This is a genomic window from Alistipes montrealensis, assembly GCF_018362775.1.
GTDB lineage: Bacteria > Bacteroidota > Bacteroidia > Bacteroidales > Rikenellaceae > Alistipes > Alistipes montrealensis.
Genome location: NZ_JAGYXY010000002.1, coordinates 1 through 57,671 on the forward strand (window position 1 = coordinate 1; position 57,671 = coordinate 57,671).

Genomic DNA, 57,671 nt, shown 5'->3' on the forward strand with positions numbered 1-57,671 from the left:
GGCCTGCCGCTAGCGTTCATCCTGAGCCAGGATCAAACTCTCCATTGTATAAAAAATAATGTATTGTTAGAGTCCTGACTATTCGTTTATCCTTTAAAAGGAAATTGACAGATAAATACTACAATTTTACTCTCAAAATATTATCAGTAATTCAAAGAACCAATTTTAAAAAAGCTTCGCATTTTCATTGCGAAAGGGATTGCAAAGATAGGTGTTATTTTTGAATCCGCCAAATCTTTTTCAAGATTTTTTTTCGCAGTCTCTTGCGAGACATTTGCGAAAGGGACTGCAAAGATAAGTAATCTTTTTCGAACCTCCAAAAACTTTTTCAAGAACTTTGCATCTTATTGAAATTCAGACTACAAAACTGCCTCAAGCTCCTTTATTGTAAACCCTCGACTTATTTGTAAGAACCGGTATTTCTCAAACGCGGATGCAAAGGTAGCGACATTTTTCGAACCTGCAAATATTTGCCCGTTTTTTTTTGAAAAATCTTTAATTTTATTCAAAAACAGTCCTTCCACCTATATATATTAATACCCACAAAAAACGACGGCTCCACCGGGAACCGCCGCAAGGCATATCGGAATGAAACCCGGTCAGAGCCATCCGCCGTTGGCAGCCAGCCCGGCACGGGAGACGATCGCAAATTCACGCGTAAAATCCGTATCTCCGGCCCGGGCCCGAATCGTCAGCATCGAAGTTCCCGGCTCGGGACAATTAAAAGCAATCTTCATCCCGTCGAAAGCCGCTGTCGAAGAATTCAATCCCAGACTGGACGCCGAGTCATATTCCGCGGAGATCAGCGTCAACCGGCTTCGGTCCCCTCCGAAATAGCGAGCAAAATCCACGGTCACAGCCTCCCCGGTCTTCACATAGATCGCAGGAGTCCCCTTGATGGCGAGCAGCAGTTTCAGCGCGTCGACACAACCGCCGCCCATCTTGTTCTTATAAACGGACAAGTCGGGAATCGTCATCGGGACATTATTCGCATTGAAATAGTCTTTCGAGCCCGTAAAATAGTCGTCGATTCCATAAATGGAACTCAGCAGCAACGCCTTGAATTCGGCCGGGGTATACTGTTTACCGTTCTGCGCCGCATAGGAAAGCCCCAGGGCGGCAATGCCGGAAACATGAGGGCAGGCCATCGAGGTTCCCTGCATAAAGCCGTAACCGCTTCTGGGTCCTCCCTGAAAGTTAATTGCGTCATCACAAAGAATCGTACTTAAAATCATACCATACCCATCTTGGGGTCCAGATGTATAGATATCGCCTCCCGGAGCCGTAATATCCACCCACAAACCGTAATCGGAGTAATAGGCCGGCCGGAAACTCCAGTCCATCGCCCCTACGGCGATTACCGCATCGTAGGCCGCCGGGTATCTCCGGGCGTCGCCGTAAATGTCGCCGTCGTTGCCGGCTGCGAAAATCACAAGGCCGCCCCGCAGCGGGGAATTCGGATTTTTGGTTCCCGCACCACGGATAAACGTATCGATGGCATCGCGTATAATACCGTAATTACTCTCCCACTCCTGCTCGAACTGCTCCGGCGTTATCTTCTCGCCGTTTACATTGGTGAGGCTGTACCCCCAACTGTTCTGGGCGATAATCGCACCGTTGGTCCAGGCGTATTCGAAAGCCTTGACAATCGGATTGCCTTTGTTGGCGCCGGAACTGTTGCCCATGATCTGGCACGACATGATCCGCACGCCGCCGCTGTTGTTCCTGCCGCCGGCAATGCCGGCAATGCCGCGGCTGTTGTTGTTCACCGCGGCGATAATGCCCGCGACATGGGTTCCGTGATCAGCGTATTCCGGAGACTGAGCGTCACCGCCGACCGTCCTCCAGTCGAGTTCCGAACTATTGTCCCAGAAATTATAACCGTGCTCCTGCGAATTTTTCGGATTCGACCAGATATTCGCCTTCAGGTCGGGATGGGTCGTCTGCACGGGCTCGTCGATCACCGCCACAACGATATCCTCGCTGCCCGTGCAGAGCTGCCAGGCATCCAGCAGATTGATGTCCGCCCCGGCCTTCGGTTTGACAACGACATCCGGAAAGATGCTCCCTCCCGGATTATCGTAGTTCCACTGATACGGCAGCATCGGGTCGTTCATCGACTTCCCGGCCCGGGTTTCGCTGATCCGGGGCAACAGGTCGTCCGAAACCGGTATGGCAGGCCCCTCGCTCATCGGCCGGATATACTTCGGATTGATCCCGTACTCCACGACCGCAACACCGGGCAGCGCCGCAAGACGCTCCCCGACCTCGGCCAGCCCGACTTCGTCCCCGAAGGAGACGTTATACCAGCGGTTGATGCCCGTCTGTTCGTAAACATCCTCCCACTCGGGATTATAGGTGATAATGCGTTCGAACCGTCCGGCCCCGATTTCATGCAGGATCGCATCGATATCGCCGACGCCCGAGCGGGTCACGGCGCCGTCCCGCGTAGCGGGCAACGACGCCTGCGCCGTCGCAACCGCCTGCGCCATCTCGGGCGACAGTTTTACGGAAAGACTTCCCTGCAACGCCATGCCCGAAGTCGGGGAACCCAGAATCCGGGCCTTCTGTCCGCCATCGCCGCCGGAGGGAGCCGCAGGTTCTTTCGTACAGGCAAACGCCGTCAACAGGCCGCAGAGGAGTAACAATCGCTTCATAAATCATCAGACATTAGATTTTCCAAAGTTATAATTTTTCCGTCAAAGTACGCCGGTCCGAAGGGAAAATCGCTCCATACCCCTGAAAAAGAAGATTTTTTACTATTTTTGCAACGAAATACCACTCCGATTATGAATTTCAAGAAAATATCGCTGCTGATCGTGCTGCTGCTCATCGCAGACCAGGTGCTCAAAATCTGGATCAAGACCCACATGCACCTCGACGAGTCGATCATCGTCTTTCCCGACTGGTTCCAATTGCGGTTCATCGAGAACAACGGCGCGGCCTTCGGCATGCACATCGCCTCGCGCGGAGGATTCGACTGGGGCAAACTGCTGCTGGGCATCTTCCGGATCGTCATGGTCGGATTCATCGGCTGGCTGATGTACCATCTCTGCACCAAACGCAAGGATACGCCCAAAGGTGTGATCGTGGGCCTCGCGCTGATCTTCGCCGGCGCCATGGGCAACATCCTCGACAGCGCATTCTACGGACTGATCTTCTCCGAATCGACCCCCTATACGGTGGCGCATTTCGGGGGACACTATGCCGGATTCATGATGGGCAAGGTCGTCGACATGTTCTATTTCCCGCTGTTTCAATGGAACGGCGTCCCCCGCCTGCTGCGGTTCCTGGTCGACAGCAACAACTATTTCTTCGGCGCGATTTTCAACCTGGCCGACGCTTATATTTCGGTTGCCGTAGTCTATCTGCTTCTGTTTCAGTACAAATTCTTCAGCAAGTAGTTTTTTTTCGAAAAAAGAGTTGGCGATTCAGAAAAAAGTATTACTTTTGCACACCACAATTCCAGAAATGCCCAGGTGGCGGAATAGGTAGACGCGCACGTTTCAGGTGCGTGTGCCGCAAGGCGTGCAGGTTCGATTCCTGTCCTGGGCACTGGTTAAGCCTCGTAATCATACGATTACGAGGCTTATATTTTTATTCTCCGCACCTCGTTAAATCCCGCTTTCATCGCATATGCCCTAAACGAGGATGCAAATATGGTCATGCAACCCAAGACGGGCGAGGTGTACACCTCGCCCGTCTTGGGTTCCCGGCAACGCCGATTCAATCTCAGGGTTTGGTTACACGCCACTCGCGGGGAGCCTTGAAACCCTCTTTGCCCTGACCGTAGGGCAGTTCCGGATGAGCCGGACGGATCGTGTCGTAGCGGATGATATAATTGCGCAGGCGTTCTGCCTCGGCCGCATGGTCCGCAATCTTATTCTGCCGTTCATAGGCGTCTTCGGGATAATAGACCAGGAAGTCCTCCCTGAGATTCATCGGCCTGCTGCCCTCTTTGAGGATCAGCTTGTAGTCGCCGCTGACCGCCGCGCCGCAGCCGAGGTACAGATCGCGGGAGAACGAAGGAACCTTGCCCGTAAGCACCGGAAGCAGGTTCACGCCGTCGTACGGACGCGGAGGGTTCCCCGCGCCGACCAGCGCGGCGATCGTAGGCGTCATGTCGACGAACGCCGCAAGCTGCTCCGAACGGACGCCTTCCACAAAATGCCCCTTCCAATAAAGAACGGCCGGAACACGGACGCCGCCGTCCCACTCGCGTCCCTTATGGCCGCGCAGCGGGGCACAACTCGACCCGCCGGGCAGGTTCGGGATTCCGCCGTTATCGCTCATGAAGAGTACCAGCGTGTTTTCCAACGCTCCGCTCTTCTCCAATTTTTCGAGGATACGGCCGACTCCTTTGTCCATCCGGGTCACCATGGCACGATAAGTATACGCCTCCTTTTCGCGGGGCTTCAGCGCGGCGAACTTCTCCGGCGAAATATGTTCGGCAATCTCGTCTTCGGGAGCCTGGAAAGGCGTATGGGGCGCATTGAAGGCCACGTAGAGAAAGAACGGCCCTTCGGGGGCGTACTCCCCGATACAGCGCACCGCCTCATCGGCGATCAGATCGGTCGAATAGCCCTTGTCGTAACTCGACTCCCAGTCGTCGTGCCAGTCCAGTTCGCCTTCGCGTTCGTGGGTGAAATAGTCGAGGGCCCCGTTCAGGAAGCCGTAGAAACGGTTGAATCCGCGGTTGAGCGGATGGTAAGCGAGCCGGCCATGGCCGAGATGCCACTTGCCGACGATCGCACGGTGTTCGTAACCGTTGGCGGCCAGCATGTCGGCCAGCGTCTGCTCTTCGGGATCGAGCCCGTAGTCGCGCCAGGGCGGAATTACGGTCCGCCGGATGCCGAAACGACTGGGATAACGCCCCGTCATAAGCCCCGCACGGGTCGGCGAACTGACCGGAGCGGTATAAAAACGGTTCATTTCGATGCCCTTGGCGGCCAGCGCATCGATATTGGGCGTAGGGATGACGCTTCCGTGATAACTCACGTCGCCCCAGCCCAGGTCGTCGGCTACGATGAACAGGATGTTGGGGCGTTCGCCGTTTCCGGCGGCCGCAGCCGGAAGTGCGGCGGCAAGACAGGCGCCTGTTCCGAGCAGGCTTCGGCAAAGCAGGTTTCGATTCATTGTCGGTTTTGGATTTAGTTACCGCTAAGGTATTCATTCCCGCGGGGAAACGAGGCCGTTTTTCGGCCAAAAAGTGTCGATATTTCGGCAAACGGCCTCCCGTCCCCTCGAAACCCGCCCCGGCCGGGATACCTGAACTCCGGCAATCCCTCCGGCAAGGTCCCGGTTTATGCCCTTCGGATGTATTTTGAACATTCCGTCGCCTTTTTTTGGCCAATTTTTTAAGTTCCGGGACCTATATAATAACTATCTTGCAATCGGAAATCAACCGAAAAACCCGCTTATGAAAAAACCGATCCTCCTTGTCCCCGGCGCCGCGGCATGCGCTGTCCCCGCAACAGCGCAGCAACGTAAAACCGCGGTCCGGAGGCTCCGGCAACTGAAACGACATGCAACCCTACAAAACACCAAACCATGAATAACCGCACCATCCTCACCGGACTGCTGGGCGTCGGAACCGTCGCCTCGGCCACAGCCCAGGCTCCCGCAAAAGCCAAAGCGCAAGCGCCGCACGCCCGTCCCAACATCGTGATCATCTACACCGACGACATGGGTATCGGCGATCTCTCGTGCACCAACACGGGCTGGGTCGAAACGCCCGCCATCGACCGCCTGGCATCGCAGGGCCTCGTGCTGAACAGCTACTACTCCTCCGCCCCGGTCAGCTCGCCCTCGCGCGTAGGACTCACGACGGGCATGTTCCCCATGGAGTGGGGCATCAACACCTACCTCCAGACCCGCAAGGGCAACGCCGCGTGCGAGCAGGCCGACTTTCTCGCCGCCGACGCTCCTTCGATGGCCCGCATCCTCCACGACGCAGGCTACGCTACCGGACACTTCGGCAAATGGCACATGGGCGGCGGCCGCGACGTGAAAAACGCCCCGCAAATCACCGCATTCGGCTTCGACGAATACTGTTCGACGTGGGAAAGCCCCGATCCGGCTCCCGAACTGACCGCCACGAACTGGATATGGAGCGACAAGGACGACGTGAAACGCTGGAACCGCACGGGCTACTTCGTCGACAAGACGCTCGACTTCATGGTGCGCCACAAAGACAAGCCCTGCTTCGTCAACCTCTGGCCCGACGACATGCACACGCCGTGGGTTCCCGACGAAGAGTCTCAGCACAAACAGAAGGACTGGAACTCGCAGCCCAACTTCACGGAGGTGCTCGCCGAGTACGACCGCCAGATCGGGCGGTTCCTCGCGCAGCTCGACCAACTGGGACTGAGCGACAACACCATCGTCATTTTCACCTCGGACAACGGTCCGGCGCCGAGTTTCCGCCAGTTGCGCACGAACGGCATGCGCGGCGTCAAGAACAGCCTCTACGAAGGCGGCATCCGCATGCCCTTCATCATCCGCTGGCCGGGCGTTATCCAGGCCGGGAAGGTCGACGACAAAAGCGTCGTCTGCGCCGTCGACCTGCTGCCGTCGCTCTGCAAGATCGCCAAGGCCCGGCTGCCGAAAGGTTACCGTTCGAGCGGCGAGGACATGAGCAAAACCCTGCTGGGCGCGCCCTCCACCCGCAAAGGCGACCTGATGTGGGATTTCGGACGTAACGAAGCCTTCATGTTCCCCCGCGACAAATACCACCGCAGCCCCTCGCTGGCGATCCGGCGCGGCGACTGGAAACTGCTCGTCAACCCCGACGGTTCGAACGCAGAGCTCTACAACATCGCCGAGGACATCGACGAAACGAAAAACCTCGCAGAGACGAACCCCGCGCTTGTCCGCGACCTTTCGAAGACCGTGCTGGCCTGGTGGGAGCGCCGTCCCCGCATCGGCGGCGGACAGCAATAACCCTCCGCGCGACCGACCCGAAACCGCACAGTATGAAAACCAAAACGATCCCTACCGGAAAAATCGGACTCGGAGCCTCGCTGGCCCTGCTCTCCGGCGGCGCCGCACAAGCCGCGAAACCCGCGGCCAAACAAAGCCCGAAGCGCCCCAACATCGTGCTCGTCATCGCCGACGACTGCCGCCATTACGACCTGGGGTGCTACGGAAGCCCCGACGCCATCACGCCCAACATCGACCGGCTGGCCTCGCAGGGCGTTCGTTTCGAGCGGTTCTTCCAGGCGACGGCCATGAGCTCCCCGACACGCCACTGCCTGCTCACGGGGCTTTATCCCGTCCGCTCGGGCGCCTACCCCAACCATACGCGGCTCGACGACGGCGTCCGGACGCTGCCCGCATACCTCAAGCAGGCCGGCTACCGCGTCGCCCTGCAGGGCAAACGGCATATCGCGCCGATCGAGGCCTTCCCGTTCGAGTATCTCTCGGAAGAGTCGCTGCGCAGCGTACATCCCGAAAAGATCGAACCGTTCCTGGCCGACGTTGCCCGAACGGGCGAACCGTTCTTCCTCTACGTCGCCTCGACCGAGCCCCACGACCCGTGGACGCTCGGCGACCAGAGCCTCTGGAACCCCGACGAACTGACCCTGCCCTCCAACCTCGTCGATACCCCCTCGACGCGCAAGCAGTTCCGCAACTACCTCGCAGAGATCAACGTGCTGGACAACCAGGTCGGGGCGGTCGATTCGCTGCTCCACAAATACGGGCTCGACGAAAACACCGTCTTCATCTTTACCAGCGAACAGGGCTATTCGTTCCCGTTCGCCAAGTGGACCTGCTACGACGAAGGTCTGCAAACGGGCTTCGTCATCCGCTGGCCGGGGGTCGTCAAGCCCGGCACGACGACCGACGCCATGTGCGAATACGTCGACGTGACCCCGACAATAGTCGACATCGCGGGCGGAAAAGTCCCCGAAGGGCTCGACGGCCGCAGTTTCCTGCCCGTCGTCAAAGGGAAAGCCAAGGATTTCAAACAGGAGGTCTACGCCATCCAGACCAGCCGCGGCATCCACGCCGGACCGGAATATTACGGCATCCGCTCGGTGCGCAACGACCGCTTCGCCTACATCCTGAACCTCACGCCCGAAGCGGCGTTCAAATGTATGTCCACACACCCCAAACGGAACTGGTGGGTTTCATGGAAGGAGAAGGCCTCGACCGACGAATTCGCCCGCCGGCAAGTCGAGCGCTACCAGCATCGCCCCGGCGAAGAGCTTTACGACATCGTAAGCGACCCGTTCCAGACCCGCAACCTGGCCGACGACCCGCAATATGCCGGGGAGAAAGCCGCGCTGCGCGCCAAGCTGCTCCGGTGGATGGAGCGCCAGGGCGACCGGGGGCAGCAGACGGAGATGGAGGCCAAGGAACACATGTTCCACAAGGAAGTAGCGACCGCACCCGGGCCCAAAAAGAAAAATCCCGGAAAAACAAGGCCGCAAAACTCCCGGAATGATTAACTTTGCATGCAAGAACCCAAAAACACATCCATGAAAAGAAATTTCATCGCATTATGCACCCTGCTGCTGGCCGCCTGCGGAAGCCAGGAGCCTAAAATTACGCTCTTCAGCAACGAGGCCTTCCAGACGGAGGTGGACGGCAAACCCGTCGGACTCTACACGCTCCATGCCGGCGACGTGACCATGCAGGTCACCAACTACGGCGCCCGCGTCGTCTCGCTCTGGACCCCCGACCGCGAGGGTAACTACCAGGACATCGTACTCGGCTACGAGACGATCGGCCGCTACATCGACAACACCGGCGAACGTTTCCTCGGCGCGGTCGTAGGTCCCTATGCCAACCGCATCGCCAAGGGCTCCTTCACGCTCGACGGCGTGGAGTACACCCTCCCGATCAACAACAACGGCCAGACGCTCCACGGCGGACTCAGCGGACTGGACCGCGTGGTCTGGGACGTGGTTTCCGCCTCCGACACCCAACTGGTGATGAGCTACCTGCACGCCGACGGACAGGAAGGTTTCCCGGGCAACCTGCAAATCGAGATGACCTACTCGCTCACGCCCGAAAACGAATTCCGCATCGACTACAAGGCCACGACCGACAAGCCGACCGTGGTGAACCTGTCGCACCACCCCTTCTTCAACCTCAAGGGCGAGGGTAACGGTACGATCCTCGACAACGTGCTGACCATCAACGCCAGCCAGACCACACCGGTCGACTCGGTGCTGATTCCCACCGGGGAGATCGCCGACGTGACAGGTACGCCGTTCGACTTCCGCACCCCGCACACCATCGGCGAGCGCATCGGCGCCGACAACGAACAGTTGCGCAACGGCGCGGGTTACGATCACAACTGGATCATCGACCGCAAAACAGCGGACGGCATCGAGCCCATCGCCACGGTCTGGGAACCCGCTTCGGGCCGCACGATCGAGGTGCTGAGCAACCAGCCGGCCCTGCAATTCTACAGCGGCAACTTCTTCGACGGCGCAGTGAACGGCAAATACGGCAAGCCGCTGCGTTACCGCGAATCGCTGGCGCTCGAAACGCAGAAATACCCCGACAGCCCCAACCACGACAACTTCCCCTCGACCGTACTGCGTCCGGGCGAAGAGTATACGCAGGTCTGCATCTACAAATTCGGGGTGAAATAACCCGCCGCTCCGGCAACACGAAAAACGCCTTCGCAGGTAAATCCCTGCAAAGGCGTTTTTCATTTACTTCGGGTAAGGGTCCGAAGCTACCGGCAGCTGAACACGACGCTTTTGGAGGCTCCGTGTTCGTCGATCACCGTCAGGCGATGCCGCCCGGGTGCAGGCCTTACCGACAGTTTGTGCTCCAGCGTGGTGGCGCCGAGGTATTCATCGTCGATGTGCCAGAACAACACGGCATTGCGGTCGCGGTGGACGGCCGTGAAGACAAGGCTCTGCGCCTCCCCTTCGAGCGATTTCGGGGCCACCAGCACACGTCCCGGCTGAGGATAGACGATCTCGATCGGATCGCCTCCCGCTTCCGCCCCCGACAAACCGGGGTGCAGCGGCGGCAGCGGCTGGTAATCCGTATGCTGTTTTTTGTAGTACCACTCCTGCGCAGGAGGCAGGATAAACATCGGTTTGCGAACGATCCGGGCCGCATCGCAGCAGTCGGTCGTCACCCGGTATTTCAGGTCGGGACTCAGGTTCACGATCCGGTGGTAGGGGCAGACCTCGCCCGCGGCAGCCGACTGCGGAATCATCACCGTATCGCGGTCAGGACACACCTGCGAAGCCAGGAAGCCGCTCTGCCGACAGACTACGGCCGGTTCGAGGTCGCCGTAAGGCTCCGAAAACCAGCTTCCCCCGGGCAGCAGGCCGAACACTTCGAACAACACGGGCGCAGCATAGCCGACACCCGTCATCAGCGGACGCCCCTCCCCCGAACAGTTGCCGACCCAGACGCCCACGGCGTAATCGGGCGTCGCCCCGACGGCCCACGCATCGCGGTTGCCGTAACTCGTCCCGGTCTTCCAGCCGATCTTTTTCGACGATGTGAAATACTGCCACTCGCCCTCCTCCTCGGGACGCGTGACATGGCTGATCGCTTCGAACATCAGCCACAGCGCACCCCGCGAAAGGGGAATGTCATCGGCGCTGACGACCGCCGCATTGGCCGGATCGTAGTGCGGGGCATGGATCGTATCCTGGTCGTTGAGTTTGGCCGCCATCAGCATGTAGGCCGCCGTAAGGTCCCACAGCGTGATTTCCGCGCCGCCCAGGATCAGCGAAAGTCCGTAATGGCCGGCGCTCCGGTTGATCGTTCGGAATCCCAGGCCGCGGACCAGCGACAGGAAATTCTCCCGCCCGTATTTGTCGAGCATCCTCACCGACGGAACATTCAGCGAACGCTCGACGACCCGGTTGGCCGGAACCGCGCCGTCGAACGTACGGTTGTAGTTCTGGGGCGTGAAATCCTTGTAATAGGTCGGCACATCGGGAAAAAGCATCGTCGGAAGCGCTGTTCCGTTGTCCAGCATCGCAGCGTAAAGAATCGGTTTGAGCACACTGCCGCTGCTGCGCGGCGCGGGGATGACATCGACGCTGGTTCCGGTACTCCGGTCCGCAGGGTCGTAAACGTTGCCGACATAGGCGAGCACCTCGCCGCTGTGCACGTCCATCACCACGACGGCCAGGTTGTTGATCTTGTTGCCGCGGTACTGGTTGTTGCAGCGGCGGGCCAGTGCATTTATCCGGCTCTGGAGATCGGCGTCGAGCGTCGAGCGCAACGCCCCTTTCTTCATCTTGCCCAGCAGGTACATCGCCTGCATCGGCATCGGCTCGGGAGCCTCGGGCAACGGCTCCTGTCTGGCCAGGGCGCACGTCAGGGAGTCGATGTACCCGCTGCGCCAGATGCGGTCGAGCAGTCCGTCGCGCTTCTCCCGCAGCCGTTCGCGGTTCCGTTTCATGTGGATGAGCGACGGGGCGTTGGGCAGCACGGCGAGCAGGGCGCTCTCGCCCCACGAAAGCTGCCGCGCGCTGCGGCCGAAATAGTACCACGAAGCGCTCTCCAGCCCTACGACATTGCCGCCGAAAGGCGCATGGGCGGCATACAACGCAAGAATTTCATCTTTGTCGCAGCGCAGTTCGAGCCGCAGCGCCAACACCATTTCAATCAGCTTCTCGCGCAGCGTCCGGGGCTTTCCGTCGCGACTGAGGCGAATGGTCTGCATCGTGAGCGTACTCGCCCCGCTCGTTATCCGCCCGGCCGAGAGATTCTGCCCCACGGCGCGCCCCAGCGCCAGCAGGTCGACTCCGAAATGGTCGTAAAAACGCTTGTCCTCGTAGGTCGTGATGGCCGTCCGGAACTTGTCGGGCACGCTGTCCGTCGGAAAAAAGCGCCATTGCCCGTCGGGAGCGACCTTCGCCGACAACAGGCGTCCGTCGCGGCTCCACACCGTCGCGGAAAAAGGCTCGTCGAAAAGCGTCCGCGGCAGGGCGAACAGGAACCCCGCGGCCAAAATGACCGTGAGCCCCACCGAGAGGAAACATATTGTCTTTGCCGACGCTTTTTCTGACATTTTTTTACGTATCTTTGTAAGGGATAAGTAATATTTGCGTACCTATCTGAATAACAGCATTGAGTAGTGAGAAAGAAAGTTGTTGGTAACGATTTAGCGACAATGTAACTGCGCTGAACTGCTGCATTTTGCATCTCATCAAACAACTCAGATACAAAAATAGCTTAATTTCTTGATTGGGCTATTAGTTTGCCACGATTTTAATATAGTCTAATATACCTGTTCTATTATTTAACCTAAAGATCCCCTGCATTCTATCTAACTAAAGTTGTCCACCTACACCCTTATATTTTTCTATAAATGAAGCAATCTTTTTGAAAACGCTTTGCTTTTTCGTCAAATACAGTGGGTTCAGAGGACTCATCTTAGGTAAAATAGCGTTAAGTTCCGTTCCGTTCTCACTTGCATACTCACGCTTTAAAGAGATTGAGATGTAACGTTTTGCCTCTTGCTCATTTAGGCTCTCGTCAGCAATTAACTGTGCTGCCTCTACTCTCAATTTTTCTTGTGCATAGCTATAGAACGAATCCAGAATACTTGGTTTATCACAGATAGCGTCTAAATCTGTTTCGTTGATATAATCAACCACTAAGCTCTCTTTTGCTCGGTTTCCGATACTGGCACGAATAACACGACGAATTTCCTCTATCAATGCAACTTTGTCGCTGGTCTTTTTGTTATGTTCAAAAATTAGTTCGAGAATATAGTCGAGGTTTATCTCTTGAGATTTTAGCAAATCGACCTCAAAGACTACATCATCCCAATCAACCTTCGACTTCTCCTCTTCTTTGCCACTTCTCTCACGTCTTAACCAGTCACGAATATCATTATAGGTAGACCTGTAATCTTGAATTGTCCGATCGGGTAGTACCTGAATTTGTTGCATTGTGGCTATATCCTCATCTGTTACAAAGTTCGCCTCTTTGAATGCTTCAACGGCTTGAGGATCGTTTATGTCTATTGCTTGAAGAGCCTTTAGGTGCGTAAATTCATCGTAATTTTGCAGGATATTTTCTACACGCAGGTACTCACCGAATAGTTTTACAAACTCCTTTTTATCGCTCTCGGTAATTATTTCTTCCGGCGTTGGGAACTTCTCGTTTAGCTCCGCTACAACTTCTATGTAACCTCTACGTGCTTCGCCTGTTGCAATATCCGTAAACCCTTCCAAATACTCTTTGTAGCTCTTTTCGAGTACTACATTTCTTGTGCTACTATCCCCGAATGTTTGAATTGCCTGAATTGTAGCAGCCTCCAAATCTCTAAAAGTAACGATATTACCAAACGTTTTGGTAGCATCATAAATTCGGTTGGTACGAGAGAAAGCCTGCATAAGTCCATGATAACGCAGGTTTTTATCCACAAATAGCGTATTGAGTGTAGGAGCATCGAATCCCGTAAGGAACATGCCTACAACAATAACAAGATCAACCTCTTTACTTTTTACTCTTTTGGCAAGGTCACGGTAATAGTTCTGAAACTCTTTGCTATCAACACCATAACTTGTTTTAAACATTGCGTTATAATCGTCAATGGCCTTGGTTAGAAACTCTTTAGCACTCAGATCCATTGCCGTAGGCTCAAAGGTTTCGTCAACTATCTCGCCTATTGCGTTTTGCTCTTCGTTGGCAGCAAAAGAAAAGATAGTCGCAATCTTGAGCGGTTTTTCACTATCCTTTTGCAGAAGGTTCAGCTCCTCATAGTAACATTTTGCAGCATCAATCGAACTAACGGCAAACATCGCATTAAAACCTTTTCCTCCTCCTTGGTTACGATGGGTTTTGATTCTGAAATTCTGCAAGATATATTGCGATATCTCTTTTATGCGAGCAGGGTGAAGCATCGCTTTCTTATATTCGACAGAACTTAGCTTTTCTTCATTTTGCTCTGACTCAATCCCCTTGAATTTAGGTCGAACATCGTTGTAATCAACTTTGAACTTCAATACCTTTTCATCTCTGATTGCATCTGTGATAACATACGAGTGCAACTTACGACCAAATACGCTTTCGGTTGTCTCATCTCCCAAAGCATTTTCAGAAAATATAGGCGTTCCAGTAAAACCGAATTGATAGTATCGTTTAAACTTTTTCCGTAAGAGCTTTTGAGCCTCTCCGAACTGCGAGCGGTGACATTCATCAAAGATGAATACTACCTGTTTTTGATAGATTGATAATTCACCTTCGCCCTTCATCAAGTTGTTTAACTTCTGAATGGTGGTAACTATAATCTTGTTGTCGTCTCTTTCGAGGTTTCTTTTTAGCCCTGTTGTGCTCTCAGAGCCATTGACACTATCGGGAGAGAATCGTTGATACTCTTTCATCGTCTGAAAGTCAAGATCTTTGCGATCCACCACAAAGAACACTTTGTCGATAAAATCAAGCTGTGTTGCCAGTCGAGCCGCTTTGAAACTGGTGAGGGTCTTGCCCGATCCTGTCGTGTGCCATATATATCCGCCACCTTCGGGCTTAGACCATTGCTTTGCTTGAAATGAGCTTTTAATTTTCCACAGGATTCTCTCGGTTGCTGCAATTTGATAGGGTCGCATGATTAACAGCGTGTCGCTGGTATCAAAAACCGAGTAGGTGAGCAACACATTTAAGAGCGTGTTCTTTTGGAAAAATGTAGCTGTAAAATCCTTTAAATCTTTGATTAACGTGTTATCGGCTTTCGCCCAGTTCATCGTAAAGTCGAAGCTGTTTTTATTTCGCTTTGTAGTATTTGCAAAATATCGGCTATCTGTTCCGTTCGAGATAACGAAGATTTGCAGGTACTTGAATAGAGAATTTTCTCGGTTAAAACTCTCTTTCGTATAGCGGTGTACTTGATTAAACGCTTCACGGATAGCTACGCCACGCTTTTTTAGCTCCACTTGCACCAATGGCAACCCGTTGACCAATATAGTAACATCGTAACGATTGGCATGTGTTCCTGTCTGCTCAAATTGCGATATTACCTGTAATTTGTTACGAGTTACATCCTTTTTGTCTACTAAGTAGATGTTTTGGATATGCCCATCGTCAAAAACAAAGTCATGAATGTGGTTATCGTGTATTTTTCTTGTTTTCTCAACGAGGTTGTCACTTGGCTTATCCAAATACTCCTCCACATAACGCCCCCATTCAGCATCGCTAAATACCACATTATTAAGCTCCTGAAGTTGCGCCCTTGCATTGGCTAGCATAGCTTCGGCACTCTTTATTGAGGGGTTTTCATAGCCTTGGTTGATTAGGTCTTGTATAAGCTCTCGTTCGAGGGCAAACTCCGTTTGATAACCAACAGGAGACTCACTCACCATTGAGTACTTGGCATACTCATCAAGAACTATGAAGTTTTTGGATTCTGCTATGGTTCTATACTGTGCCATTTTGTTCTTCTTTATAATAGTTGTTATCAACAAGATGATCTAATAAAAATTTTACAACCTGCTTTTCTGGTTCCGTAGGATCTGGTACAACCTCATTTGACAATGTCGAGTGACTTGTGAATTGAATTATCCTATTATAGTAGACTTTTTTGTCATCAGGTAACAATTCAGACCATTGTGGATACCCTAAGAAATTTGCGGTTTTCTCATAGAGATTCCGTAATAGTATGAAGTGATATTTTTGAATGCTATTTGTTGTAATCGCTTCTTCAATTATATGTTTCAAATAGAGATGATAGGAGAAGCTTTTGTTAGAATCACCTTTCTTCTCTTTTAGCTCATAAGTGCCGTCACCTTGCTTGTCAAGCATATAACAGATTTTATTTCCTATTTCATTAATCAACACATTAATGAATAATGGATTATGCGTTGTTATAATAAAATTTAAGCCCGATTTACTTGACTTTATTAATTCCGCAATATTGACTGCCAACTCAATCATGTGATTATCATCTAATGAGCTGACAGGGTCATCTATAAAAACATACTCCAAGTCGTTAAACCTTTTCGTTTCTCGTTCCTCAGGGTCAGGTTGGTTCAAAACTTCAACAACTTGCTTCAATAAGCTGTAAAATATGCACCAAATTAAACAACTTTCTTCCCCTTTTGAGATCTTTATATTTTCAACATTTCCATCATTACCTCCGTCAATAGAGAAACTGATTTCATTATATTGTTCATTAAAACGAGGCGTTAGTTTATCGTTGGTATAATGTTGAAAGTGGGCTATTATATTCGCATCCTGTCCTTGTTCTGCAAGTACCCAGTCGGTAAAACTGTTTGGGTGTATTTTTAGTTTGCGTATTGCATATAAATCTGAGACAGCCTCCAAATCATTATCCCAATAAAATAAATCTTCGGTAAAGGCATTATAGTAAAGTATTTTTCCTATAGATTCATTTTGTTTCTGTTCGTCCTCTGCCGCATTAGCATCTGTTGGTGCTATTAAAGCTTTAAACTCACGAGACAGGCGTGTTTTTCCTGTGCCATTAAAGGCATAGATTAGCTGCACTTTTTTATTAGCATCTTTAAGGGCTTGTGCTATTTCTGTTAATGTCTGTCCCATATTATGCCTTTATGTTATCGGTTGGAAACGTTAGTAACATATTTCGGTAGTATTCATATTGTTTTTGTCTTAGTTCAATCTCCTTAGGCAAGCCTTCACTCATTGAGGTAGTGAAAGTATCAAACTTATCGAGAATGGAAACGATGCGTATTTTTTCCTCTGGAGATGGATTTGGAATTTTTATGCTGTTTAAGTTCTTCTGATTTAATTTTGGTTGAGCCGCACCAGAAATATATGGAGTTAAATCAATGCTATTCAAATAGTATTCTACAAATCTTCTATCTGAATAAGTAGGGAATTTCAATACATGAGCATGATTATTTACCCAATTTTTCCCACTTATGCTGAATGCTATCGGTGTATTTCTAGCAATTAAATTTGCTCCATCTTCTGAAACTAACAGAAAATCTCCATCGAAAATGTAATCTTTAACGTAGTCTACAATACCCGAAGCCCCATAATATGGAATTTCACCTGCCTCTCTGGAGCCGCTTGTTACAGGTTTTCGTATTGAGTCAAGGTTTTCAGCTAAAATTTCTAATGGCTTCCACTCAACTGCTTTTTCGTTAAAATTAAGCAACTGGTCACGATAGTAGTTATACTGCTTTTTACGAGCTGTAAGCTCGGCTGTAAGCTCGGCTGTAAGCTCCGTAAAAGTATCTAAGATACGAACTATTTCTTTTTGGATTGCAAGTGATTTTTCTGGATTATCTGGACATGGAATAGGGATTTGCTTATTGGCATAATTGCTAATCCATTGTCTTTTATGGTCACCATCGACTAATCCACTATGCAACGTATTTAGCCAATAATAAATATATCTTAATACAGCCTTAGACTCATCCTTAGATGTAAGTATTTTCATTGCTGACGACTTGACTTTAAAGTCAAAGTCAACCCACTTATTCGCAGTAGTAAAATCATCAAAAATTATCACAGGATTGTCCGATGCTTTGTAAATGCCATTTGTTTCATTCGTGTAACCAAGAATAAAAGTTTTACCAGCAGTCAAAACGGGTGTGGTGAAGTTATCGTTGTAATTGCTTGATTCTACCAAATATGTGGTTGGTTGCTCATAATCCACATATTCCCCCAAAGGCTTCCACTCAACCTCGACACCGTCTAATAATTTATCTAAATAGCTCATGCCTCTATCTCCTTTATAATCGCATCGATATCAGTACGGAGTGTATTTATCTTCGCCACTGTTACCGAAATCTCCGCATTCAACTTTGTAATATCTACAATTTCACGATTATCCTTTGCCTCCACATAGGAGCTTACTGATAGGTTGTAATCATTTTCGGCAATAAGTTTGTTGTCTACCGATTTAGCTATGTATTTAACATCCTCTTTGCAGTCGAAGATGTCCATAATCTTTTCAATATGCTTGTCTTCAAGCATATTGTTGTTAGTAACTTTCTTAAAGAAGTCTTCTCCGCTTGCATCTATAAACTGCGTCTTCGTATCTCGCTTGTTTTTGGCAAGCACCAAAATATTTACAGCGATTGAAGTGCCGTAGAATAGATTGGGAGCTAATGAAATAACTGTTTCCACAAAGTTGTTATCTATCAGATACTTTCTAATCTTTTGCTCTGCACCACCACGGTAGAAAATACCGGGGAAACAGACAATAGCCGCCCTACCTTTACCCGAAAGATAGCTCAGAGCGTGCAGTACAAATGCAAAGTCTGCCTTTGACTTAGGAGCGAGCACTCCAGCCGGAGCAAAACGGTCATCGTTAATCAGCGTAGGGTCGTCCGAGCCAATCCAATTTACAGAATATGGCGGATTGGAAACAATGGCATCAAAAGGTTTGTCATCGCCAAACTGTGGATCTCGAAGCGTATCACCAAGTGCAATATTAAACTTATCGTAGTTCACATTATGCAAAAACATATTCATACGAGCGAGGTTGTAGGTCGTGTGGTTGATCTCTTGACCAAAGAAACCCTCTTCAATAATATGATTATCGAAATGTTTTTTAGCTTGTAAAAGTAGCGAGCCTGAACCACAGGCTGGGTCATAAATCTTATTCACGCTTGTCTGTTTGTGCATAGCAAGCTGTGCGATGAGCTTGGAAACGTGTTGAGGCGTAAAGAACTCACCTCCCGACTTGCCTGCATTAGCGGCATAGTTAGAGATGAGAAATTCATAGGCATCACCAAACAGGTCTATCTGATTATCCTCGAAGTTTCCAAAATTCAACTCCTCCACGCCTTTCAACACAGCTGCCAAACGACTGTTTTTATCTGTTACACTATTACCAAGGCGTGTACTCGTGGTGTCGAAATCGGCAAACAATCCCTTAATATCATCTTCCGATGGGTAGCCGTTTGCGGAACTTTCAATCTCGTTAAATATATTTTTTAGCTCCGTGTTCAGATTCGGATTTGTATTTGCTGTCTTGGCTACATTCACAAAAAGCTGACTCGGATAGATAAAATACCCTTTGGTCTTTATAGCATCATCTTTAATCTCTGGCGTTATTACACTATCCGCTAAGTTAGCATAGTCAACACTATCGTCACCACCTTCAATATAATTCGTAAAATTTTCGCTTATAAAACGATAGAAAAGTGCTCCCAGCACAAACTGTTTAAAGTCCCAGCCATCGACGGCCCCACGTACTTCGTTGGCTATTTTCCATATCTTGGCTTGTAACTCAGCCCTTTGAATTATAGTTGTCATCTTTATTATATTGTTTCAGTATGATTATACGCACTAAATATCATTTGCTTTTATTGATTAAATCTCTTCTATCAACATTCAATAGCTCAGCTATTCTTGAAAGAGTTACCAGATCGGGTTGCGAAACGTTAGTACACCATTTAGAAACGGTAGACGGATCTTTGCCCAATTCTTTTGCTAACCATTTACCAGTCTTCTTCTTTTCAACAAGAACTATTTTAAGCCGATTTATATCTTTCATTCTATTCATTTTATTGAATCTACTACAAATATATTGATTTATCTGAATTAAGGCAAACAAATTATCTTTTTTAATTGTTATCTTTGAATTGCCCGACTACGGAGGGACGATATTCTCCTGTCAGGGCAAGGCTTTCGGGAGTAACCCGAAAGGTATCGAGTTACTCGATACACACCTTGCCATGTTCCGACAAACATAAAAACCGTCTGAAGAAGGATTACGGGAGAATCGATTTCGACTGCTTCATGAAGCCATGCTATGTACTCTGTCCTTAGGGAGCAAAGCAGAGGCTTATGAGGTATGTTCCGAAGCCTAAACGCCAACTACCGGCAAAAACGATATAAGCGATAGATTGCGGTAGGTCTGAATATCGACAGAGATACGGAACGGAAGATACGGCGATTCCAATCCTTGCGAACGTGTTGTCACAAAGCCCTGCCGATTTACGGAACGGCGGTTCGAATAGTTATTGCAGTAAAGAGGCGTTGTCGTACAGATTTACGGATTCAATGTCGTACTGTTGTATAGATTTGCGGACGTTCATATTAAGCCATCCGAGATATAAGAGCTTACCGATAGAAATATCCGGCAAATGGAAACGGCGGCGGGCAGGTTTTGAAGCCTGCCCGTCGTTCTTAACAGATGAATCCCTCTTTGTACTGAATGATAATCGGAGCCGCCGCCCGCTTCGGGGCGGTAACTCGTCGGATCAGCCATTTACGCAGCAACGCCGCATTGCGCGTATTAAGCCGGAATGCGAGGGGGGGGGCACCACCTCCATGTTATACACGTCCGCACCGTTGCCGTTTTCCAGCCGAATGTACTTGCACACCTCGTAATCGTGCAGCGTATCGCTTTTGATGATTGCCTTGATTCCTGTGTTTACCGCTCCGGCAGTCGTGCCAAACAGCTCGGCAAGCTCCATTGCCGTCATCCATACATCGCTCCCCGTCAGGGTTACACCGTTCTCGCCGATTGTGATTTTATCTCTTTTCATCGTACATTCGTTTTTAGATGGTTTGACAAATAAAATTCTCCATTTGCTCGATACGCTGCGACAGTTTTTCCATATCGCGGCTCACTTTCTCCGCCGTGATTTTCGCGTAGATTTGCGTCGTGCGGATGCTGCGGTGTCCGAGCATCTTCGAGAGCGTTTCAATCGGCACGTCGTTCGACAGGCACACCGTTGTCGCGTAGGTGTGGCGGCTCATGTGCCACGTGACGTTTTTCTCGATACCGCACTTTCTCGCAATTACCTTGATGCTGTTCTTGCAGTTAGCATAACATGGAACGGGTAGCAGCTTATCGCCCTCGGCCATGCCGTCGTACTTTTCGATGATATGCTTGGCAACCTCCAGCAGACGAATGTTTGATTCTATACCCGTCTTTTGGCGATTGGTGATAATCCACAGGTGGCCGTCGAACGAGGTTTGCAGGCTCGCTTTCGTCAGGTTCGCCATATCCGTCCAGCTCAACCCCGTAAAGGTGCAGAAAATGAACAGGTCGCGGATCGCCTCGTAACTTTTCTTTTTGAACGTGCCGTTAATCAGCAGCTTGATTTCCTCTTTGGTCAGAAAGCCCCGTTTCGTTTCCTCTTTGGTGATACTGTACGCAAAGAATGGATCGCGCTGCAACAGTCCGTTATTGACGGCCATGTAGATGATTTTACGGAACGGCATCATGTACGACCACACCGTATTGTTGCAATGGTTCTTCTCAGTTTTGAGGAACAGCTCGAAGTCGGTTATGAATGCCGGAGCAAGCTCCTTTAAGGCGATGTCGCTGACCTTGTACCGCTTCTCGATAAACTCCGAGAAGTGGTTATACACGGTGCAGTATTTCCAATAGCTGCGCAGACTTTTGAGCTTGCCCACCTGTTTCTCGTAATCCTCGTTATGCTGCCGGAATACCGCCAGCAGCGCTTCGTGGTTCATGCCCAATCCCAGATAGGCGTTACGCACTTTCTCGGCGGTTACATAATTGTCCCGGTCGGCGATTTTCTGATAAGCTTGGTTGATGTCCATGCGAATCTTATCCAGCATCCGGTTGGCCTCCTGTGCCACCACGCTGCGACCGGATACGCGGCCTAACTCCACGTTCCACGATTTTTCCTCCACGTCCAGCTTGCAACTGAACTGTGCGATTTTGCCGTTTACCGTGATGCGGCACATCACCGGAACAAGCCCGTTCTTCTTCGGGGCGTTGCGTTTCAGATAGAATAAAACTTTGAAAGTCGATCTCATAACTCTACAATTTTTTAGTGAACAAAATTATTTCTTGTAGAGTCGTTCTTCGATACGCAAAATGCAGCGAATCAGCGCAATCGCACCCGAAAACCGACTTTTTTCGAGGTGTGCAGCCCAAAATCCGAAATTCCTGCTACATTTGTAGTCGGAACCCTCCGAATCGAGCTTGTAATTCAGCATGTTGGAAGCCTCCCAAAATCTCCATCGCCGTTTTGAAAAGAGTAACGGGATAGTAACGTAACTCCGGTTTCAGTTGGCTTTTTGGCGGTTTCGCTTGGCTTCATCCTTGCAGTCCGTTTTCCTCTAAACCCCTTATTTACAACCTTCTTGCGCTCATCTGCTCATTCTCTCATTTTTTATTCTTATCTTTGGAGGAGATATGCACACCTCCGTCGTATCGTTGACAAAGTTATCTAAAAATCTTCACCATGAAAGCAATTCGCGCCGCATTATTTGCCGCCACCGTCCTGCTGCTCGCCTCGTGCGGCCACCGGCCGAGCGACATCATCGAATCGTCGACCAATGGTTTGTCGGGCGTCAAGATGCCGCTCCAGGTGACATTCCGCGAGGATGTCGAACTGACGAAAGACGATCTCGGGAACGCCGTTTCGTCCTCCCCTTCCGCCGATTTCGACGTTTCCCGCCTGGGAATGCGGATGCTGCGCATTGTCCCGAAATCGCCCCTGAAAAGCGATATCCGCTACAAGATATCCCTCGATGCATCGAAACTCACCGACGGAAAATTCAAGGGCTCCGCGGAATTCGAATTCTCGACGCCGAAACTGCGGTTTTCCTGCGACGACTATTGGTTGCAGCTCAGCGAAGACATGCTCTCCTACACGCTGGTGGGCGAACTCACCGCCTCCGACTATGCGGACAGCGACTACGTGGAACGGAATTTCAACATCAAGGGCGCCCAGGGGACCTCGACGACGTGGGAACACTCGCAGGACGGCCTCACGCACCGCTACACGGTCGAGAACATCGCGCCCCGCAGCGACGAAAGCTATACGCTGACGCTCGGATTCGATTACGCAGAGCAGAAGACCCTCGAGGTCGAGGTTCCCAAAAAGGACGACTATGTCGTTATGGACCACACCGTCATCGAGGAGCCGCTGGCCATCGTCGTCACCTTCTCCGAGCCCCTCAAACCCAACCAGGATTTCAAAAACCTGATCCGGTTCGAATCGAAATTCCGGACTTCGGTCGACAAGAACCGGCTCTATATCTACCCCGAAGCACGCCTCACGGGCAACTACGAGGTTGAAATCAGCCGGGAGGTGCAGAGCAAATCGGGGCGGCGGCTCGAAGAGCGTTTCGCCTTTGAGGCGACGCTGCCTTCGCAGACTCCCTCGATCCGTTTCACGGGCAAAGGCTCCATCCTGCCCTCGTCCAACCGCATGAGCCTGTTGTTCGAATCGGTGAACTATGCGAAAGCGCGCGTACGCGTACGAAAGATATTCGCCAGCAACCTGCTCCAATTCTTCCAGCGAAACTACTACGGCGACTCCGATTTTTCGGACATGGAATATGTATCCCGCATCGTCCGCGACACGACCATCGACCTCGGAGGCAAATCGTCGACGCGGCTCGACCGGACCAACACCTACTCGCTCGACCTCAGCCGCCTGATCACCGACAGCCGGAAGTCGATGTACATGCTTGAAATCAGGGGTGTCGATCCGCTGATCCCCGTCGACGACGACTATGATTACGACTACTATTTCGGCGATTACCGGACCTACTCCGAGCGGTCGAAGATCGTCCTTCAGTCCGACATCGGCATCATCTGCAAAAGCAACGGCGACGAGGAACTGATCGTCTACACGACCGACCTGGTTTCGGCACGCCCGAAAAGCAACTGCAAGGTCCGCGTTTACGACCGCCAGAACCAGCCGTTGGCCGAAGCGACCACCGACTCCGAAGGACGGGCCGCATTGAAGTGCAGGCAAGCCCCCTACATGATCCTGGCCGAAGCCGGCGACGATGTCGCATTCGTCAGGGCCGAGCAGGGTGCGGCGCTCTCGCTGAGCAATTTCGACGTAGGCGGCACGACCGATGCCAAAGGCATAAAAGGCTATCTGTTCGGCGAACGCGGCGTCTGGCGCCCGGGCGACGAAATCTACCTCACGCTGATCGTCACGGCGGACAATCCGCTGCCGGAGAACCATCCGGCGTCGCTGGAGTTCTACAACCCCAACGGCCAACTGGTGCAGTCGCTGGTCAGCAACAACTCCTCGGACGGCATCCACACCTTCAGATTGCAGACGACGCCCGCCTCGCCCACCGGCATCTGGCGCGCCAAGGCGAACTTCGGCGGAGCCACTTTCGAAAAGAACATCCGGGTAGACGCCGTCAAACCCAACCGGATGAAGATCGAAATGCACCTCGGCGACGGACAGACGATCGACGCCGGAAACTTCACCGGCCGCCTGACCGCCCGCTGGCTCCACGGGGCCCCGGCCGCCGGAGCCAAAGTCACGCTCCAGGCCCAACTGACCCAAATCCCGACACGCTTCAAGGGCTATGCCGATTATTCGTTCGACGATGCGACAAAGGAATTCGACCCCGAAGAGCGCGAGATCGCATCGGGCACGACCAACGAACAGGGTTCACTGCAACTGACTACCGACCAGCTCTCGTCGCTGGAGGGACTGAGTCCGGGCCTGCTGAGCGGCAAATTCACCGTCAAGGTCTTCGAAAAGAGCGGCGATTTCAGTGTCGATCAACAAATTACGACCGTCTCGCCCTACGACGCCTATTTCGGAATCGCCGTAACCGAACAGCAAAGCGAATGGGGCGACGAATACCTTGACAGCAAACGCGACCATGCCTTGAAAATCGCACTCGTCGACGCCAAGGGCCGCCCCGTAACCAGCTCGGAAGAGGTGACCGTATCGGTTTATAAAATCACCTCCTACTGGTGGTGGGACGCCTCGTCGGCCACCTCCCAGGCCCGTTATGCCAAGAGTGCGCTCAATGCCAACTACAAAACCCTCCAAACCACCCTTTCGGGCGGCAAAGGGCAGGTCACGATGCGCTGGAGCGCAGGCGACTATGGTTATTATCTGATCCGCGTCACAGGCGCCCGGCAGGCGCATTCGGCGACGCGCATCGTCTGCGTATCGTCGTCCGACTACCGGGGCGATGTCTCCTCGGTGACGGATGCCGCCACACGGCTCGCCATTGCCAAAGACAAGGATAAATACGTCCCGGGCGACAAGGCGAAGATCACCATTCCCTCCTCCCCGGGCGCACGGGCCCTGGTAAGCGTCGAGAGCGGCAACTTCGTCCGCGAAAGCTACTGGATCGACTGCACCGCCAAGCAGACCTCCTTCGAAATACCGGTCAAAGAGGGCATGGCCCCGAACGTCTACGTATCGGTAACCCTCGTCCAGCCCCACAACAACACGCTCAACGACGCGCCGATCAGGCTGTTCGGCGTACTGAGACTCCCGGTCGAGGATGCCGGCACGCGCCTCACGCCCGTCATCGAAATGCCCGAATCGGTGAAACCCGAATCGGAGATCACGATCAAGGTCCGCGAGCAGAACGGCAAACGGATGAGCTACGTGCTGGCGCTGGTCGACGAAGGCCTGCTGGGGCTCACGCGCTTCAAAACACCCGATCCATACCTCTATTTCAATGCGACCGAGGCGCTGGGCGTCCGCACCTGGGACCTGTTCGACTATGTCATCGGCGCTTACGGCGGCCGCATCGAGCAGTTGTTCGCCATCGGCGGCGACGCGGAGCAGCCGAACACCGGGGCGCTGCGGGCACAGCGGTTCAAACCCGTCGTGCGTTTTATCGATGCGCAGAAACTGGGCGCCGGAAAAACGAACACCCACAAAATCACGCTGCCGCCCTATTTCGGGTCGGTACGCGTGATGGTCGTCGCCTCGAACGGCCATGCCTTCGGCTCCTCGGGGAAAGAAGTCGCCGTGAAAAAACCGCTCCTGGTGCAGGCGACCCTGCCCCGCGTAGTATCTACGGACGAGGAGATCGAACTGCCCGTCACGGTCTTCGCCCTTGAAAACGGGGTCGGCAAGACCGATATAAAGGTCACCGCCAACGAGTCGTTCACCATCGTCGGCCCGCAAAGCAAAAGCATCGCCCTCAGCGGCGAAGGCGAACAGGTCGTCGCCTTCCGGCTGAAGGCAGGCAAGCAGACCGGAATCGGAAAGGTCCGCGTCACGGCATCGTCGTCGGGCGACAGTTCCGTCTCGGAGATCGAACTCGACGTGCGGGAACCGAATCCCTACGTAACGACTTCCGAGGACCGCATTCTCCAGACGGGCCAGACGGCTGCGGTCAAACCCCTGAAAGCCACCGGATCGGCCAAGCTGGAACTCTCGTCGATACCTCCGATCGACCTCTCCCGCCGCCTCGAATACCTCGTGCGCTACCCCCACGGCTGTATCGAACAGATCACTTCGGGAGCCTTCCCGCAGCTTTACCTCCCGGCCATCGTGGAGTGCGACAACCAGATGTTGCAGGACATCGACCGCAATATCAAGAGCGTCCTGCCGCGGCTGGGAGGCTACCAGTTGTCCAACGGTGCATTCGCTTACTGGAGCGGCGGAACTTCGCCTTCGGAGTGGGGCACGGTCTACGCAGTCCATTTCATGACCGAGGCTGCGAAATACGGCTATGCCGTAGACCGTACGATCTTCGACCGGGCGCTCAAATACCTGCGCAACAACACTTTCGACAACCCGCTGACACAGGCTTACGCCCAGTATGTCCTCGCACTCGGCGGCTCTCCCGACCGCGGCGGCATGAACCGGCTCCGCGAGAAATCGGCGCAGGCGGGTAACGACGTGAAATGGATGCTGGCCGCAGCCTACGCCCTCGACGGCAACCGGAAGGTCGCCGAAGAGTTGATCGGCCAGGCCGCAAATACGGCGGGCCAGAAGGTCAATCCCTACGACGGAACCTATAACAGTTCCGAACGGCAGATGGCAATCGTCCTGATGACGCAAACGCTGCTCGGACACCGCGAAGAGGCGTTCCGCACGGCCATGCGGATGTCCGACATCCTGAAAAAAGACAAATGGCTGAGCACCCAGTCGACGGCATGGATGCTCAATACGCTGGCGAACTTCGCCTCCACGGGACAAACGGGCATCGACGCCAAAGTCGGCCGGGAAGAGCTCCGGACTGCCAAATCGATCGTCAGCATGCCCCTCACCGCCGAGACCGAAGTGAAGAACAACGGCACAGGCAGCCTCTATGCGGTCGTGAGCCAGAGCTACACGCCGGGCAAGGGCGAAGAGACCGAAGCCGCGAACGGCATCCGGATCGATGTCCGGTACAAGGACATGAACGGCGCCGCGATGGACCCGCGGTCGATTCCCGTATCGACGGACTTCTACGCCGTCGTGACCGTCACGAACACCAGCGGTTACGAGCGCTATGCCGACCTCGCCCTGACGCACATCGTCCCGGCGGGCTGGGAGATCACCTCCGAACGCGACCTCACGTCGGTCACCTACCAGGATATCCGCGACGACCGGGTGCTGAGTTATTTCGACCTTCGCAGCGGCGAGAGCAAGGAAATTCCCATCAAGCTCACCGCTACTTACAAGGGTCGCTACTACCTGCCCTCGATCTACTGCGAGGCGATGTACGACAACTCGGTGAGGGCGCTCAAAAAAGGCGAATGGATCGAAGTCGTGGAGACGGCCCCGGCTGCAAAATGAAAAAAAGACGATTTTATTTGATTTTTCCCACAAAGTCCCTATATTTGCAAACAATGAATCCGATTATGAAAAGTTTTTCGATCAATAACGCATGGTGGTGGCGCTTACAATTTTCCGTTGTGAGTGACTTGCCGCGTGTAGTTGTTGAACGATAAATCAGCGATAAATTCGAAAAGGCCTGTTGTACTCACAACAGGCCTTTTTTCATGTGCAATATTCTAAAATCAGAAAATATGAATTACCAGGTTAATGAGAAAGGTTATTACGGACGCTTCGGGGGCGCATACATTCCCGAAATCCTGCACAAATGCGTCGAGGAGTTGCAGCAGAACTACCTGCGGGTGATCGAAAGCGAATCGTTCCGCGAAGAGTACCGCACGCTGCTGCGCGACTACGTGGGCCGGCCCTCGCCGCTTTACTTCGCCCGCCGGCTGAGCGAGCGCTACGGCTGCCGCATCTACCTCAAGCGCGAGGACCTCAACCATACCGGCGCCCACAAAATCAACAACACCATCGGTCAGATACTGATCGCCCGGCAGATGGGCAAGACCCGCATCATCGCCGAGACGGGAGCCGGACAGCACGGCGTCGCCACGGCTACGGTCTGCGCGCTGATGAACATGCCGTGCGTGGTCTACATGGGCCGTACCGACGTGGAACGCCAGCAGGCCAACGTCCGGAAAATGGAGATGTTAGGCGCGACGGTCATCCCCGTTACTTCGGGCAACATGACCCTGAAGGACGCCACCAACGAAGCCATCCGCGACTGGTGCTGCCACCCCGCCGACACGTTCTACATCATCGGCTCGACGGTGGGTCCCCACCCCTACCCCGATATGGTGGCACGCCTGCAGTCGGTCATCAGCGAGGAGATCCGCGTGCAGCTGCAGGAAAAGGAGGGCCGCGACTACCCCGACTACCTGATGGCCTGCGTCGGCGGCGGCAGCAACGCCGCAGGAACCGTCTACCACTACCTCGGCGACGAGCGCGTACGGATCGTGCTGGCCGAAGCCGGGGGCGAAGGCCTCCTTTCGGGGCGGAGCGCGGCGACGATCCAACTGGGGCGCGAGGGAATCATCCACGGCGCACGCACACTGGTCATGCAGACCCCCGACGGACAGATCGAAGAGCCTTACTCGATCTCCGCCGGCCTCGATTATCCCGGCATCGGGCCGATGCACGCCAACCTCTCGCAGACGGGACGCGCGAAGGTGCTCTCCGTCGACGACGACGAAGCGCTGCGCGGGGCATTCCTACTCACACGCCTCGAAGGCATCATTCCCGCCCTCGAAAGCGCCCATGCCCTCGGCGCACTGCCTAAAATGGAGTTCCGTCCTTCGGACGTAGTGGTGCTGACCGTCTCGGGCCGCGGCGACAAGGATATGGAGACCTACCTCGCAAACATAGACCGTCCGGAAATCGCCGGCAATTTGTAAAATCCGAAAAACAGCCATCACGATGTATCAATTCACAACGGCAAGCAAAAAACTGCTCGGAGACCTCCATACCCCCGTTAGCCTCTACCTCAAACTCCGCGACGTATACCCGCAGTCGGCCCTGCTCGAAAGTTCCGACTACCACGGCAACGAAAACAGCCTTTCGTTCATCGCCCTGCGCCCCATCGCCCGCATCGGCGTCAACAACGGCGAAGCCGTCATGGATTTCCCCGACGGCCGGAGTTCGGCAAAACGCCTCGGCGGCGATTACACCACGGCGGATGCGCTGAAAGAGTTCCTCGCCGGCTTCCGCATCACGGGCGACGGCAGCGAACACTGCGGACTGTTCGGCTACACGGCGTTCGACGCAGTCCGCTACTTCGAAAACATCCCCGTCAAAGAGTACCACCACCAGGATTCCGACGCCCCCGACATCTGCTATATACTCTATAAATACCTGCTGGTTTTCAACCATTTCAAAAACGAGCTGTCGATCATCGAGTTGTGCGCCGACGGCGAGCAGGACCACCTGCGCGAGGTCGAAACGCTGATCGAAGACCGCAATTTCGCCTCGTACAATTTCCGCACGACAGGCGAGCGCCGCTCGAACCTTACCGACGAAGCCTACAAGGCAATGGTGCGCGAAGGCGTACGGCACTGCCTGCGGGGCGACGTGTTCCAGATCGTGCTGAGCCGCCGCTTCGAACAGCCTTTCCAGGGCGACGATTTCAAGGTCTACCGTGCACTGCGGAGCATCAACCCCTCGCCCTATCTTTTCTATTTCGATTTCGGAGGCTTCCGCATCTTCGGTTCGTCACCCGAAACACACTGCAAAATCGAAAACGGCCGCGCCACGATCGACCCCATCGCAGGCACGGCCTTCCGGACCGGCAATTCGGCCTTCGACCGTGAACGGACCGAACGGCTCCTGGCCGACCCCAAGGAGAACGCCGAACACGTCATGCTGGTCGACCTGGCACGCAACGACCTGAGCCGCAACGCCCACCATGTGAAAGTAGACTTCTACCGCGACGTACAGTATTACAGCCACGTCATCCACCTCGTCTCGCGCGTCAGCGGCGAGATCGACGCCGACAGCGACTCCATCCGGACCTTCATCGACACCTTCCCGGCCGGCACGCTGAGCGGCGCCCCCAAGGTACGCGCCATGCAGCTCATCTCGGAAATCGAGCCTCAGAACCGCGGCGTTTACGGCGGATGTATCGGCTTCATCGGCCTCGACGGCGACCTCAACCAAGCCATCGCCATCCGCACCTTCGTCAGCCGCAACAACACCCTCTACTACCAGGCCGGAGCGGGCATCGTCTCGAAAAGCGATCCCGAACGCGAATTGCAGGAGGTATCGAGCAAACTGGGAGCGCTGGACAAAGCCATCCGCGAGGCCGGGAAACTGATCAATTAACCGCTAAAAAAACCGAAACCATGAAATGTTTGCTTTTCGATAATTACGACTCGTTCACCTACAACCTGCGCCACATGCTGCTGGAACTGGGCCTCGAAGTCGACGTGCGCCGCAACGACCGCATCGCGCTGGACGAAGTCGCCGCCTACGACCGGATCGTGCTCTCGCCCGGCCCCGGCATCCCCTCCGAAGCAGGACTGCTCCTGCCGCTGATCGGGCGTTACGCCGCCGCCAAGCCGATACTGGGCATCTGCCTCGGCGAACAGGCCATCGGCGAAGCCTTCGGCGCAAAGCTGGAAAACCTCGCCGAAGTCCACCACGGCGTCTGCTCGGACATCCGTGTCGTGGCCGACGAGCCGCTTTTCGACGGACTGGGCTCAGGCTTCCGCGCCGGGCGTTACCACTCGTGGGTAGTCTCGGCCGAAGGGCTCCCCGACTGCCTGGAGATCACGGCGACCGACCGCAACGGCCTCATCATGGGCCTGCGGCACAAAACCCACAACCTGCGGGGCATTCAGTTCCACCCCGAATCGGTCCTTACGCCGCAGGGCAAAACCATTCTCGCGAACTGGATCACGAAATGCAACCGATAAACGCGCATAAGCTATGAAAGATTTACTATACCGCCTCTTCGAACACCAGTACATGGGCCGCTCGGAGGCACAACAGGTACTGGCAGGCATCGCCGCCGGGAACTACAACCCCGAACAGGTATCGGCACTGATCACCGTCTTCCTCATGCGCAGCATCTCGGTCGAAGAACTGGCCGGATTCCGCGATGCACTGCTCGAAATGCGCCGTCCGGCAGACCTCTCGGAGTACGAACCCATCGACATCGTCGGCACGGGCGGCGACGGCAAGAATACCTTCAACGTCAGCACCGCGGCCAGTTTCGTGGTAGCGGGCGCAGGCTACAACGTCGTCAAGCACGGCAACTACGGCGCCACCTCCGTGAGCGGCGCAAGCAACGTCATCGAACGCCACGGCGTGCGGTTCACCGACGACCGCGACCGCCTGCGGGCTTCGCTCGACGCATGCGGCATCGCCTACCTGCACGCCCCGCTGTTCAACCCCGCGATGAAAGCCGTGGCGCCGATCCGCAAGCACCTCGCCGTGCGCACGTTCTTCAACCTGCTGGGGCCGCTGGTGAATCCCGCACTGCCGAAATACCAACTGCTCGGCGTCTACAACCTCTCGCTGTTCCGCCTCTACAACTACGCCTACCAGTCGGGCGACACGCGCTTCGGCGTGGTTTACAGCATGGACGGCTACGACGAAATCTCGCTCACCTCGGAATTCAAGGTCGCAACGCCCGAAAAGGAGCAGGTTTTCACACCCGAACAGATCGGTCTCAACCGCTGCCGCCCCGAAGAGCTTTCGGGCGGCGATACCCCCGAAGAGGCTGCGCGCATCTTCGATGCCGTACTGCACAACACCGCAACTGCCGCCCAGCGCGACTGCGTCCTGGCCAACGCCGCTTTCGCCATCCGGGTGATCTGCCCCGACAAGGAGGTCGCGGAGTGCCTCGCCGAAGCACGCGAATCGCTCCTGGGCGGAAAAGCCGCGGCGGCGTTCCGGAAATTCGTGGAAATCAACAGCTAAAAGATATGGATATCCTGGAAACCATCACAGCCAACACGCGCCGGGAGGTCGCCTGGCAAAAACAGACGCTTCCCGTCGATGCGCTGCTCCGCCTCGGTTCGCCGTGGCTGGCCGAGGCGCCCCGCTCCATGCGCCGCGCACTGGCGGAATCCGAAACGGGCATCATCGCCGAATTCAAGCGCCGCTCCCCGTCGAAAGGGTGGCTGCACGAGGATGCAAAGATCGAAGCCGTCGTCCCGGCCTACGAAGCGGGAGGTGCTTCGGCCTGCTCGGTGCTGACCGACAGCGAGTTCTTCGGCGGTACGCTGGAGGATTTGCAGCAGGCCCGCCGCCTTGCGGCCCTGCCCCTGCTGCGCAAGGATTTTATCGTCGACGAATACCAGCTCTACCAAGCCCGCACGTCGGGAGCCTCGGCCGTACTGCTGATCGCCGCAGTGCTGTCGCCCGACGAGTGCCGCCGCCTGGCCCGCACGGCACATGAACTGGAACTCGAAGTACTGCTCGAAGTGCACACGCCCTCAGAGCTTTCCCAGCTGAACCAATACGTCGACATGCTGGGCGTGAACAACCGCGACCTCGGGACCTTCCATACCGACGTTGAAAATTCGCTGCGGATGATCGACCTGCTCCGGCGTGAAACCGGCGGCAGTGAAGGTCCGCTGCTGATCTCCGAAAGCGGCATTTCCGACCCGCAGACCGTCCTGCGCCTGCGCGAAGCGGGCTTCCGGGGATTCCTGATGGGCGAAGCCTTCATGAAAACCGGCGATCCGGGCCGCGCGCTGGCGGAGTTCGTCACACGGCTCAAAACCCCGCAGCCATGATCGTCAAGGTATGCGGGCTGCGCGAACCCGCCAACATCCGGGCTGTCGACCGGCTGCCGGTCGACCTCTGCGGCTTCATCTTCTACCCCCGTTCCCCGCGCTGCGTACCCGACGACGAACTCCATGCCGAAGCCGTGCGCAACTGCCGCAAACCGGCCGTCGGGGTCTTCGTCGACGCCCAGCCCCGAGAGATGCTCCGCACCGCCGAACGGTTCGGCCTCAGGTGGCTCCAACTCCACGGCGACGAATCGCCCGAGACCTGCGCGGCGTTACGGCAGCGGGGTTACGGCATCATCAAGGCCATCCGCATCGCGACGGCCGCCGACCTGGCAGCCGCCCGGGATTACGAAGGATGTGCCGACTACCTGCTGTTCGACACCCGGTGCGACGGTTACGGCGGTTCGGGACGGCGGTTCGACTGGACGGTACTCGACGCCTATACGGGCAACACGCCGTTCCTCGTGAGCGGCGGACTCGATGCGGAGTGCGCCGAAGCCGTGAAACACTTCGCCCATCCCCGGTTCGCAGGCGTAGACCTCAACAGCGGATTCGAAACGGCCCCGGCGGTGAAAGACGCCGTAAAACTCGAAAAATTCATTCCAAAAATCCAGCAATCATGAACAGAATCAACCAGCTATTCGTTTCCGGGAAGCGCGACATACTCTCCATCTATTTTTGCGCCGGGTATCCCGACCCGGACAACACCGCCGAAGTGATCCGCACGCTCGAACAGAACGGCGTCGGGATGATCGAAATCGGCATCCCCTTCAGCGACCCGATGGCCGACGGCCCGGTTATCCAGAACGCGGCCCAGCAGGCACTGCGCGGCGGCATGTCGCTCCGAAAACTCTTCGCCCAACTGGCGGACATCCGTCCCGGCGTGCGAATTCCGCTGCTGCTGATGGGCTACCTCAACCCGATCATGCAATACGGATTCGAGAACTTCTGCCGATCCTGCCGCGACTGCGGCATCGACGGCTGCATCATCCCCGACCTGCCGTTCGACGACTACCTCGCCGAGTTCAAGCCCGTCGCCGACCACTACGGCGTCAAAGTCGTCATGCTCATCACGCCCGAGACCTCCGAGGAGCGCATCCGCCAGATCGACGCCCACACCGACGGTTTCATCTATATGGTCTCCTCGGCATCGACGACCGGAGCCCAAAGTGCATTCGATGAACAGAAGCAGGCCTATTTCCGCCGCATCGACGCCATGTCACTGCGCAGTCCGCGCATGGTGGGATTCGGCATCAGCAACCGCGCAACCTTCCGGGCCGCGGCGGACAATGCCTCGGGCGGCATCATCGGCAGCCGGTTCGTCACCCTGCAAGGCGAAACCCCGACCCCGGAGGCAGCCATCAAAAAACTGCTGGAGGATCTGGAACGCTGATCCGATCCGAAAAAAACAGTCCCCGGAATGCCTGTGCATTCCGGGGACTGTTTTTGGAAACCGGACGGTTATTCGTCCTTGCCTTCGAAGAAATAGGTAGCGTAGTTCAGCCCCGCGGCATCGTAACACTTGCGCAAAGAGTTCATGCGGTGTTTGAAATCGTCGAAATCCTTGCGGTCGTAAGCCCAGCCGACCTCGGCGATAGCAGCCAGGCGCGGCAGCAGCATGTGTTTCAGATGCGGAAACGTGGCGATATACTCCGTCCACAGGTTGCCCTGCACACCGAGGATATAGGTGCGTTCCTCGGGCGTAAGCTGGTCGTAGGGATCGAGTTCATAAACCTTGCGCATCGGAACGTATCCGCCGATACCCATCGGCTCCTTTACAGGATCCTTCGTCTGGTAATAGTCGAGGTAACAATGGACATTCGGCGTCATAATAACATGATTGCCGGCCTTGGCCGCGGCGATACCGCCCTTCGAGCCGCGCCACGACATGACGGTCGCCGTCGGCGAAACGCCTCCTTCCAGGATTTCATCCCAGCCGACGATCTTCCGGCCGTGTTCGCGGAGCCACTTCTCCATGCGGCGCACCGTATAGCTCTGGAGTTCGAATTCGTCCTTCAGCCCTTCGGCCTTGATACGCTCCTGGCACAGCGGGCACTGTTTCCAACTGTCCTTCGGGCACTCGTCGCCGCCGATGTGGATAAACTCCGAGGGGAAGAGATCGAGCACCTCTGCAAAGACGTTCTGCAGGAACTCGAACGTTGTCTCCTTGCCCGGGCAAAAAACCTCCTTGCTGATACCCCAACGCTTGCGGACCTCATAACCCTCGCCCTTGCAGCCCAGCCACGGATAGGAGGTGAGCGCAGCGACGGCATGGCCCGGCAGTTCGATTTCGGGAATCACCGTGACGTAGCGGTCGGCGGCATATTTCACGATCTCGCGGATCTCCTTCTGTGTGTAATAACCGCCGTGGGGCGTCTTGTCGTACTCGTTCGAAGTGTGATGGTGGCCGACGAGCGTCTCTTTGCGCACCGATCCGACACGCGTCAGTTCGGGGTATTTCTTGATCTCGATACGCCAGCCCTGGTCATCGGTCAGATGCCAGTGGAACTTGTTGAGTTTGTGCATGGCGAGGATGTCGATATACTCTTTGACCTCGTCTACCGTCCAGAAGTGGCGGCAGGGATCGAGCATGCCCCCGCGGTGTCCGAAATAGGGTTTGTCCTCAACCGTTACGGCGGGCAGCACGCCCTGGCCGTCAACGATCAACTGGCGCAGGCTTTGCAGGCCGTAGAACACACCCTGCGGTGTACCGCCGTTCACCTCGACACCCGAAGGAGTCACCGTAAGTTTATAAGCCTCGGCTTCCAGCGAGCCGTCCACCGACAGGCGGATGTCACCCGCGGCGGCAGCCTTCATAACGCCGCCGAGGACAGGCTCAACCTCTTCGGCGAAAATCCGGGCCGAACGGCGCAGTTCGGCATCTTTTCCGACACCGATCTTCGTCGACGCGGTTACGGTAAAAGTTCCCTCGCCGGGCTTCACCGAGAGGGGTTTGGGAACGATGTTGGCCTCGGGTCCCGCTCCGAAGGCCGCGCACGACAAACCGACGGCGCACAGCGACAAAAAGAGTTTTTTCATTTGCATTCAGGTTATAGTTAAAATTGTCGTTTCAGCGGAAATTCGTGCACATGCGCGACCTTTTCGCGGAGACCTACAACCTGCACACGAATCAGGCTGTCCGCAACGTCGCAGCGCACATAGCTTTTGTTGTCGTTGACCACGATCGGGAACTGCGTACCCTGTTCCCCGGCCGGGCGGAACGAATAAGCGTGGTCGTGGCCGCAGAGCATCAGGTCGATCCCGGCCTCGTTGAGCACCGGCACGAAGAGTTCGTTGAGATGGACGCTCCCGTGCCACGCCTCCGCCATGGGCGGAATGTGGAGCAGGACGATCCGCGCCGATGCCGAAAGGAACTCGTCCGAGCGCACGGCCCTTTTCAGCCATTCGCATTCCTCGGTGCGGTAAGCGTCGTAGTCGGCCAGCCCGTTATACTCCGCATGGTCGTCGGGTTTGTCCTCCCCGCAGTCCAACAGCAGGATGCATACGTCGCCATAGCGGTAGATGCCGTAAAACCGTCCGTCCTGTCCGGGGAAATAGTCGCCGAGGCTGTCGGCAAAAACGCCGCGCGTCTCGTGGTTGCCGCGGGTGAACAGAATCGGGGTCCCGGTGGCGAAGAGCGACACCGAAGCGTCGAGGTATGCTTTGAAAAGCTGCTCCCCGCTCTCGACGCTGCTCGACATATCGCCGTTGAAGGCCACGAATCCCAGTTTCGAAAAATCCACGCTCTTGCAGAGCCGGGTCATGTAGTCGGCTTTGCCGTGGATGTCATTCAGCACGATAAACGAGCAGCCGGAACCCGCCTGCGGGAAGGTCCGAAATTCATAAGCCCGGCGGCGGGAAGCGTCGGCATCCAGGGTTTTTCCGTAGGTAACGTTGTTGACATCGGGCCACGACTGCACCTCCTGCGAAAAGATGCGGTAACGGTAATCGGTCCCGGGCTGCAACCCCCGGACCCGGACCGCATGCAGGGTCCTGCAAGCCAGTTTGCGGCCCGCGACGGTCTGGTAATACCGCGCCTGTCTCAAAGCAGGGGCGTTCAGGCTGTCGGCGGGCGACGCCTCGACCCACGAAAGCGCAGGCTTGCTGGTGGTCCAGACCACCGTCACCCCGTCGTGCGTCATGTCGCACAGGTAAGGACCATGTGTAACTCGAAGTTCCTGGGCGACAGCCGTCCATGCGAAGGCCACTCCCGCCAATACGAAAAGCAGTTTTTTCATTCTATTTTCAGTCGGTTGCCTTGTCCGGCAAATGGTTCGGAATCGCCCGCGATTCCTGAACCGGAAGTCATGTTACGAAGGTAGTGATTATTCCCCAAACTGCCGCATTAACGCCAAAAAAAGGAGGCAAATCGGTTTCGATTCGCCTCCTTTTTGTTGTTTTACAGGTTTACTTTATCCGCTTCAGGAGTTCCTGCTTGCGGTCGGACTCCTTGAGCATCGCCACGAAATAACGGGCATCGGCCCGGTTTGCCGCCGTCGGGTCGGCCTCGTAAACCTTCACAAAATGTTCGGCGTGTTCGGCCAGGGCATGCCGGCAGTCGATATTGATCGCCAGCACCTCGGTAGCATCCCCGGCCTTTTCGCCGGGTCCCCACGAAAGCCCCGTGACCGTTTCGCCGGACTCGACTGCCGTGCAGGCCGACGGATCGGCGCCCGAAACATTGAGCGTCAGCGACGGATAATAGAAATAGAGCCCGCCGGGCAGATCGACCGTCAGTGTCAGCGTATTTTCCGCGGCCCGGCACGTCACCTCCGCATGGCGGCGCAGGTAGTTGTATTCGAAATATTCCTCCGGCGCGGGCATCCACAGGCAATCCTCTCCGTCCTTACCGCAGGTATTGTTGAGCCACAGCAGCATTTCGGACCAGGAACGGTCGGTTCCGTGCGCCCCGATATTGACCGCCTCGCGTTCGGCGACAGGACGGGCCAACTGCGCCTCGATCACCCCCGGAATCGCCTTCGGCTGCCAGAATCCGCGCTCGAGGATTTTCTTCGTCAAATCGCCTTCCACGGCAAAGGGACGGAGTTTTTCGCCGCCCGACTGCACGAAAATAGTTTGAATCGGGTCATAGTCCTGCGCCGCAGTCACATAGGTCTTGTTGCCGTCGGGCTCGGCCAGCATCTTGCACCCGCGGCCCGAAAGGCGGTCGAGGATGATTTGCTGGGCGAGGCCGTAATGCTTCAGGATCGAGTCGGGCAGGTCGACCGACGGGGTGTTCATATCGTGGAAAGCGATGCCGACGCCATAGCTGAGCATTTCGGCCACGTCGCCCCACATCAGCCCCTTCTGCATGAAGAACCGGTAATAGTTATCCGTATATCCGGGCTTCACGGTCGCTTCGGCATCCATGTACTCCCATTCGGGGGAGATCGTGGTGGCGAAGGCGAAACGCACTTCGCGCCCCGTGCCGTCGGTCGAGCCGAGCGTCTTGCCGAAGCTGTACGTGTCGGGCGGCATGTCCCCGCCGCGCAGGTGCGCCGCCGTATAAAAATAGGTATCCGAAAGAGGCCGTCCGTTGATTGCAGCCCACGTCGTCGAGAAAGCGGCCTGCTTGCAGTCGTCCTGCGTCAGCAGCACCAGCAGCGACTTGTTGTATTTCAGGGGAGGAATCTCGATCTGCACGCCGGAAAGGTCGGTTCCGGGATCGAACGTCAGCGTAACTTCGGCCGTTACCCGGCGGGGTTCATCGCCGAACGGATAGATGTATTCGGCCGCAGGGGGGGGGTAATCGGGATTATCCGGACCTTCCGGTCCCTCGGGCTCCTCGCCTCCCGTTTTCGGCATTTTGATACAACCCGCCAACAACAGCGCGGCAGCCGAGGCGAATAGCACAAAAGATGGGATGAGCGCTTTTTTCATGAATACAAAGATAGCGAAAATCGGGAATATCAGCGTTTTTTCGCCGCCTTTTTCTTTTTGCGGACCGACCAGCCGAAATGCCCCAGCGCCTCGCCCAGCGCGAAATATTCGCCGTGGGAATAGACGATCGGATCGGCGCGTTCGAGGCAGAAACGGCCCGTCGCGGGGTCGATGTAGGCTTCGTCGGCCTGCACGCCGACCACCTCGGCCAGAAACATGTCGTGCGTCCCGAGCGGCAGCACCTGCGTCACGCGGCACTCGATATTGACGGGGGCCTCGGCAATGACGGGCGCAGCGACCTTTTCGGACGGAACAGGCGTCAGGCCCATCTCGCGAAATTTGTCGTAATCGCGCCCCGAGCGCACCCCGCACCAGTCCGCAGCACGCGCCAGGTCGCGCGTCGTAAGGTTGATGACAAATCCGCCCGCCCGGCTGATGATCGCATGGGAATGGCGTCCGGGCCGCACCGAGACATAGCACATCGGCGGGTCGGAACAGATCGTTCCGGTCCACGACACGGTCAGCATGTTATACTCTTCGGGCGTTGCACCACAGCTTACCAGCACCGCCGGCAGCGGATAAAGCACGGTCCCGGGTTTCCAATTCTGTTTCATAGTAAATTCTATTTGACAATCATAGACCTCCATATACCAGCCGCCGCCGAACGCCGTCCTTGCCGCCTGCGGCGTCATCTACCAATCCGCCCCACCCCGACCCTCCCTTAGGGAGGGAAGCAGCGGCCGCAGCTTCCGGTTCACACAGCCAAGTCTATGATCGCGTTTATTTTTCAGAACAAAGGTAACGGTTTTGGCAATGGGAACCAACACCGCCGCGGATCATTCTGCCGTATTACGGCCCGAAATTGAACAGAATTAATTCGACAACCTCAGCCATTTTTGCCTATATTTGTCAAAATGATTTCCGATTTCGTCCAATACCTCGAAGCCGAACGCCGCTACTCGCCGCTCACGGTCCGCAACTACCGCCACGACGTGGAGCAGTTCCTCGCATGGCTGGGAGTCACGGACGCGGATTTCGAGCCGCGGAGGATCACGACGGAGGATATCCGCGAGTGGATTCTCCACCGCACCGAGCAGGGCGGCGTGAGCGCGGCTTCGATGAACCGCGAGGTTTCGTCGCTGCGCGCGCTGTTCCGCTGGCTGCTCCGCACGGGAGCCGTCGACCGCGATGTCGTGCGTCCGATCTCCTCGCTGCGAACCTCACGCCGCCTGCCGGCATTCGTCCCCGAAAGCCGCATGAGCGGCATCGTCAGCGAATGCGAATGCGACAGCGAGGATTTCATCCGCGAACGCAATTCGCTGATCATACTGCTCTTCTATGCTTGCGGCCTGCGATTGGCCGAACTGGTCGGCATCGACCGCGGCGACTTCTCGGCAGACTTCACGTCGCTGCGCATCCGGGGCAAGGGAGACAAGGAGCGGATAGTCCCGATCCTCGAATTCGTACGCGAAAAGATTTTACATTACGCCGGGTTAATTGAGAGGCAAAATATTTGCATTTCATCGGAAAAAGCACTATTTTTAACACTCGAAGGAAAACGCATATCCCGGACGGCGGTATACCGTACAGTGCAGGAAGAATTGGGCAAAGCGGGCGTACAGGGCAAGAAAAGCCCCCATGTGCTGCGACACACATTCGCTACCCACCTGCTCAACGGCGGCGCCGATATGCGCGAAATACAGGAACTCCTCGGGCACGCCTCGCTGCAGGCCACACAGGTCTACACGCACAACAGCATCGCCAAGCTCCGGGAGATTTACGCGAAGGCCCATCCCCGCGAAAAGGGAGGCAAATGATTAACTTTTATAAACTGTAAGGCTATGAACGTACAGATTCAATCCGTGAAATTCGACGCCGACAAACGGCTCGTCGAATTCGTGAATGCCAAAATGGCGAAGTTGGACCGCTTTGCGGAGCGCGCAACCAGCGCCGAGGTCATTCTGAAACTCGATAAAGACCACGAAAAGGGAAATAAATTCGCAACGATCACGTTGCACATGCCCGGCGAAGACCTGGTGGCCTGCCACCAGTCGAAAGCCTTCGAGGAGTCGGTAGACGAAGCCATCGACGCACTGAAACGCCAGTTGGAGAAATTCAAGGCAAAATCGGAAAAATAAAACCCCACCAACCTTAATACCTTAACTAACCAACGCCGCTACGGCCGCCTTATCACAAGGCGGCCGTAGCATTTTTCGGGAGCAGGGCGAAGAAGGGAGAACCCGGAACCGATTAACCCAGCCTACTCACTGCCCTGCTCCCTGTGGGCATCGGTCCGGGTATGTTTTTTCAGATCAGTATACCCACTCGAAGTCGTCGACCTGCATTTCGTTCGTCGAACAGCCCGTCAGGTAATCGCCGCGTACGCTCGTAGCGCACGAAATCACCAGCGAGAATTTTTCCGGGGCAGGCTTGGCTACATTCTCCGCATACCAGTTGAACGGAAGCGTGGCCTCGACCCAACCGGCCGCAGTCTGGGTAATGATCAAATCCGCGTAACCCAGAATCGCGCCTTCATCAAGACTCTTCGTCGCTGCCGGGTCCCACATACCGGTGGGGGCCGTCATGCCCGAAGTTACACCGTGCTGTGCCGTCCAGTCGACGACAGCCGCGAAAATACGCGAGCGGTCGGGCTGATCCTTGTATTTATCCGCTTCCGGGTCGTTCGAACCCAGTTTATCGATCGTGCCGACCTTTGCCTTGTAGCGTACTTTCAGCGCACTCGGACGGGCCGTCCAGGTATAGGCTTTGCCGAAATTGACCGTACCGGAGAAGCCCGAATAATTGAAATCGCCGGTGAACATGTTTCCCGGGGCGAACACGAATCCCATAACCATCCGGGCCGAAAGAAGGGCCGTCCCGGCTTCCGTTTCGCTCTCCCGGCAAAGCGGCGTAAAAATCGTAGGCGCACCGCTTTCGTCATATTGTTCAAGGAATGCGTTGTTACCGCTGTCCCAGAGCTTCAGGCCTGCGGGATTGGGATAAGTGATCGGCCACTCCTTCTTGCTGTCGTCGATCCACATTCTTTTCGACCATCCCGACATGTCGCCGTTGGGAATCTTATCCCCGGCCGCCGTCGTAAACTCACCGCTGTCGAGCACCTTCTCGCCATCCAGCATACGGTATTCGTAGGTTGTGGCGGCAAAAATGCCCGTACCGGCCTTAATCGTATAAATATCGAGTTCCGCCTCGTTTTTCGACGCTTCATAAACCGGAGCGATATTGAAAACGGTCCCGTCCGCGGACACCGCATCGGTCCATGCCTCGGCATCCTTCACACGATACTGTACCTTTGCGCCTTCGGGCTGATTCTTCACCGTCAGCGTCGCCGTATTGGCCCACAGGTCGGCATCGTTATTATAAGTAATCGTTTGGGGACCCGACAGGTGGAATTTCAGGGTCTCGGTCGCCCGCTGCGCCTTGGCATCGGTTACCGTCAGCGTAAAGTCGTGATTCGAAGTCTGGTCGTAAAGCTGCGCGATCAGCGGAATCAGCGACGAGATATTGAACGTCAACGTCGTCTTACCCTTCACATCGTCGCCCACCGGGAAACCCAGTCCTTTCAGTCCGGCAGCCATCTGGCTCGTAGCCGGAGTCACCAGATTCATCTCCGCAGCGAGACCCAGGGCACTCAACTCCTCAGGAGTCAGGAACGGCGAATCGATACGGATCGTAAAATCGGCGACACCGCCCGGCGCAGCCACATTCACGACAACCGACATCCCCGACTCAATTTCGTGGGTAGCTTTGATGTCGCCGTCCTTAAGCGTTATCGTCGGTGCGGGGGGGGGAGTTTTTTCGTCCTCACCATCGTCCCCGCATGCTACGAAGAGCGACGCAGTCATGGCCATAGCCACAGTCATACACACTAATCTTTTCATGATCAAGCTAATTTAAATGAGAAATTCTGTTTGCTGTTGAAACAAAATTAGAACCCTGCCGCGACGACGACAAATAAATTCAACGGACACGGAAAGAATGATTATTAAAAGCCGCTTTTTCATCACGAAAAATCAGCGGACAGGCCAAATCCGCGAAACAGGGACTCCCATCTCTGCCGGATACAACAAAAAACGGCCGCACTTGCGTGCGGCCGTAGCTTCGTAGTGGATAGGGGATTCGAACCCCTATGTCGTGCGTGAGAGGCACGTATCCTAACCCTTAGATGAATCCACCGGTTTAGTTTTGTGGTGCAAAGATAACGCCTTCTTTCGAAACTCCAAAATTTTCCTGTAAAATATAGTTTTTTTTTCGTTTTTTGCCGCCGCAAATGCTTTTTACGCTATCTTTACATAGACACTGAAAAACATTTGCCATGAAATTCCGCACACTTACGGTCCTGGCCGTCGCTGCGACACTGACAGTCGGTTCCTGTACAAAACGTCCCATACAACCCCAATTCTCCGTTATAACCGCAGATACGCTGATCGACGGAAACAGTTTTACCTGCAAGATCGAATACCGCTTCGCCTCGATCGGCAACGCCCAGGCCTCCCCTGCCCTCGCAGCGATCGAGCAGGCGAACATCGGCCGTTTCTTCGAACTGGAAAACTTCGAGGGTACACCCCGGGAAGCCATCGAAGCTGCGGTCCGCCAGGCCGTGAATGACATGATGCCGCCCGAAAATACGCCTGAAATGTCGGAACACCGGTTGTGGGAAGGCGAAATCTCCGCCGAATCCGAAGGATCGGTCGTCGACACGCTCCTCTGCTACATCATCACACGTTCGAGTTACACAGGCGGCGCACACGGCATCTACGGCACGGAGTGTTACACCTACTCGCTGGCAGGCGGTTATGAGATTACAACGGCCGATCTGTTCACCGAAGCGCAACTGGAGCGGCTCAACGAGTTGATCCGCAAGGATATTTACGAACAATACGAAGCGAAGAATGATGACGAGCTGTCGGAAAAGGGATTTTTCCCGGAATACATTCGCGCAACGGAGAATTTCCGCGTCACGCCCGAAGGCATCACGTTCTACTACAATCCCTATGACATCGGATGTTACGCGCTCGGGGCCGTCGAAGTAGAGGTGAGCCGCGAAAAACTGGCCGAACTCTGACGCACCGTCCGGGCAAAAAAGAAAAAAGGTCCGAGTCTCACGACTAGGACCTTCTTTTTTGGCGGGGAACCACCCCCTCCAAAAATGAGGTTCAATCGGAGGTATTCGACCGCGAAACGAGTACCGTTTCTCTGGTCTTAGTAACGGACATTCCGTTACAACCTGCCGATTTCCTCAACCAACCTAAAACTACTAACCTAAATGAACCTTAAAACTTCTCTGCAAAGATAAGGGGCATTTTTCAATTACGCAAATATTTTATGAATATATTAAATATATTTAACAATTTGGTAACATTGGCAGACCAATAAACCTACTTACCCGATTAAGTAAACCGTCTCGCAAGTATTTAATCCTAAATGAATTCAGCATACAAATAAGGTCGGCAATACCCGCCCGGCAATATTTCCGGAAAAACCGGCCAGGTTAACACGAAAAAGTTGGAACCCGGAGCAACCGGAGAAAAACAGGACGGAAAAACCGGAAAAAGGCTTTTCAAGAACCCGGAGACAAAAAGTAAAGACCGCCGAAACCGGACATAAAAAATGCCTTCCGAAAAAGGCACAAAAAAAGGAAACCTGGAATCGGACCATAGTCCGTCTTTCCCAGTTTCCTCACCAACCTAAAACTACTAACCTAAATGAACCTTAAAACTTCGCTGCAAAGATAAGGTGAAAAAACCATCTGCGCAAGCTTTTATTAAAATAATTTTCAAATTTTTTGATATTTTTTAATATTACCCACGGTCATGAGAATTCATACCATTGATAATCAATGACATAAATCATAATCAACAACTTTTACAAAAAACTTTTCACCACGCGCGTGCAGTATCGGCAAAAACGTGCATTTATATATAAAAAGCACGATATGACGATAGTAACGGATAAATTGCTACTTTTGCAAAATGATTTTAGCAACACCCCCTACAGTCACCCCTTTCCCGTGCAAAACCTCGGCAGAGATTTTGCATCTTTTTCATTGCCTATCCTCAAACTCCGAACCTAACCAATAGTTTTACATTGCGATGACAGTATCGTTGATTATTTCTACTTACAACTGGCCTCGAGCGCTTTATTTATGCCTCGACAGCGTGATGCAACAGACCGTCATGCCCTCCGAAATCCTGATTGCGGACGACGGATCGGGTATGAGCACCCGCGATGTCGTAAAGCACTTCGAGAATATTTCGCCAGTTCCCGTGCACCACATCTGGCACGAGGACCGAGGATTCCGGGTAGCCGCCATCCGCAACAAAGCCATTGCCGCCAGCCGTGGGGAATACATCATCCACATTGACGGCGACCTGATCCTGCATCGGAATTTCATCCAGGATCACATGATCTTCGCCCGCGAAGGATGCTATGTTTCCGGATCCCGCGGCGTTATCACGGAAATGCTGGCCGAAAAAGTACTCAGCGGCGAGATTACCTCGCTCTCGGCTACGACCAAAGGTGTCCGCAACAGCAATAACGCCATGCGGATTCCGATCATGGCAGTACTTTACCAACTTTTCGGCCCTTCACGGTCGCCGAGAAGTTGCAACCTGGCTATCTGGCGCAAGGATCTGATCCGCGTCAACGGATACGACGAAAGTTTCGAAGGTTGGGGCTACGAAGATACTGAACTGGTATTGCGCCTCAATAACAGCGGCGTGACACAGCGTTGCATGAAGTTCCGGGGAATCGTATTCCACATTTACCACAAAGAGGCCTCGCGCGACAACAAGTCCAAAAACGAACAGCGCTACAAAGACAGCATCCGCGAACACCGGACCCGCTGCGAAAAAGGCCTCGACAGGCATCTTACGCCCAAGATCTCCTACGAGACCGAGAGGGGCTCAGCGATTGCGATCGGCGGCTGATCGGCTGTTTTGCATCCGGCACGGACGCTATTTTTCGAACGATGACTTCCGCGGGAAACGGGCTTTGAGAAATTCCCGGACCCGGGCACGGTCTTCATCGGTCATCCGGGCGTCGTCGTTCAGGCAGAACAGCGACGGATCGTACTTCCTCATAACAGACTCAATATCCGGCGCATAAGCCGGAATGCAGCGCGAATCGCTCCCGCAACCGGAACCGAACGCCGCGCAAAGCAGCCGCAGCGGATTGTGTAGCTTGTTGTACCGATTCACCCTACGCAGCGAAGCACGCCCTTCCTCAAGGGCATAATAATGTACCAGCGAGCGCTGCCAATCCCCGAACGAGCGGAATCGGCTGCGAAGATTCCCGGCCAATGCCTCCTGAAACACTTCACAGCATTCCAGGTAATCGCTGCGACGGTAGGCATCGACATTGTGATGCGGAGCCAATGGGGTGCACTTGCCGTACCGCTTCTTCACGAGCTCCTGCATCCGCAAGATCGTATAGCAATAAATATCGTCGGGATGGCGTTTCAGCGACTGCTTTTTCAGCCGGACAATCGGCAGTCCCCGGGCATCGAAGAAAAACCCGGGATCGACCGGAGCGCTGAAAAACATATCGTCGTTGGCGTAAAGGAAATGCTCCGACAATCCGGGAATCCGCGCCAGGAACAACTCGATCACCGTCGAATTGAAAACAGGCAGAATCTCCGCCGGCATAATCTCCCGGTGCGACACCACCCTGATCCGCGGATTCGACGTATCGAGCCATGCCGGCGTCTGGTCGTCAGTTACGATGTAAATACGGCGCACCCAGGGCGCATACAACTCCACCGAGCGCAGTGAGTAGCGCAATTCGTCGTTCTCCGCATAGCGGCACTCCCCCGCAGCCTGGGGGTCTACCTGCTTGTCTGCCGGGAGAAACGCATTTTTCCGCGCCAGCCACTCGGGGTCGTTTCCGTCGACCCAAAGGTATACCAGATCAATATCCATCGTATTTCGCTTATTTATCGGTTACACGTCTCCGCCACACCGGAATCAGGTCGAACAAACGGTACGTCGCCCGATCACCGCACTCCTTGACCTTCAGCCACGTAAGCCCCCACCGATCGTATGTACGACGGGTAATGCGGCGAAACCGCGCGTCGATACGGATTCCACGGGCATCCGCATAGGCCACAAATGCCTTGTGGGCCAGATATTTGTCCTGCTGTTTCTTAGGTGTCTGGCGGCTTTTGGTAATCGAGGCCCCGTTGACTACATAACGGTAGACCACATCGGGAACCGTCACCAGACTCTCCGATTCGCCCAGCAGACGCATCGTATATTCCACATCCTCGTAGCAGACCCGTTCACGGAAGCGCAAACCCATCTGCAGCAACATCTCCCGCCGCAGGAGTTTATTCATCACATAGAAGTCGGGCGGACAATGGGCTGCGAGAAACCGCTCCTGAACGGCCGTGACCAATTTCTGTTCCGTATAATGAACCGTCCATTTCGAATAGGACGGTCGTATTTTCAATATCGACGCACAGGCAATATCAGCCCCCGACTGCCGGGCGGCTTCATAAAGGCGTTCGCAATAGGCCGGATCGATCCAGTCGTCGGAATCCACATAAAGGACGTATTCGCCCGTCGCAGCGTCGAAACCCCGGTTACGGGCTCCGCCCAGGCCGCGGTTTTCCTGCGAAATAACCCGGATACGGCTGTCCTGCGCCGCATAGAGGTTCAGGATGTCGATCGATCGATCGGGGCTTCCGTCGTCGACGCAGACGATTTCGATCTCGCGCAGGGTTTGCCCCACTATGCTGTCCAGGCAGCGAGCCAGAAACGGCTCGACGTTGTAGACCGGAACAATAACGCTAACTTTCGGTTCCATCGGTTATCGAATATAATTTTTTACCGCTTCGGCGATTCGTTCGCCGTCGAGTGCCGCAGAAATAATGCCGCCGGCATAACCGGCTCCTTCTCCGGCGGGGAATAACCCCTTCGTTTCGGGGTGCATCAGCGTCTCCCGGTCGCGCGGAACACGCACAGGCGTCGAAGTACGCGACTCCACCCCCACGACCACCGCCTCGTTGGTCAGATACCCGCGCATCCGGCGGCCGAAGGTCCCCAGTCCCTGTCGCAGCCCCTGGGCAATAAAGCCGGGCATCCACTCGTCCAGTCGCGACGGCGTAATACCGGGAATATACGATGTACGGGGCAGCGACCCGCTCGCGCGACCCGCCGCGAAATCGGCGACACGCTGTGCCGGAGCGATCTGATGCTCTCCGCCCTGCTGCCGGGCCAGTTCCTCGAACTGCTGCTGGAATTTCAGCCCCGCCAACTCGCCCCATTCGGCGCGCAGGTGGCCGAAGTCCGCAAGCCGAACCTCCGTAACCAACCCCGAATTGGCATAGGGCGACGTACGCCCGCTGGGCGACATGCCGTTGACCACCGACTCTGCGGCATCGGTCATGGCCGGAACGATGAAACCGCCCGGACACATACAGAACGAGTAGACGCCGCGGCCATTTTCCTGGCTCACGAGCGAGTAGGAGGCCGCCGGAAGGTATTCACCACGCGTCTCCTGGTGATATTGAATCGAATCGATCAACGCCTGCGGATGTTCGATACGCACACCCATCGCAAAAGGCTTGGCCTCGACACGCACACCCCGGCGGTGGAGCAATTCATAAATATCGCGCGCCGAATGGCCCGTCGCCAGCACAACGGCGGCGCCTTCGATGAGTTCGTCGCCGCACCAGACCCCGCAAATACGGTCATCGGCGATTTTCAGGTCCGTCACACGGCTCCCGAAACGAAATACACCGCCCGCCCCGACAATCGTCTGCCGGATATGCTGCATGATGCCCGGCAATTTGTCGGTTCCGATATGGGGATGCGCTTCGAAGAGAATTTCAGGCGTAGCACCATGAAATACCAACGTCTGCAACGCCTTGTTATAGTCGCCGCGTTTCTTGCTGCGCGTGAAAAGTTTGCCGTCGGAGAAGGTCCCGGCCCCGCCTTCACCGAAGGCGTAATTCGAATCGGGATCCACGGCCCCGTTGCGATTGATCTGCGCGATGTCACGCTTGCGGGCCGATACGTCGCGACCGCGTTCCAGGATCACAGGACGCAGCCCCAATTCGATCAACCGCAGCGCAGCAAACAGCCCCGCCGGCCCCGATCCCACGATCACGACCTCCGTACGGCCCTCGACCGACGGATAATCGAAATACACCGGCCCGGGCTGCGGCTCACGGTCGACATACACTTCGAGGGTCAGATTCACTTTCACCTGCCGCTGCCTGGCGTCGATCGACCGCTTGACGACCCGCACCAATGCAACGTCGGCTTCTACGATACCCATACGGCGCGCCGCCTGCGAAGTGTAAAACTTCGCATCTGCGGCCTGCTTGGGCGTGAGTTGAAGGGTAATAAGCTGCGGCATGTCTAAAATTTACAGACAAAAGTAACCAAAAAAGCCGGATAATGCCCCGTGTACGTTGTGTTTTGTGAATTTTTACCTACCTTTGTCCTACCAATGCGGATATGGTGTAATTGGTAGCCACGTCAGACTTAGGATCTGATGCCTCACGGCGTGGGGGTTCGAGTCCCTTTATCCGCACAAAAAAGGAGCCTTTTTCCGAGGCTCCTTTTTTGTGCGCAGGACGCCGCAAAACCGGACATTCAACCCTGCTTATCAGCAACTTAAATCAAATAAACGATTTCCCGGCCGAGCCGGATTATTCCGATAAAGCAGGCCGGAAAAATACTCGTGGGGCGACCTCGCAGGGAAGAGACAAACTCCGGTCATGGGCGAATTTTTACAAATGGAATCTCAAAAGGAATCTGCACCCGATGTCGTTCAACATCACATCGGCTTCAGATTCTTGTGGAGCCTGTCGATAATCTTTTCCAAGCGGGTTTGACGGGTCTTATCCGATTTGGCATCCAGATAAAACAGCGTGTAGGTGCGCTGTACGGAATCCGGCATCGCCGACAAGTTCGTATAGGCAGGCTCATGCGGCTCAATGAGTTGTTTGAACATCCGGATTTGTTCCTCAGAGGCAAAACTGCGTTTGGAGTTCTCCCACTGCCCGTTTTGCTTGGCACAAACGATGGCATCCAATCCCTGCGGAGTCATTAACCCGCGTGCAATCAGGTTCTGCGCCAGTTCTTTGTTCTTCTCCGACCAGTTACTTTTCGCCCTCCGCCGGGCAAAATATTTCCGATAACGGTTCTCGTCGATGGATTGCATCTGTCCGTCTATCCAGCCAAAACACAATGCCTCTTCGAGTGCATCATTGGCTGAAAGCGTCTCCAAGGCATCGGTCTTCGAGAATATCAGCCAAATACCTTCGCTTGTACCGCCTTCTGCTTCCAGCCATTTCCGAAACAACTCCCTGCGCTTGAAAATCAACTCTTTGCCATCCATCTTTTTAACTTCGGGAAGTGTTTTTTCATCTCGGCAATCGCCTCATCCTTCGAGAATTTCGTATCGCAGGCCCCGTTGAACTCATCAAGGTACTCAATACAATGGCCGATCATTTCATCCATCGTACAATCCTGGACAAATGTCCCGTCTTTGTAGCAGTAGCAGCAATATTCGGTGTTCAAGGAGCCGTCTGCATTCGTTCCGAACTGGTCGGCAGTCTGCATCGGCATGCCGCAGCTCTGGCAGAACAGGTTCATGTATTTATCGTTCTTCACGAATGCGTTGTCGATCCAATAAGTCGCCGACTCGGGTGTAAATTTCAGTACGCAATACTCCGGGTCCTCCACACCGCCGGGAAAATGGTCGAGCATCCAATCACCCCAGAGCGACCGCTTCACGGCCTCGTCCGTAACAATCTCCATTTTACCCGTGTAAACGATGCTGTCGCCGCCCCTGACAATCGAGACCCCCGCTTTGGGATTGGCCTTGAAATGAGCCGTCTTCGCCGAACTGGTTCCGGTCGAAACATAGATCGCACCGTCTTCGTCCTTGAGTTTCACCATCGCCACCGGACGCGGATAACCGTTTTCGTCGACGGATGCCACCGTAATAATTTGTGCCGTTGCGACCATCTGGGCCGCCTTTTCCTGGATCTTCATAGTCGTTTCTTAGTTTGTTAGCGTCTTCCGACAAAAATAATCATTTATTCCGGATTATCGCTTATCCGGATGCTCCCGGACAGAACATTCCGGCGCCGATTTATTTGCTTATCGGATTTTATTTTCATACCTTGCGGAAAAGATGCAAGGGGGGGGGCTGCAAAGCCGAGACAAAACCCTCATTTTCAGGATATAGACACAGCCCTGAACTGAATTTTTCCCGACAAACCTCCGCTCCCGGTTGTTTAACTAAAACTCATTTAGTATGAAACATTGGGGACTTTTTCTTTTTGCGCTCGCATTTGCCGCCTGCCACGACGACAATCAGCCCGAACCACAGCCCGACTACTACATTACGCCGGAAGAAGACGAAATCGAAGCCGACTGCAACGGCGTGAAACAACGTATCGCCGTCAGTTCGAACTGCGACTGGCATCCGGGCGCAGTCCCGGAGTGGTGCGTCGTGCAGAAAATCACAGCCGACGGCAAGGAATACCTCGATGTGGAGATTTTACCCAACACCGAGGAGACTTCACGCGATACAACCATACCACTCCTCTATGGCAGGCGCATCGCAACGGCCACACTGACCGTTACCCAAAGCGGGAAAGAACCGGTCGATCGTTTGAAATGGTCCTTATTCTCGATTTACCCGGTTCTCTACAATCCCGATGCAACATATGAAGTGCTGGAAGACAACATTACGCGCAGGTATCAAATCTCCGGCAAGGCAGTCTTTACCAATCCATCGTGGCGAAAGCAAATTTTTCCGGGCAACGCGATCAGTTGCCGTTCCGACATGCTGACATTGACGGATTACCAGGATAAATTCACCTTCAACCCAATAACTCTTTGCACGACGGCGGCAGTCGGAAGCGAACTCGCATTCAGAGACCTGCCGGAGCCTTCCTACGAAAAATTCAACGAATGGATCCGGGAGATCACGGTGGCATTACCGAAAGAAGGCCTCGGACTCATTTATAATAACATTCCAACGCAGTATTATTCATACAGACACCTGCACCTGTTGGGCGTCGGCAACTTAGGATTAAAGCTGGATGAGTTGATAAGCGGAAAACCCTATACCGAAAAGGAGATGGCAAAATCGACGGGGTTGATCTATGATTTTACCTATAATTGGTTCAGCACCATTATGGATTTCCCCGACAAACCGATCAATGAAACGATCAGCGACGAGGACCGGCGAGATCTACGGTTTATAAACAACGTATATTTCGGAATCACGGCATTGCTGTTGGTCGAAACGAATTACGAGTATACCGAGGCCAACCGTGTTACCCGGAAAATAATGAAAGGGGAGGAATTAAACGGCGAAGAGACGAAGATCGGGAACGACCTCACCGCCTATTACATCTATTTCGACAAGAGCGGCACTCTGCGGACCGAAACGGGCGGCAGAATATTGATCGGAAAATACTTTCACGACATAACGACTTTGGAGGGCGGCATTGTTCCGCTGTGTTTTACGACCTTTACAGCCTCCGGTAACGAAGGCCAGATGGAAGTAACCTTCGATTTGCCGTAATCCAGCGACGGAAAGCGCAAAACCAAAGGCAGGGACTTTATCCCTGCCTTTATCGTTATCGCGTGCAAAGCCGGATCGTGCTCCGGATCAGAAGTTCCGCCCCGTGTCCCACCAAAGGCGGGTTCCGCCGTCGTCCGGCCCCGCGAGCTCCTTGATCAACGCCGCATACTGGTCGGGATCGGAGGTTTCCAGCGTCGCAGGATAAGGCAGCCGTCGGATCATCGTCTCGGTGTCGATACTCTGCCCTTTGCTGTGGTTGTAGCGCACCGGAAACAGCCGCGGATAGCCCGTGCGGCGCTGTTCGGCCCATGCCTCGCAGCCTTCGGGATACATGGCGATCCACTTTTGGGTGATGATCCGTTCGAGTTTCAACTCGAGGCTCGCCGTCTCGTCCCAGCGGGGCGACACACGACACCGCGCGGCAATGTCGTTTTCCGGGGCCAGGGGATCGCTGTAATCGGCCGCCATTGCATCGCTCGCAAGGTATTTTTCATACCCGGGCGCCTGCCACTGGGCGAACGACATCGTCACGCCGTTGCGGTAACACGTCTCGGCATCTTCGTCGGTCCAACCCCGCAGGGCCGCTTCAGCCCGCAGGAACCACACCTCCGCCGCCGTCATCAGCACGGCATCGGTCGTCGTTTCGATCGCCAGCCGCGAAAAAGCGGCGTAATAATTATGGGAAAAACAGGTTCCCTGACGGATGCCGCGAAAGTCGCCTTTAAGCGCCACCGTCACCAGCTCCCCCGATTCATCCGGGATGACCAGGTCGCTCTTGCAGGGCTCGAAGAATTTCCCGAGCCGCGGATCGCCGTACCCTCCCATTATCGACTCCATCGAGGCATTCATCGCCGCTTCGTTCCAATTGCGGTTGATCTCGCCCAACGGGTTCATATAGGTCCCCGACGTGGATACTGCAGCGTTCGCTGGGTTCGCCTCGATCACTCCGAAAGGCCCCGCAAGGGATTTGCGGAACTCGGCAGCGCCCCGTTCGGGCATAACGCCCGACACCCGCATCGCCAGACGCATGCGCAGCGAGGCGGCAAAGCGAATCCACGACGTATAGCTGCCGTCGAGCAGCAGGTCGAATTTTCCGAACTCTTCGGACGGACCCCGGCTTTGAACGACGGCGGTGAGAATCTCCTCCGCCTCGTCCAGGTCGTTGAAAAAGTGGCCGTAAACCTCTTCCTGACTGTCGGGCACATACTCGTTGCCGCGATTACCGAAATGGGTGTAGATCACCGGACCGTAGTAGTCGGTCACGCGATGCATGACAAGCACCTTGAGTATTTTCGTAATGGCGTAAAACGCCGGCATCTGTTCCGGCGCAGTCTGTTCCAGCCGGTAAATCTCAGGCATGATGTAGGAGTAGGTGAACTGCCACATGGCGCTGTTCCAGCCGTCCTGCAGGTTGTAATCGGAATTGTGGCTGCCGCCCTGCAACGGTTTGGGGTCGTGCATATACCCCGAAAACATGTCTGCACTGAGGTTCTGGGTCATCTGGAACGGCCAGTTTTTCCCCTTGCCGTAGTCGTAGTTGAAATAGACTCCCTGCTGGATGATTCCCAGGCGATAGCCGAGGCCGTTATTGTCGGCCTCCAGTTCCTTGTCCGTAATTCCGGACCGGTCGTCGTTCAGGTCGCGGAAATTCCCCGTGCAGGCCCCGAGGGCAACTGCACAGCATCCGGCGAACAGATAGGTATACCAACGTTTCATCCGTTAAAACTCCAGTTTAATGTTAAATCCGAAACTCCGGACCGTCGGCATGCCGAATACGTCGATTCCCTGGTTGTCGTTGCCTGTCGAGAGGATAAGGTCGGGATCGAACGGCGCGGCATTGTAGATGAAAAAGAGGTTACGGGCCACAAACGATACCGTAGCGCCGCTGAACACGCCCGTTCGCCGCAACAGCTTGCCGGGCAGCGCATAGGAGAGCGACACTTCGCGCAGGCGGATGTTCGTCGCATCGTACATGTAATATTCTGTCACCCCGGCGCGGCCTCCGACCAATTTGTAGAAACTCCGCACATTCTCGATCCGCCGCCCTTCGAGCGTCACATAGCCCCGGTCGCGCGCATCGGCCGTCGCTTTTGTAACGCCGTAGGAGTCGAGGTCGGCCATCGTCTGCGACAGCACATGGCCTCCGTAGCGGCAATCGACGAGCATCGACAACGACACGCCCTTGTAGGAAAACGTATTGTTCCACGACAACGCGAACACCGGATTGGCGTTGCCCACCTTGACGGTGTTTCCCTCGCCTCTGGTCCGGGGCAGCCCGGCGTAATCCCCGTCGGTCTCGTAGACGATAGCCCCGTTTTCGTCGCGTTCGAACGCCCGGCCGTAAATATCGCCGATCGAACCGCCTTCGACCAGTTTCATGGCGTAGGACGAAGAGAAGCTCGACGGGCCGTAGACATATTCGCGCAGTTCGTCATGGAGCTTGATTACGCGGTTCTTGTTGTAGGAAAAATTGACCGTCGACTGCCACGTCAGCGCCTTTCCGTAGACCGGATAGGCGTTGAGCGAAATCTCCACGCCTTCGTTCTCGATGTTTCCGGCATTCTCGTACCGGAAAGCATAGGCTTCGCCCGAAAGCGCCGGCAACTTGAAGAACTGGTTGCGGGTGTTGGTCTTGTAATAAGTCGCATTGACACCCAGCCGGTCCCCGAAGAAGCGCCATTCGAGACCGGCCTCGACAGCCTGGGTCATTTCGGGCTTGAGTTCGGTTCCGGGAGCCGCATCCGCAGCGTTTATGCCTCCGCCGGCCGTCACGTGGGCCTTCGGATTGGTAATGAACATCGGGATGTCGTTGCCCACGCGGCTCCACGTCAGGCGCACCTTGCCCAGCGAAATCCACTCCGGCAGTTTGAACATCTTGCCGATCACCCACGACGTACCCAGCGAGTAGTAAAAGTAGCCCCTCCCCTCGGCCGAAGTGTAGGCCAATGTCGAAGCCCAGTCGTTGCGCCCCGTAACCTCGAAGGTGAGGCTTTCGGCATATTTGACCGACGCCGTGGCGAACAGCGACTGTATCTGGCGGCGGGCGTCGATCTGTTCGTCGACATAGGCCGAACTGTTCATGACGATGTTGGCGACGTTGAAAACGTTGGGATAGTAGAGCGACGCGGTTTTCGAATCCATCCGCAGCGAGTTGACCGTACGGTCGTTGAGCGACGCCCCGGCTGTCGCACTGAAGATCCACTTCTCCGAAAAACGCTTGTCGAACAGGGCCAGCACCTCGCCGTTGAAAAGCGTCTCCGAGAAACTGCTCTCGACATAACGCCCGTTCGCCCCGGCCAGCGCCGGAGCCGTCGACGCATAGAACTTCTGGCGGACCTTGTCGCTGAAGTGGTCCACATTGGCGCGGGCCCTGATCCGAAGCCAGTCGTTCACCTTCCAGTCGGCCGACAGCGAAGCCATCACCCGGTTGCGGACGCTCCGGCTGCGAATACGGTTGACGATCCAGTAGGGATTTTGCTCGAAATCGTCGCTCGGGGCGATCCACTGCTGCACACCCAGCTTGCGGTCCTGGTCATAGACCTCGAAATGCTCCCGGTAAGGAGTTATGTCCTCACCGCGCGGAAACCGGTAAAGCCCGACCAGCGGATTCATGTAGAAACCGCCCGGCACGGGTTTATCCTCCACGGCCTGGCGCATGAAACTGATGTTCCCGTCGAGGCGGAGCCGCTCGCGGAACAACTCCGATGTCGTGCGCAGGTTGAAATTATGGCGCATCAAACGGTTCTTCCCGGTGATGCCCCGTTCGGCGGTATTGGCGTAGGAGAAATAGTTCTGAAGTTGTTTCGACCCCGTCGAGACCGAGACGGAGTTTATCGCCGTTATGCCCGTACGGAAAAACTCCCCGGCGTTGTCGTAAGCCTTTACCCCGCCACGTGCACCCCAACTCTCCACACCGCCGCTCGCTCCGTAACGGTCCTGGAATTCGGGCAGGCTGAAAGGAGTCTGAAAGGTAAGGTTCGTCGAGAATATCACGGGCTGCTGCTTCCCGGCTGAGCCTTTCTTGGTCGTAATCAGGATGACGCCGTTCGCAGCCTGGCTGCCGTAGAGCGCAGCCGCCGGAGCGCCCTTGAGTACCGAAACGCTCTCGATGTCCTCGGCATTGAGGTTCGAAATGCCGTCGCCGCCGTCGCGGTTTCCGGCGTCGGCGATTCCGCCGATGGCCGAATAGGCCTGCTCGGGCGAGGAGTTGAGCATCGGCATGCCGTCGACCACATACAAGGGCTGGTTGTCGCTGGCCACCGAACGAACGCCGCGGATGCTCACCTTGGCCGACGATCCCGCCCCCGAGGAGCTCTGGTTGACCTGCATTCCGGCCGATTTACCGGCAAGCGAGAGGATCAGATTCGGCGATTTGACCGCCGTGAGCTGCGAACCTTTGATCTTGTCGGCGGCATAAGTCAGGTCGACGTAGTTGCGTTCGAGGCCCAGGGCCGTCACGATCACGTCTTCGATGGACTTCACGTCCTCCTGCAAGACGATCTCCAGTTCGGTGCGGCTCCCCGGCACGATGCGGCGCGGAAGATACCCCAGGCATGAAAAGTCGAGTACGGCGCCCGGACGGACGCTGATCGAGAACCCGCCGTCCGAGAGCGTAGCCACCCCGTTCGGGGTTCCGTATTCCACGACGGTAACCCCGACCAACGGATTCCCCGCTTCGTCGGCTACACGGCCTTTAACGACTGTTTTCTGCGGCGCAGATTGTGCACAGACCACAGGACCGGGCGCAAAACACGACCAGACGACCAGGAGCAAAGCGGCTGTAAACCTCACATATCCCGGACGCAATTTTTCAATACCATGCATAAGGGCGTCACTTATCACAGAATAATCCGCCACAAAAATAGCAAATTTAACATAAACGGCATAAAAAAGCACAAAAAAGACCAATTTATCTCATACATTTACGTTTATCAGGTCGGGCCGGGAAACAAACCGGTAAAAATGGTAGCTACGACCGTAATTCGTATAACCGCCGTTGTCCCGGAATTTAGGTATCTTTGCAGCATACAATCTGCAAATCATGTCTGTCAAGAAAAAAAGAAGAAAAATGGGAATGATCATAGGTCTGGTCCTCGCGGCGGCGATTGCCGCCGGGATAATCGCCGTCCTGCCGGGCTTCGGACGCCTGCCCCGGGGTGAACGGCGCGAACGGGTCCTCAATTCGCCGAACTACCGCGACGGCCAGTTCCGCAACCTCGAACCCAGCCCCCTGATGGCCGGCGGCAAAGGACGCGTGCGCGGCATGCTCGAATTCCTGTTCAGCAAAAAGGAGGGACTGCGCCCCGACCGCCCCGTGACGGCGATCCGCACCGACCTCAGGGCGCTCGCGCCGGAGAGCGACCTGGCGGTCTGGTTCGGCCACTCCTCCTGCCTGATCCAGGCCGACGGGCGGCGCGCGCTCGTCGATCCGGTTTTCCTCAGCGCAGCGCCCCTCCCGCTGCTTAACCGGCCGTTCAAAGGCGCCGATCTTTACCGTCCGGAGGATATGCCCGACATCGACTACCTGATCATCACCCACGACCACTGGGACCACCTCGAC

General features: G+C 55.0%; 39 protein-coding genes, 3 tRNA genes and 2 pseudogenes (1 of these 44 running past the window's edge). 20 read left to right on the forward strand and 24 right to left on the reverse strand.

What is annotated here, in order from left to right:
• Positions 1–599: 599 nt before the first annotated feature.
• On the reverse strand, positions 600–2,657 hold the full coding sequence (locus tag KG007_RS03225) for a S8 family serine peptidase (protein ID WP_213347359.1): 2,058 nt from the start codon (positions 2,655–2,657) through the stop codon (positions 600–602).
• A gap of 132 nt (positions 2,658–2,789) precedes the next feature.
• Between KG007_RS03225 and KG007_RS03230 the strand changes: the two genes are divergently transcribed.
• Both KG007_RS03230 and KG007_RS03235 read left to right on the forward strand, forming a co-directional pair.
• The gene (locus KG007_RS03230; RefSeq protein WP_195461943.1) at positions 2,790–3,404 is read left to right on the forward strand and encodes a lipoprotein signal peptidase; all 615 of its coding nucleotides are present in this window, start codon (positions 2,790–2,792) and stop codon (positions 3,402–3,404) included.
• Positions 3,405–3,473: 69 nt separating this feature from the next.
• A tRNA-Leu gene (locus tag KG007_RS03235) sits at positions 3,474–3,555 on the forward strand.
• Between the two features lie 177 nt (positions 3,556–3,732).
• Here the strand turns inward: KG007_RS03235 and KG007_RS03240 are convergent.
• Positions 3,733–5,136 (reverse strand): arylsulfatase B, encoded by a 1,404-nt coding sequence (locus tag KG007_RS03240; protein ID WP_213347360.1) that lies wholly within the window; start codon positions 5,134–5,136, stop codon positions 3,733–3,735.
• A 414-nt stretch (positions 5,137–5,550) separates the two neighbouring features.
• Here KG007_RS03240 and KG007_RS03245 point away from each other — a divergent pair, with 414 nt between their 5' ends.
• From KG007_RS03245 to KG007_RS03255, 3 genes are read left to right on the forward strand one after another with little or no spacing between them, the layout of a single operon-like run.
• Complete coding sequence (locus KG007_RS03245) at positions 5,551–6,942, forward strand: sulfatase-like hydrolase/transferase (protein ID WP_213347361.1); 1,392 nt, start codon at positions 5,551–5,553, stop codon at positions 6,940–6,942.
• Between the two features lie 32 nt (positions 6,943–6,974).
• Complete coding sequence (locus tag KG007_RS03250) at positions 6,975–8,453, forward strand: sulfatase family protein (RefSeq protein ID WP_213347362.1); 1,479 nt, start codon at positions 6,975–6,977, stop codon at positions 8,451–8,453.
• 30 nt (positions 8,454–8,483) lie between these two features.
• Positions 8,484–9,608, forward strand: a complete 1,125-nt coding sequence (locus KG007_RS03255) for an aldose epimerase family protein (protein WP_213347363.1) — start codon at positions 8,484–8,486, stop codon at positions 9,606–9,608.
• 86 nt (positions 9,609–9,694) lie between these two features.
• Here KG007_RS03255 and pbpC read toward each other — a convergent pair whose 3' ends face one another.
• From pbpC to KG007_RS03295, 8 genes and pseudogenes are all read right to left on the reverse strand, one after another.
• Positions 9,695–12,007 (reverse strand): penicillin-binding protein 1C, encoded by a 2,313-nt coding sequence (pbpC, locus tag KG007_RS03260; RefSeq protein ID WP_213347364.1) that lies wholly within the window; start codon positions 12,005–12,007, stop codon positions 9,695–9,697.
• 262 nt (positions 12,008–12,269) lie between these two features.
• Complete coding sequence (locus KG007_RS03265; protein WP_213347365.1) at positions 12,270–15,374, reverse strand: type I restriction endonuclease subunit R; 3,105 nt, start codon at positions 15,372–15,374, stop codon at positions 12,270–12,272.
• Positions 15,361–16,500: an AAA family ATPase gene (locus KG007_RS03270; protein WP_213347366.1), complete on the reverse strand. Its 1,140-nt coding sequence runs from the start codon at positions 16,498–16,500 to the stop codon at positions 15,361–15,363. The genes KG007_RS03265 and KG007_RS03270 overlap by 14 nt, the downstream gene beginning before the upstream one ends.
• 1 nt (position 16,501) lies before the next feature.
• Positions 16,502–17,647 carry a restriction endonuclease subunit S gene (locus tag KG007_RS03275; RefSeq protein WP_213347367.1) on the reverse strand — a complete coding sequence of 382 codons (1,146 nt, stop codon included), beginning with the start codon at positions 17,645–17,647 and terminating at the stop codon, positions 16,502–16,504.
• Positions 17,644–19,191: a type I restriction-modification system subunit M gene (locus KG007_RS03280; RefSeq protein WP_213347368.1), complete on the reverse strand. Its 1,548-nt coding sequence runs from the start codon at positions 19,189–19,191 to the stop codon at positions 17,644–17,646. Before KG007_RS03280 ends, KG007_RS03275 begins: the two co-directional genes overlap by 4 nt.
• Before the next feature lie 40 nt (positions 19,192–19,231).
• Positions 19,232–19,432, reverse strand: coding sequence for a helix-turn-helix transcriptional regulator (locus tag KG007_RS03285; RefSeq protein WP_060408036.1), 201 nt, complete (start codon positions 19,430–19,432; stop codon positions 19,232–19,234).
• A 635-nt stretch (positions 19,433–20,067) separates the two neighbouring features.
• Positions 20,068–20,429, reverse strand: a pseudogene (locus KG007_RS03290) (hypothetical protein).
• Between the two features lie 13 nt (positions 20,430–20,442).
• On the reverse strand, positions 20,443–21,675 hold the full coding sequence (locus tag KG007_RS03295; protein WP_213347369.1) for a site-specific integrase: 1,233 nt from the start codon (positions 21,673–21,675) through the stop codon (positions 20,443–20,445).
• Positions 21,676–22,106: 431 nt separating this feature from the next.
• Between KG007_RS03295 and KG007_RS03300 the strand changes: the two genes are divergently transcribed.
• The 8 genes from KG007_RS03300 to trpA all read left to right on the forward strand — a co-directional run bounded on the left by KG007_RS03300 (position 22,107) and on the right by trpA (position 34,052).
• Positions 22,107–27,380, forward strand: a complete 5,274-nt coding sequence (locus KG007_RS03300; RefSeq protein ID WP_213347370.1) for an alpha-2-macroglobulin family protein — start codon at positions 22,107–22,109, stop codon at positions 27,378–27,380.
• Positions 27,381–27,613: 233 nt separating this feature from the next.
• The gene (gene trpB, locus KG007_RS03305) at positions 27,614–28,816 is read left to right on the forward strand and encodes a tryptophan synthase subunit beta (RefSeq protein ID WP_213347371.1); all 1,203 of its coding nucleotides are present in this window, start codon (positions 27,614–27,616) and stop codon (positions 28,814–28,816) included.
• A 22-nt stretch (positions 28,817–28,838) separates the two neighbouring features.
• Positions 28,839–30,239, forward strand: a complete 1,401-nt coding sequence (locus KG007_RS03310; protein WP_213347372.1) for an anthranilate synthase component I family protein — start codon at positions 28,839–28,841, stop codon at positions 30,237–30,239.
• 20 nt (positions 30,240–30,259) lie between these two features.
• The gene (locus KG007_RS03315; protein ID WP_213347373.1) at positions 30,260–30,832 is read left to right on the forward strand and encodes an anthranilate synthase component II; all 573 of its coding nucleotides are present in this window, start codon (positions 30,260–30,262) and stop codon (positions 30,830–30,832) included.
• A 13-nt stretch (positions 30,833–30,845) separates the two neighbouring features.
• The gene (gene trpD / locus KG007_RS03320; RefSeq protein WP_195461923.1) at positions 30,846–31,841 is read left to right on the forward strand and encodes an anthranilate phosphoribosyltransferase; all 996 of its coding nucleotides are present in this window, start codon (positions 30,846–30,848) and stop codon (positions 31,839–31,841) included.
• 5 nt (positions 31,842–31,846) lie between these two features.
• The gene (trpC, locus tag KG007_RS03325) at positions 31,847–32,662 is read left to right on the forward strand and encodes an indole-3-glycerol phosphate synthase TrpC (protein ID WP_195461922.1); all 816 of its coding nucleotides are present in this window, start codon (positions 31,847–31,849) and stop codon (positions 32,660–32,662) included.
• Entirely contained in the window at positions 32,659–33,282 is a 624-nt protein-coding gene (locus tag KG007_RS03330; RefSeq protein ID WP_213347374.1) for a phosphoribosylanthranilate isomerase, read from the forward strand. Before trpC ends, KG007_RS03330 begins: the two co-directional genes overlap by 4 nt.
• On the forward strand, positions 33,279–34,052 hold the full coding sequence (gene trpA, locus KG007_RS03335) for a tryptophan synthase subunit alpha (protein ID WP_213347375.1): 774 nt from the start codon (positions 33,279–33,281) through the stop codon (positions 34,050–34,052). Before KG007_RS03330 ends, trpA begins: the two co-directional genes overlap by 4 nt.
• Before the next feature lie 68 nt (positions 34,053–34,120).
• Here the strand turns inward: trpA and KG007_RS03340 are convergent, their stop codons facing one another.
• The 4 genes from KG007_RS03340 to KG007_RS03355 form a co-directional block, all read right to left on the reverse strand.
• Positions 34,121–35,698 carry a beta-N-acetylhexosaminidase gene (locus KG007_RS03340; protein WP_195461919.1) on the reverse strand — a complete coding sequence of 526 codons (1,578 nt, stop codon included), beginning with the start codon at positions 35,696–35,698 and terminating at the stop codon, positions 34,121–34,123.
• Positions 35,699–35,715: 17 nt separating this feature from the next.
• A complete protein-coding gene (locus KG007_RS03345; RefSeq protein WP_213347376.1) occupies positions 35,716–36,897 on the reverse strand; it encodes an FN3 domain-containing metallophosphoesterase family protein in 1,182 nt (393 codons plus the stop codon).
• Between the two features lie 169 nt (positions 36,898–37,066).
• Positions 37,067–38,539: a polysaccharide deacetylase family protein gene (locus tag KG007_RS03350; RefSeq protein WP_213347377.1), complete on the reverse strand. Its 1,473-nt coding sequence runs from the start codon at positions 38,537–38,539 to the stop codon at positions 37,067–37,069.
• 29 nt (positions 38,540–38,568) lie between these two features.
• Positions 38,569–39,153, reverse strand: a complete 585-nt coding sequence (locus KG007_RS03355; protein ID WP_195461917.1) for a flavin reductase family protein — start codon at positions 39,151–39,153, stop codon at positions 38,569–38,571.
• A 300-nt stretch (positions 39,154–39,453) separates the two neighbouring features.
• Here KG007_RS03355 and KG007_RS03360 point away from each other — a divergent pair, with 300 nt between their 5' ends.
• Both KG007_RS03360 and hpf read left to right on the forward strand, forming a co-directional pair.
• Entirely contained in the window at positions 39,454–40,356 is a 903-nt protein-coding gene (locus KG007_RS03360) for a tyrosine-type recombinase/integrase (RefSeq protein WP_213347378.1), read from the forward strand.
• A gap of 24 nt (positions 40,357–40,380) precedes the next feature.
• On the forward strand, positions 40,381–40,677 hold the full coding sequence (hpf, locus tag KG007_RS03365; protein WP_195461915.1) for a ribosome hibernation-promoting factor, HPF/YfiA family: 297 nt from the start codon (positions 40,381–40,383) through the stop codon (positions 40,675–40,677).
• 174 nt (positions 40,678–40,851) lie between these two features.
• Here hpf and KG007_RS03370 read toward each other — a convergent pair whose 3' ends face one another.
• Both KG007_RS03370 and KG007_RS03375 read right to left on the reverse strand, forming a co-directional pair.
• Positions 40,852–42,438 (reverse strand): PCMD domain-containing protein, encoded by a 1,587-nt coding sequence (locus KG007_RS03370; protein WP_213347379.1) that lies wholly within the window; start codon positions 42,436–42,438, stop codon positions 40,852–40,854.
• Between the two features lie 223 nt (positions 42,439–42,661).
• Positions 42,662–42,733 (reverse strand) — tRNA-Glu (locus tag KG007_RS03375).
• Between the two features lie 139 nt (positions 42,734–42,872).
• On the opposite strand from KG007_RS03375, the gene KG007_RS03380 reads away from it, so the two are divergent.
• Together KG007_RS03380 and KG007_RS03385 are read left to right on the forward strand one after the other, a co-directional pair.
• Complete coding sequence (locus tag KG007_RS03380) at positions 42,873–43,622, forward strand: RsiV family protein (protein ID WP_213347380.1); 750 nt, start codon at positions 42,873–42,875, stop codon at positions 43,620–43,622.
• A 1,027-nt stretch (positions 43,623–44,649) separates the two neighbouring features.
• A complete protein-coding gene (locus KG007_RS03385; RefSeq protein ID WP_213347381.1) occupies positions 44,650–45,486 on the forward strand; it encodes a glycosyltransferase family 2 protein in 837 nt (278 codons plus the stop codon).
• Positions 45,487–45,513: 27 nt separating this feature from the next.
• Here the strand turns inward: KG007_RS03385 and KG007_RS03390 are convergent, their stop codons facing one another.
• Genes KG007_RS03390 through KG007_RS03400 form a run of 3 tightly spaced genes read right to left on the reverse strand, consistent with a single transcriptional unit; the run spans position 45,514 to position 48,919 of the window.
• Positions 45,514–46,476 (reverse strand): Stealth CR1 domain-containing protein, encoded by a 963-nt coding sequence (locus KG007_RS03390; protein ID WP_213347382.1) that lies wholly within the window; start codon positions 46,474–46,476, stop codon positions 45,514–45,516.
• 10 nt (positions 46,477–46,486) lie between these two features.
• Positions 46,487–47,362, reverse strand: a complete 876-nt coding sequence (locus KG007_RS03395; protein ID WP_213347383.1) for a glycosyltransferase family 2 protein — start codon at positions 47,360–47,362, stop codon at positions 46,487–46,489.
• A gap of 3 nt (positions 47,363–47,365) precedes the next feature.
• Entirely contained in the window at positions 47,366–48,919 is a 1,554-nt protein-coding gene (locus KG007_RS03400; protein ID WP_195461909.1) for an NAD(P)/FAD-dependent oxidoreductase, read from the reverse strand.
• Between the two features lie 95 nt (positions 48,920–49,014).
• Here KG007_RS03400 and KG007_RS03405 point away from each other — a divergent pair.
• A tRNA-Leu gene (locus KG007_RS03405) sits at positions 49,015–49,096 on the forward strand.
• A gap of 246 nt (positions 49,097–49,342) precedes the next feature.
• Here KG007_RS03405 and KG007_RS03410 read toward each other — a convergent pair.
• The 3 genes and pseudogenes from KG007_RS03410 to KG007_RS03420 form a co-directional block, all read right to left on the reverse strand.
• On the reverse strand, positions 49,343–49,906 hold the full coding sequence (locus tag KG007_RS03410) for a YdeI/OmpD-associated family protein (protein WP_213347384.1): 564 nt from the start codon (positions 49,904–49,906) through the stop codon (positions 49,343–49,345).
• Entirely contained in the window at positions 49,888–50,163 is a 276-nt protein-coding gene (locus KG007_RS03415) for a zinc ribbon domain-containing protein (RefSeq protein WP_213347715.1), read from the reverse strand. Before KG007_RS03415 ends, KG007_RS03410 begins: the two co-directional genes overlap by 19 nt.
• A gap of 39 nt (positions 50,164–50,202) precedes the next feature.
• Positions 50,203–50,565: pseudogene (locus KG007_RS03420) on the reverse strand (pyridoxamine 5'-phosphate oxidase family protein); the annotation flags it as partial.
• Between the two features lie 265 nt (positions 50,566–50,830).
• On the opposite strand from KG007_RS03420, the gene KG007_RS03425 reads away from it, so the two are divergent.
• Positions 50,831–52,111 carry a BACON domain-containing protein gene (locus KG007_RS03425; RefSeq protein WP_213347385.1) on the forward strand — a complete coding sequence of 427 codons (1,281 nt, stop codon included), beginning with the start codon at positions 50,831–50,833 and terminating at the stop codon, positions 52,109–52,111.
• 87 nt (positions 52,112–52,198) lie between these two features.
• On the opposite strand, the gene KG007_RS03430 is transcribed toward KG007_RS03425, so the two are convergent.
• Positions 52,199–53,827 carry a SusD/RagB family nutrient-binding outer membrane lipoprotein gene (locus KG007_RS03430; RefSeq protein WP_213347386.1) on the reverse strand — a complete coding sequence of 543 codons (1,629 nt, stop codon included), beginning with the start codon at positions 53,825–53,827 and terminating at the stop codon, positions 52,199–52,201.
• 3 nt (positions 53,828–53,830) lie between these two features.
• On the reverse strand, positions 53,831–56,845 hold the full coding sequence (locus KG007_RS03435) for a SusC/RagA family TonB-linked outer membrane protein (protein WP_317194923.1): 3,015 nt from the start codon (positions 56,843–56,845) through the stop codon (positions 53,831–53,833).
• Positions 56,846–57,152: 307 nt separating this feature from the next.
• Here KG007_RS03435 and KG007_RS03440 point away from each other — a divergent pair, with 307 nt between their 5' ends.
• Positions 57,153–57,671: the start of an MBL fold metallo-hydrolase gene (locus KG007_RS03440; protein ID WP_317194916.1), read on the forward strand. It continues 588 nt past the right edge of the window; the window shows 519 of its 1,107 coding nt (coding positions 1–519); its start codon is at positions 57,153–57,155; its stop codon lies off the right edge, out of view.

Bases quoted from the DNA above. Each gene is read 5' to 3' on its own strand.
- KG007_RS03225 (WP_213347359.1), bottom strand. From the start codon at position 2,657: ATGAAGCGATTGTTACTCCTCTGCGGCCTGTTGACGGCGTTTGCCTGT.
- KG007_RS03230 (WP_195461943.1), top strand. From the start codon at position 2,790: ATGAATTTCAAGAAAATATCGCTGCTGATCGTGCTGCTGCTCATCGCA.
- KG007_RS03240 (WP_213347360.1), bottom strand. From the start codon at position 5,136: ATGAATCGAAACCTGCTTTGCCGAAGCCTGCTCGGAACAGGCGCCTGT.
- KG007_RS03245 (WP_213347361.1), top strand. From the start codon at position 5,551: ATGAATAACCGCACCATCCTCACCGGACTGCTGGGCGTCGGAACCGTC.
- KG007_RS03250 (WP_213347362.1), top strand. From the start codon at position 6,975: ATGAAAACCAAAACGATCCCTACCGGAAAAATCGGACTCGGAGCCTCG.
- KG007_RS03255 (WP_213347363.1), top strand. From the start codon at position 8,484: ATGAAAAGAAATTTCATCGCATTATGCACCCTGCTGCTGGCCGCCTGC.
- pbpC (WP_213347364.1), bottom strand. From the start codon at position 12,007: ATGTCAGAAAAAGCGTCGGCAAAGACAATATGTTTCCTCTCGGTGGGG.
- KG007_RS03265 (WP_213347365.1), bottom strand. From the start codon at position 15,374: ATGGCACAGTATAGAACCATAGCAGAATCCAAAAACTTCATAGTTCTT.
- KG007_RS03270 (WP_213347366.1), bottom strand. From the start codon at position 16,500: ATGGGACAGACATTAACAGAAATAGCACAAGCCCTTAAAGATGCTAAT.
- KG007_RS03275 (WP_213347367.1), bottom strand. From the start codon at position 17,647: ATGAGCTATTTAGATAAATTATTAGACGGTGTCGAGGTTGAGTGGAAG.
- KG007_RS03280 (WP_213347368.1), bottom strand. From the start codon at position 19,191: ATGACAACTATAATTCAAAGGGCTGAGTTACAAGCCAAGATATGGAAA.
- KG007_RS03285 (WP_060408036.1), bottom strand. From the start codon at position 19,432: ATGAAAGATATAAATCGGCTTAAAATAGTTCTTGTTGAAAAGAAGAAG.
- KG007_RS03295 (WP_213347369.1), bottom strand. From the start codon at position 21,675: ATGAGATCGACTTTCAAAGTTTTATTCTATCTGAAACGCAACGCCCCG.
- KG007_RS03300 (WP_213347370.1), top strand. From the start codon at position 22,107: ATGAAAGCAATTCGCGCCGCATTATTTGCCGCCACCGTCCTGCTGCTC.
- trpB (WP_213347371.1), top strand. From the start codon at position 27,614: ATGAATTACCAGGTTAATGAGAAAGGTTATTACGGACGCTTCGGGGGC.
- KG007_RS03310 (WP_213347372.1), top strand. From the start codon at position 28,839: ATGTATCAATTCACAACGGCAAGCAAAAAACTGCTCGGAGACCTCCAT.
- KG007_RS03315 (WP_213347373.1), top strand. From the start codon at position 30,260: ATGAAATGTTTGCTTTTCGATAATTACGACTCGTTCACCTACAACCTG.
- trpD (WP_195461923.1), top strand. From the start codon at position 30,846: ATGAAAGATTTACTATACCGCCTCTTCGAACACCAGTACATGGGCCGC.
- trpC (WP_195461922.1), top strand. From the start codon at position 31,847: ATGGATATCCTGGAAACCATCACAGCCAACACGCGCCGGGAGGTCGCC.
- KG007_RS03330 (WP_213347374.1), top strand. From the start codon at position 32,659: ATGATCGTCAAGGTATGCGGGCTGCGCGAACCCGCCAACATCCGGGCT.
- trpA (WP_213347375.1), top strand. From the start codon at position 33,279: ATGAACAGAATCAACCAGCTATTCGTTTCCGGGAAGCGCGACATACTC.
- KG007_RS03340 (WP_195461919.1), bottom strand. From the start codon at position 35,698: ATGAAAAAACTCTTTTTGTCGCTGTGCGCCGTCGGTTTGTCGTGCGCG.
- KG007_RS03345 (WP_213347376.1), bottom strand. From the start codon at position 36,897: ATGAAAAAACTGCTTTTCGTATTGGCGGGAGTGGCCTTCGCATGGACG.
- KG007_RS03350 (WP_213347377.1), bottom strand. From the start codon at position 38,539: ATGAAAAAAGCGCTCATCCCATCTTTTGTGCTATTCGCCTCGGCTGCC.
- KG007_RS03355 (WP_195461917.1), bottom strand. From the start codon at position 39,153: ATGAAACAGAATTGGAAACCCGGGACCGTGCTTTATCCGCTGCCGGCG.
- KG007_RS03360 (WP_213347378.1), top strand. From the start codon at position 39,454: ATGATTTCCGATTTCGTCCAATACCTCGAAGCCGAACGCCGCTACTCG.
- hpf (WP_195461915.1), top strand. From the start codon at position 40,381: ATGAACGTACAGATTCAATCCGTGAAATTCGACGCCGACAAACGGCTC.
- KG007_RS03370 (WP_213347379.1), bottom strand. From the start codon at position 42,438: ATGAAAAGATTAGTGTGTATGACTGTGGCTATGGCCATGACTGCGTCG.
- KG007_RS03380 (WP_213347380.1), top strand. From the start codon at position 42,873: ATGAAATTCCGCACACTTACGGTCCTGGCCGTCGCTGCGACACTGACA.
- KG007_RS03385 (WP_213347381.1), top strand. From the start codon at position 44,650: ATGACAGTATCGTTGATTATTTCTACTTACAACTGGCCTCGAGCGCTT.
- KG007_RS03390 (WP_213347382.1), bottom strand. From the start codon at position 46,476: ATGGATATTGATCTGGTATACCTTTGGGTCGACGGAAACGACCCCGAG.
- KG007_RS03395 (WP_213347383.1), bottom strand. From the start codon at position 47,362: ATGGAACCGAAAGTTAGCGTTATTGTTCCGGTCTACAACGTCGAGCCG.
- KG007_RS03400 (WP_195461909.1), bottom strand. From the start codon at position 48,919: ATGCCGCAGCTTATTACCCTTCAACTCACGCCCAAGCAGGCCGCAGAT.
- KG007_RS03410 (WP_213347384.1), bottom strand. From the start codon at position 49,906: ATGGATGGCAAAGAGTTGATTTTCAAGCGCAGGGAGTTGTTTCGGAAA.
- KG007_RS03415 (WP_213347715.1), bottom strand. From the start codon at position 50,163: ATGAACCTGTTCTGCCAGAGCTGCGGCATGCCGATGCAGACTGCCGAC.
- KG007_RS03425 (WP_213347385.1), top strand. From the start codon at position 50,831: ATGAAACATTGGGGACTTTTTCTTTTTGCGCTCGCATTTGCCGCCTGC.
- KG007_RS03430 (WP_213347386.1), bottom strand. From the start codon at position 53,827: ATGAAACGTTGGTATACCTATCTGTTCGCCGGATGCTGTGCAGTTGCC.